Genomic DNA, 54287 nt, shown 5'->3' with positions numbered 1-54287 from the left:
ATTACTTGGTTAACTTTTTAAAGAGCGTTTGAGCTGTTGCTCAATCAAGGCCGCGTATTCTACATCGTTCCGCTGCCCTGTCAACCACTTTTTTCGAAGAATTTTTGAAGCAAATTTTCGAACACTTTCAAGCAGTTGCGTTCCTCGTGAACCGGCGTTGTCTGCCGTGTCCCTCAGAAGTGGTGCGCATTCTACAGCCCTCAGGAAAACTGTCAACGCCCATTTTCAATTTATTTTACCGGGCTTCGGTTTCCACCTATGCGAGTGATCAAACACCCACCAAAACGTTTAGAACTTGACCAAAATCACGTTCTTTTCAGAGGAATGAGGGTGGAGAAACCAGACCAGTACACCCTGGCACCCAGTATTACAGCCAGCGCCAACCCGTAGATCATCATTTCGGTCACATCGCTGCGTGCCTGCCACAGGAAATGAACCCAGGCCAGAACCGCCGAACTGTAGATAAGACGATGTAATGGTTTCCAGCCACGCCCCACTCTTTTCATCATGCCTCTGGTAGACGTTGCCGCCAGCGGAACCATCAACAGGAAGGCCAACCCGCCCGCGATGATATAGGGGCGTTTGGTAAAGGTTGCCCAGAGATCAAACCAACCAAGGATAAACTGGAGAAAGGCGAGCACATGCAAAGTCGCATAGAAGAAAGCGTACAGGCCCAGCATCCTGCGGAATCGGAGCCAACCGGCCCAACCTGTGATTTTCCGCAATGGCGATATTAAAAGCGTTATCAGTAGAAACTGGAACGCTGCGATACCGAGCGCTTCTGTAATGGTCTGGCCTGGATCAGGCCCCAGATTACCACTCTGGATGTCCCACCCGATCAACGCGAGCGGAATCAGGCAGGACAGAAAAACCAGGACTTTAACCGGAGCATAGGGAAATTGACGAGAAGCCTTGGATGCCATCAATAATACCTGGAAAGATCCATATCCTTGTATAGATGAGCGACCTGTTCACCATAGCCGTTAAACTTCACTGTCTCGATCCAGTTCGGACTCAACAAACCAGAGGGCAGGCGACGCTCACGTTTCTGACTCCAGCGCGGATGATCCACTTCCGGATTCACGTTGGCATAGAAGCCATACTCTTCAGGCGCAATCATCTCCCAGCTGGTCTTGGGTCGCTCCTCCATGAAGCGGATACGGACGATCGACTTGATGCTCTTGAAGCCATACTTCCACGGCACAACCAGGCGGATCGGCGCACCATTCTGGTTTGGCAGGGTCTTGCCGTACAAACCAATGGCCAGAAACGACAACTCGTTCATGGCCTCGTCCATCCGGAGCCCCTCCCGGTAGGGCCAGTCAATCACGCTGAACATGGAGCGCTGCCCACGCATCTGGTCCGGATCATGAAGCGTTTCGAAGTAGACGTATTTAGCTTTTGATGTCGGCTGCAGACTGGCGAGCACTTCGGCCAACGGCACACCGACCCACGGAATCACCATCGACCAGGCTTCCACACAACGCAACCGGTAAATACGCTCCTGATACTGGTGAGGCTTCAGCAGATCTTCCAGCGCATAGGCGCCTGTCTTTGCACATTCACCTTCGACAGATACAGACCAGGGATCGACCGACATGGCATCGGCATAGCGCGCAGGGTCGCCTTTGTCCGTACCAAACTCATAAAAGTTGTTGTAGGAAGTAATCGCGGGGTAAGGCGCTTTCTTTTCGTCGGTAGAAAACGCCGGCATGGCCTTATACTGCAGGGCGTCGCCAGGAATTCCGCCCTCCTCCGCCTTGAGAAGGGCCGGCATGGTCAGCGCCGCAGCGGATGCCATCGTCCCGGCCATGAATTTCCGCCGGTTCAGGTAGACGGATTCAGGCGTCACTTCAGATTCTGACAGAGCCCACGACGGGCGGCGCTTGATAAGCATCGGGAACCTCCAATTCATTACTTGAGGTAACTGACCGGAGGTTCCCGAGAAAATTCCCGGCCGATTCACTCGGCCGAGGGGTAAGTCCTACCGAGCGCGGGCCGGCTTGCGACGGAACAGAGCCCGGACCGGGCCGGAAAGTGCGTAAATCAGGAACCCGGTGAAGAGTACGGTGGCGGGATCAAGGGCGATCACCACAAACACCAGCACCACCAGAAGTATTGCCGCGAAAGGCACCCGACCTCGAAGATCGAGATCCTTGAAGCTGCGGTAAAGAATATTGCTGACCATCAGCACACCGGTTCCGGCCACAACGATAATTGTCAGCAACGTCAGCCAGGACGATGGCTCGAAACTGTGGAAACACCACACCAGCCCCGCAACACAGGCAGCTGCCGATGGACTGGGCAGGCCCACAAAGTATTTTTTGTCCACGGAGCCGATCTGGGTATTGAACCGAGCCAACCGCAATGCTGCGCCAGCCACGTAGATGAACGTAACCACCCAGCCCACTTTGTCCAATCCGTTGAGGGACCAGAAAAAGGCCACCAGGCCGGGCGCAACACCGAAGGCCACCATGTCGGCAAGGCTGTCGTATTCCTCACCGAATTTGCTCTGGGTATTTGTCATCCGGGCGACACGGCCATCCAGCCCATCCAGAATCATGGACACAAAAATGGCAATAGCAGCATTGTCGAAGACACCATTGGCGGCAGAAACAATCGCATAGAATCCAGAGAACAGAGAGGCAGTCGTCAGCGCGTTGGGAAGCAGGTAAATGCCTTTGCGACGAACCTTGGTCCCCTCAACAAGCTCCTCTTCAACCACTTCACCGGGCTCAATTTCCGGATCTGCGGCTTTCCTGGTTTCTGATTTTTCCACGGTATTCTTTTCTTCAGTCATTCCATAAACTCCGGAAAGCATTTGGGCGGAGTATAAACGAAAAACGCGGCCACAAGGGGCCGCGTTTCCAAACCTTACCGAAAATCCGGATCAGTTCTTGTCTTTGTCCACGATCTTGTTCGCGGAAATCCACGGCATCATGGAACGCAGCTTCTCGCCCACGGTCTCGATCTCGTGAGCCGCATTCTGGCGACGGCGAGCGGTCATGGACGGATAGTTCAGGGCACCTTCAGAGATGAACATCTTGGCGTATTCGCCGCTCTGGATGCGCTTCAGTGCGTTGCGCATGGCTTCGCGGGACTGCTCGTTGATCACCTCCGGACCGGTTACGTACTCACCGTACTCGGCGTTGTTGGAGATGGAGTAATTCATGTTGGCGATGCCGCCTTCGTACATCAGGTCAACGATCAGCTTCAGCTCGTGCAGACACTCGAAGTACGCCATTTCCGGAGCGTAGCCCGCTTCGGTCAGGGTTTCGAAGCCGGCTTTAACCAGCTCAACCGCGCCACCACACAGAACCGCCTGCTCACCGAACAGATCGGTTTCGGTTTCGTCTTTGAAGGTGGTTTCGATGATACCGGTACGGCCGCCGCCGATGCCGCTGGCGTAGGACAGGGCTACGTTCTTGGCGTTGCCGGACGCGTCCTGGAAGATCGCAATCAGGTCAGGGATACCACCGCCCTTGGTGAACTCGGTGCGCACAGTGTGGCCCGGAGCCTTCGGGGCAACCATGATCACGTCCAGATCTTTGCGCGGAACGATCTGGTTGTAGTGAATCGCGAAGCCGTGAGCGAAGGCCAGGGTAGCACCCTGCTTCAGGTTCGGCTCGATTTCCTCACGGTACAGCTGGGCCTGGAACTCGTCCGGCGTCAGAACCATGACCACGTCTGCAGATGCAACGGCAGAAGCCACATCGCTGGTCTTCAGTCCATAGGCTTCAGCCTTGGCGATGGAGGATGAACCGGAACGCAGACCAACAACCACGTCTACACCGGAATCCTTCAGGTTGCACGCGTGGGCGTGGCCCTGAGAGCCGAAGCCCAGAATGGCAACTTTCTTGCCTTGGATGATGGAAAGATCACAATCTTTATCGTAATAAACCTGCATGAGAAACCTCTATATGTATGTAATGGCCCCTCGGGGCCATGATTTTCGATTTGTTTCGGCAGCCCTTACAGGCTGAGTACCTTTTCGCCACGGGCAATGCCAGATACGCCAGTGCGAACAACTTCCAGAACACCCGAAGTGCCCACTGCCTGAATGAAGCCATCCAGCTTTTCACTGTCGCCGGCAAGCTGCACGGTGTAGACAGAACTGGTGACATCCACAATCTGGCCACGGAAGATATCCACCGTGCGCTTGATCTCGGCACGCTGGGATCCGGTTGCCTTGAGCTTGACCAGCATCAGCTCCCGCTCTATGTGAGCGCCCTCGGTCAGATCCACCAGCTTGACCACTTCGATCAGCTTGTTCAGCTGCTTGGTGATCTGCTCGATCACCTTGTCGGAACCTGTCGTGGTGACAGTCAGGCGAGACAGGGTTTCGTCTTCCGTGGGCGCTACGGTCAGGGTTTCGATGTTGTAGTTGCGCTGCGAAAACAGGCCAACCACACGAGACAGTGCGCCGGGTTCGTTTTCCAGCAAAACAGAAATGATTCGACGCATGATCACACCCTCTCCGTTTTGCTGAGCCACATGTCTTTCATGGATCCTCGAGCGACCTGCATGGGATAGACATGCTCAAAGCGGTCCACATAGATATCGACAAACACCAGTTTGTCTTTCATGGCCAGGACTTCCTTGAGCTTGGGCTCCAGGTCTTCCTTGCGATCAATGCGCACACCCACATGACCATACGCTTCCGCCAGCTTGATGAAGTCCGGCAAAGACTCCATGTAAGACTGGGAATGGCGGGACTCGTAATTCATGTCCTGCCACTGCTTAACCATGCCCAGAGCCTGGTTATTCAGGTTGATGATCTTCACCGGCAGATCGTACTGCTTGCAGGTGGACAGTTCCTGGATATTCATCTGGATACTGCCTTCACCAGTGAAGCACAGCACTTCATCTTCCGGATGGGTCAGTTTGATGCCCATGGCGGCTGGCAGGCCGAAGCCCATGGTGCCGAGGCCACCGGAGTTGATCCATCGGTTCGGCTTGTCAAACTTGTAGTACTGGGCAGCAAACATCTGGTGCTGACCTACATCGGTGGTTACGAAGGCATCACCATTGGTGAGCTTCCAGAGCATCTCGACCACTTCCTGGGGCTTGATTACATCCGGGCTGGTCTCGTAACGCATGCCGTGGAACGCGCGCCACTCTTCAATCTGCTTCCACCACGATGCCAGCGCCTCGGCATCCGGCTTGTCCCTGGATTCTTTTACCAGCGACAGCATTTCTTTCAGTACCGCATCCACCGGGCCGACAATGGGCACGTCTGCATCTATGGTCTTTGAGATAGATGCCGGGTCGATATCGATATGAATAATGCGCGCGCCCGGGCAGAACTTCTCGGTGGCGTTGGTCACGCGATCATCAAAGCGCGCGCCCACACAGAGAATCAGATCTGAATGGTGCATCGCCATGTTGGCTTCATAGGTACCGTGCATACCCAGCCAGCCCAGGTGCTGTTTGTCAGTCGCCGGATAGCAACCGATGCCCATCAGGGTGTTGGTGATAGGGAAGCCCAGGGTCCGGGTCAGCTCGGTCAACTGGCTGGAAGCCTTGCCCAGGATCACACCGCCGCCGGCATAGATGACCGGGCGTTTGGCCGCCATCAGCATGTCGACGGCTTTTTTGATCTGACCGGCATGGCCACGAACCGCCGGGTTATAGGAGCGCAGCTTGACCTTCTTGGGATAGGAGTACTCATAGCGCTCATTCGGTGTGGTCATATCCTTCGGGATATCAACCACAACCGGACCGGGACGACCGGTAGCAGCGATGTAGTATGCCTTGCGGATTACCTCAGGGATTTCCTCGGGGTGACGAACGCTCAGATTGTGCTTAACCACCGGACGGGAAACACCGATCATATCGGTTTCCTGGAAGGCATCCTCACCAATAAGGGTGGATGCAACCTGGCCGCACAGAACCACCATGGGGATGGAATCCATGAACGCGGTGGCAATGCCGGTAATAGTGTTGGTGGCTCCAGGACCCGAGGTCACCAGTACGGTACCTGGTTTTCCGGTTGCACGGGCATAGCCGTCGGCCATGTGGACCGCCGCCTGTTCGTGCCGAACCAGAATATGCTTGACTTTGTCCTGCCTGAACAGCGCATCATAAATATGAAGGGCTGCACCACCCGGATAGCCGTATATGTATTCGATCCCTTCATCCTGCAGGGAGCGGATCAGCATATCGGCGCCAGACAATAACTCCACGATTTTCTACCCTCTTCTACGAGTGAATGAGCCGGGTTACGCCCCGGTTGCCTGGATTCTCGGTTTCCCTGCTTCTTGTGAAAGCGGAACCGGCGTACTCCTCCACACTAAAACTAAAGAGGTTGTCTCCTGGCCAGCCGCCCTCCTGAGGGTTGCGGAGAACGGCCAATCAACGGGTTGCACGTAAGCAACAACCAAGGCCCGCCAAGCGCTGGCGAACGCAGTGTGGTGATTAACGGGGGATACTCGCTCGGGATTGCCTGCCGTATTGACCCCAGTCTTCAGGCAATCGGTAATTCTGACAGCGGGAAACTCGCTGTCAATAGGCGCTGTGGCTTAATTACCGCCGAATTCGCCTCTCTCTGCCATACTGTGCAAAACTGCGTGCAAGATTTTGAACCAGAGACAGGAAAATCCAGCCATCCGATGGCATGATAGCCACAGGCAGTAACCAAGTGACGAGCAGAGACATGAACCGAAAAATATTATTGCTGACGGTATTGATGGCGGCCGCACCCGGCCTTGCAACCAGCGCTTCGGTCTATAAGTGGACAGACGAGAACGGCGTGACACACTTTGGCGACCGGCAGCCAACCGGCCGTAACGCCGAGCAGGTCAACGTCCGTTCCGGCACCAGTCAGGGCGCCGGTGTTCAGCGACGAAGCGCCCAGGAACAGCTGGACGAACTGCAGGAACAACAAGCGGCAGAGCAGCAGCAACGAGAAGAATCCGCGGTTGAAGAAGCTCGCCGGAAGCAGCGCGAAGCCAACTGCGGCACAGCACGCTCCAATCTTCAGGTGATCAACCGCAACGCTCGCATCCGGGTGGAGGAGAACGGTGAAACCCGGTATCTGAGCCCCGAAGAAATCGAACAGCAGCGCCAGAAGTTCCAGGAAATTGCAGACGAAAACTGCGGCCCGGAACAAGAAGGCAGCAGCGAGCGTTAAATCCGAAGGTTCGGAGAACAGAAAAGGGCGGAGACTCGTGCCTTTCGCCCTTTTCTTTTTCAGCAGCTGAGGTTCCGCCCTCAGCCGTTCTTACTGAACACCAGACGGTCTTCCTGAACCGTTGCGCGAATGGTATCGCCGGGCACAAAGTCACCCTGCAGCAGCTTCTGCGCCAACGGATTCTCGATCATCCGCTGAATCGCCCGCTTCAGAGGCCGGGCACCATAAACCGGGTCGTACCCGACTTCCGCCAGCAACTGCATGACGTCGTCTCCGAGTTCCAGTTTCATGTCCTGATCCTTCAGGCGACGAGCCAGATTCTCGATCTGGATGCGGGCGATGCCCTGAATCTGGGACTCCGCCAGCGGATGGAACACCACCACTTCATCCACACGGTTAATGAACTCCGGCCGGAAATGAGTGCCAACCACTTCCATCACCGCCGACTTCATATCTTCGTAGTTCTCTTCTCCGGCCTTCTCCTGAATGATGTGGGAACCCAGGTTTGAGGTCATCACCACCACTGTGTTGCGGAAGTCGACCGTGCGGCCCTGACCATCGGTCAGACGCCCATCATCCAGCACCTGAAGCAGGATGTTGAAGACATCCGGGTGCGCCTTTTCAACCTCATCCAGAAGCAGAACCGAGTAGGGCCTGCGACGCACGGCCTCAGTCAGGTAGCCACCCTCTTCATACCCCACATATCCGGGAGGCGCACCAATCAAACGGGCGACCGAGTGCTTCTCCATGAATTCCGACATATCGATGCGAACCATGGCCTCTTCGGTATCGAACAGGAAGTTTGCCAGCGCCTTGCACAACTCGGTCTTCCCCACCCCGGTCGGCCCAAGGAACAGGAAAGAACCATTGGGACGATTCGGATCCGACAGTCCAGCCCGGGACCGGCGCACCGCATTGGATACCGCTTCCACGGCCTCATCCTGGCCAATGACCCGATCGTGGAGGGCTTCCTCCATGCGCATCAGCTTGTCGCGCTCCCCCTCCAGCATCTTGGATACCGGAATCCCGGTCCACTTTGAAACGATTTCCGCAATTTCTTCATCCGTGACCCGGTTGCGCAACAGCTTCATTTCCATCATTTCCGCCTGGCTGGCCATATCCAGTTGGCGCTCCAGCTCCGGGATCTTGCCGTACTGCAGCTCGGACATCTTGCCCAGATCCCCTGCACGGCGGGCATTCTCCAGGTCAATCCTGGCCTGCTCCAGTTGGCTCTTGATCTTCTGGGAGCCATGCAGAGCCGCCTTTTCAGTGTTCCAGACTTCCTCAAGGTCGGCGTATTCGCGCTCAACGTTTCCGATAACGGCAGACAACTCTTCCAGCCGCTTCTTAGAGGCTGCGTCGGTTTCCTTTTTCAGGGCTTCCCGCTCAATCTTGAGCTGAATCAGCCGGCGCTCCAGGCGATCCAGCGCCTCAGGCTTGGAGTCCATTTCCATACGGATCTGGCTGGCCGCTTCATCCACCAGGTCAATGGCCTTATCCGGCAACTGACGATCGGTAATATATCGATGAGACAGCTTGGCGGCCGCGATGATGGCGCCATCCGTTACCTCAACCCCATGGTGAACCTCATAGCGCTCTTTCAGCCCACGCAGGATGGCGATGGTATCTTCCTCACTGGGCTCGCTGACCAGCACTTTCTGGAAACGGCGCTCCAGTGCTGCGTCTTTTTCAATATTTTCCCGGTACTCATTCAGCGTGGTGGCGCCGACACAATGCAACTCTCCCCGGGCCAGCGCCGGCTTCAGCATATTGCCGGCATCCATGGACCCTTCGGCTTTACCGGCCCCCACCATGGTGTGGATTTCGTCAATGAACAGGATGATCTGGCCTTCCTGCTTGGACAGCTCGTTAAGCACCGCCTTCAGGCGCTCCTCAAATTCGCCGCGAAATTTGGCGCCGGCAATCAATGCGCCCATGTCCAGCGACAGCACCTTCTTGTCTTTCAGACCATCAGGCACCTCGCCGTTGACGATACGCTGGGCCAGCCCCTCGACGATGGCCGTTTTCCCCACACCGGGCTCACCAATCAGCACCGGATTATTCTTGCGCCGGCGCTGCAGTACCTGAATGGTGCGACGGATTTCATCGTCGCGACCAATCACCGGGTCCAGCTTGCCGGCCTCGGCCCGCTCGGTAAGATCAATGGTGTACTTTGACAGGGCCTGACGGTTTTCCTCCGCGCCGGCATCGTTCACCGACTCTCCCCCGCGCACTTCGTCAATGGCCTTTTCCAGCGCGGCCTTGTCAACGCCTTGCTCTCGCAGAATGCGCCCCAGGGAACCGCGGTCTTCAACCGCCGCCAGCAGAACCAGCTCACTGGATATGAACTGGTCACCCCGCTTCTGGGCCAGCTTGTCGGAAATGTTAAACAGTCGCCCCATGTCGTTCGACATGGACACATCGCCGGCATTGCCCTGCACCTCCGGCAGGTTCTCAATTTCCTTCGCCACGGCCTGTCTTACCCGGCCGGGCTCAACCCCCACTTGTTTGAGCAGCGGTTTAATGGAGCTTCCCTGCTGGTCCAGCAGGGCCTGCATCAGATGCACGGGCTCGATGAAGTTATGGTCTTTGCCAACCGCGATGGACTGCGCATCCGCCAACGCGGTTTGCAGCTTGCTGGTGAGCTTGTCGATTCTCATGTGCTCTTATCCCCAAAATTCGTAGTGAATACCGATCAACCCTGTGGTCCGGATATTCCGATTGCTTTGAAACTTAATGTAGGGGCAAGTGGGGGGAGTTCAAGTTGGGCAGACCGCAATTCGTCAGAAATTTGACGGCTGTCAGTTAACACATCAGGAAGAGCTATCGAGACTTCAGGATTTTAGCCAGACCAGGGTGGCCATACGGCCGGTTTGACCATCCCGGCGATAGGAAAAGAACCATTCCCGATCCTGAACGGTGCACAGACTACCGCCAGCGACGGACGAGACACCAACCTGACTCAGACGCAGGGTTGCCAGACTGTAGATATCGGCCATGAAATGGCCCGGGCGGGCACCCTTGGTGTCAAAGGCTTTCGCAGCTTCCGGACTGTGCTGAACAAACGCTTCGCGCACTTCCGGGCCAACTTCGAAACTGTCGGGACCAATGGCGGGGCCCAGCCAGGCCGAAAGCTTGTCAGGCTCAACCGCCATCGCACTGACCAGGTTTTCCAGCACGCCTCCGCTGAGGCTGCGCCAGCCGGCGTGAGCAGCCCCCACTACGGTTCCATCGGAATCCGCAATCACTACGGGCAGGCAGTCGGCAGTCAGAATGGCACAACTAAGGCCGGGCGATCGGGTGAAACTGGCATCCGCTTCAGGAACCTGTTGAGCGTTGTCGGGTGTAAGCTCGACCACCCTCGCACCATGCACCTGATTCAACCAGCCAATCCGATCCACCTCTAACCCCGTGAAGCGGGCCAGGCGCTGCCGGTTTTCGGCGACAGATTCAGGGCTATCCCCGACATGATCCCCGAGGTTGAGCGAACTCCACGGCGCCTCACTGACGCCTCCCTTGCGAGTCGTGCACATGGCTTGCACCGCCCCCGGTGCGGACCAACTCGGCCTCAGGATGTAGTTGTCAGAAATCACGTTCTTCCAGCTCCCGGGCGTGTTTGCGCAGAGCTTCGATCAGGTGAACCATATCCTCTGGTAGCGGCACCTCCCAGCTCAGAATCTCACCCGTTTCCGGATGCTCAAGGGTCAACTGTCTCGCATGCAGGGCCTGCCGGGTGAACGCAGCCAGTACATCCCGAAGCTCCTCTGTAGTGCCTTTGGGCAACCGCAGACGCCCACCGTAGGCAGGATCACCAACCAGCGGGTGGCGCACATGCGCCATGTGCACACGGATCTGATGGGTGCGGCCACTTTCCAGCTTGCAACGAACCAGGGTATGCGCGGCAAAACGCTCCAGCAGGCGGTAATGGGTGACCGCCGGTTTGCCACTGGAAACCACGGCCATGCGTTTACGATCCTGCGGATGACGGCCAATAGGTGCGTCAACTGTTGCACCACCGGTCAGCGCGCCCACCACCACGGCCTCATACTCCCGCCCCATCGTGCGTGTTTGCAGCTGGTCTACCAGGGAGGTATGTGCAATCAGGCTGCGGGCCACCACCATGATGCCGGAGGTATCCTTGTCCAGGCGGTGAACAATACCTGCCCTCGGCAGGTTTTCCACTTCCGGCGCGTAATTCAGCAGGGCGTTCACCAGCGTGCCATCAGAATGGCCGGCCGCTGGGTGCACCACCAACCCGGCCGGCTTGTTAATCACCAGCAAGTGCTCATCTTCGTAGACGATATCCAGGCTGATGGGTTCGGCTTCCCAGGTCACCTGCACTTCCGGCTCAGCATCGAGAGCCAGGGAATCGCCCATCATTACCTTGTCCCGCGGCTTGCGGGATTTACCGTTCACCGTCAGGGCTCCGCTCTTGATCCAGGACTGCAGGCGGGAGCGGGAATGCTCGGGCATCAGTTCCGCCGCTGCCTGGTCCAGCCGTTTATCGCTGAGCTCCGGCGGTACGGTAAATTGGCCGGTAATTCGGTTTTCGGAAGTCATTCAGCCTCGTTTTCGCCGTTGGTTTCTGGCGCAGACGGCCGCCGGACAGGCGGCGATGTTACGTTTCGGTCAGATTCTGGTGCCAATATCGGGAAACACTGCACACAGACAGCCTTCCCCGTTACAATGACCAATCCAACCACAAGTTCTGAACATTATACGGGATTCCGGCATGAGATCAGTCGTTCGATTACTGCTACTTTCCACACTTTTTGCGCTGGCCGCCGGCTGTGCGTCCCAGAAGGAGGTGGAAGTCCTGCCGGAACAAACCTATTACGAGAATGCCCGCAAGGCCATGAACTCGGGCAACTTCAACGAAGCCGAACAGAACCTGGATGCCCTGGAAACCTATTATCCATTCGGCCGTTATGCCGAACAGGCCCAGCTTGATCTGATCTTTGCCCGTTACCAGAACCTCGACCTTGAAGGTTCCCGGGCTGCCGCCGACCGCTTCATGCGCCTGAATCCGCAGAGTGATCACCTGGACTATGCCCTCTATATGAGAGGGCTAGCCTCCTACAACCTGGACCTTGGCCTGGCCGCCCGCTATTTCCCTGTTGATGCGGCCGCACGCAATCCCGGCGAGCAATTGCAGGCGTTCCGCGATTTCTCACAGCTGCTGAACCGGTTTCCGGACAGTGAATATGCCCTGGACGCCCGCCAGCGCATGATCGCCATCCGCAACCGCATGGCTGAACTGGAGCTGCACGCAGCCCGCTACTACATCAAGCGTGAAGCCTATGTGGCGGCCAATAACCGTGCCCGGTACGTGGTGGAGAACTACCCTTCTTCGCCTTCAGTGGAGGAGGCCTTGATGATCCTGGCGGACACCTTCCGCTTTCTGGAGCTGAAAAAGGGCGCCAACGATGCCATTGCCACGCTGAGAAAAAACTTCCCCAACAGCGAGGCCTTCAACGCGAACGGTGAGTACGAATCGGATCTTCTTCGCCGCCAGAACCGGTCACTGACCAACGTGGTGACCTTTGGTCTGATGGGGGATGAATAAGAGCGGGATTACTTCCCGCTCTTCCAGCCGTTGGTAATGGGATAGCGTCTGTCTTTGCCAAAGCCCCGTTCGGTAATACGAACACCGATGGGGGCCTGGCGCCGCTTGTATTCATTGATATCAACCAGCCTGACCACCCTATCCACATCCTCGCGCTCAAACCCTTCCGCGACGATAGCATCAGCACTGTAATCACGCTCCACGTATAGGTTCAGAATCTGATCCAGCACGTCATAGCCCGGCAAGCTGTCCTCATCTTTCTGGTCTGGCGCCAGCTCGGCTGAGGGCGGACGGGTAATCACCCGCTCCGGAATCACTGGTGACAGGGTATTGCGGTAGCGCGCCAGCCGGAAAACCAGCGTTTTCGGCACATCCTTCAGAACATCAAAGCCACCTGCCATGTCACCGTATAGCGTGGAATAGCCAACCGCCATTTCACTCTTGTTGCCAGTCGTGAGCACCAACGAGCCAAACTTGTTGGACAGCGACATGAGCAGCACCCCCCTCAGACGGGCCTGAAGGTTTTCCTCAGTGGTATCCGGCTTGGTGCCCGCAAACGGTTCTGCCAGCGCCGCCATGAAGGCATCGTACATGGGCTCAATGGAGAACACGTCATACTGCACACCCAGGGCGGTGGCCTCGGCTTCGGCATCTTCCAGGCTGATGCTGGAGGTATACCGGAACGGCATCATCACCGCGTGCACACGCTCCTTGCCCAGTGCATCCACCGCAACCGCCAGTGTAACCGCCGAATCGATGCCGCCGGACAGGCCAAGTACTACCGACCTGAAACCATTCTTGTTGACGTAATCCCGCACACCAGTCACCAGGGCGCGGTATACATTGGCTTCCAGCTGCGGTTCTGGCGGCAATGGGCGGGAGATCGGCTGGCAGTGGTGTTCGCACAAGAGGTCCACCGGGTACAGCCCTTCCTCGAACTGAAGCACTTCCGCCGACAGCCCACCGGAATGATCAAACACCATGGAGCCGCCATCAAACACCAGCTCATCCTGGCCGCCCACAAGGTTCACATAGACGATGCTGACCCGGTTCTCCCGGGACTTGCGTTCCAGCAAAGCCTTGCGACGGGCCTGTTTATCGATATCGTAGGGCGAGGCATTGAGATTAAGGATGAGCCGGGCACCCGCGGCTGCCGCATCTTCCACAGGGCCATCTTTCCAGAGATCCTCACACACGGTAATGCCGACAGGCTGGCCTTTAATGTCGAGCACCAGTGTGTCGGAACCTTCGGCGAAATAGCGCTTTTCGTCAAAAACCTGGTAGTTCGGCGGGAAGCGTTTGAAGTAGCAGCCGCGAACCTGACCGGCTTCAATCACCAGCGCCGCGTTATACAGCAATCCTCCAGAGCGAATCGGAGCACCGATTACCATCGCTGAAGGCAATGCTGCACTTTGCAGCTTTTCCAATGCTTCGCTCACGCGAAGATCCAGACTCGGGCGCAACAGGAGATCCTCCGGCGGGTAGCCGGTCAGGCAAAGCTCCGGAAAGACAACGATATCGGCCTGATGCTCATCCCAGGCCCGCTGCGCTGCCTCCAGAATCAGATCGGTATTGCCCGGAATATCTCCCACCAGGAAATCCAGTTGCGCCATAACAACGCGGAGTTTTCTGGCGGCGTTCTGGCTCTGGGGTGCTTGACCGGCTTCCGGCATGGACTGGCTCCTGTAACTTATTGCCGTTAAAAGGCTATTATAACCCGTCAACAACAAAGATTTCTCCCGCACACAGACAGATGAACCGCTCCATGGCTCAAGACACTGCCCACAATGACAGCAAGCGCTCTGCTTTCGGGCCACCGGCAAAGCAGCAACAGGCAAGGCTGTTTCGTGTATACAACCACTATCGCGTAGTAATCAGCCTGATGCTGCTGGGCTTGCTGTTCTTCGATCCATTCACCACCGACAGCAAGTTCCGCTGGCTGGAGTACTACCAGGCGGGCGTTGTTACCTATCTGGCTATTAACGGCTTTACTGCACTTTTACTGCTTGCCGGCTTTCAGCCACGGCAGAGGCATATCACGCTCTCCATTCTGATCGACATACTGGTGATGCATGGGCTTCTATTCGCCAGTACCGGAATCACCAATGGCCTGGCCAACCTGGTAATAGTGTCTGTAGCGGCGGGCAATATTCTCACACCCAGCCGGGTCGGCACGTTCTACGCAGCACTGGCTGCCATCTGTTCGCTGGGCATTTCCGGCTGGGCCGTTCTGGCCATCGATGAAACCGCCGACGACATCGTCCGGGCGGGCACCCTGGGCATACTCTACTTTGCCGCGGCTTTTGTCCTGCAAGGCATCTCAAAACGGATGATCCGCAGTGAAGCTCTGGCGAGCAGCCGGGCAAGAAGCATTCAGGAACTGGAGCAGATCAACCAGCAGATCATCCAGCGTATGCGCACCGGCATCCTGGTACTTGATCGCTTCGGCCAGATCCGGCTTGCCAACGCCGCCGCCGAAGAACTGCTGTTCGGTGTGAGCGCCGATGGAGAAGATCTGGAGCCCCGTGCACGGCTACTGCCTAAACCGCTCAGGCAGGGGCTCGAAAGCTGGCTGAAAAACCCCAACATGCGGATTGAACCCTTTCAGGCGTCGTCTACCTCACCGCTTTTGCAGGCCAACTTCACGCAACTTGACCAGGAACGGGGCGACCAGATTCTGGTGTTTATTGAAGACATGAGTAAAGTGACCCAGCAGGCCCAACAGATGAAGCTGGCCTCACTCGGACGCTTAACGGCTGGCATCGCTCACGAAATCCGGAATCCTCTCGGCGCCATAAGCCACGCTGCCCAGTTGATGGAAGAATCCCCCAGCCTGGATGAGGGGGATCTTCGCATGCTCGACATCATTCGCCGTCACTCCCGACGGGTGAATGGCATCATCGAGAATGTGCTGGACCTTTCTCGCCGCCGGACCGCAAATTCCGAGCTGATAGATGTCGGCCAATGGCTTCGCGAGTTCCGGGATGATTTCGTGCAGACCGTGAATGGGGAAACGGCCACCACGATCGAATTGAATATCAGCGAGCAGATTCCACAGGCTCGTTTCGACAAGAGCCAGATTGAGCAGGTGATGGTGAATCTGTGCGACAATGGTTTGCGGTACAGCAAACAGCAGACCGGGCAAAACAGGATACAATTAATTGCGGGCGCCACGGCCGATGGCAAACGGGCTTACGTGGACGTTCGGGATTTTGGCCCGGGCATCAGTGCCGAGCATCGGCATTCCGTATTCGAGCCCTTTTTCACCACGGATAAAAGCGGAACCGGGCTTGGCCTTTACCTGGCCAGGGAGTTATGCGAAGCCAACCAGGCACACCTGTCGCTGGTCGATGACGGACAGCCGGGGTGCCGATTCCGCATAACCTTCGCTCACCCCGGGCGAATGATCTGACCAGCTGGCCATCGGGCGTTTGAATTCAACAGGGAACCGAAGACACAGAATGACTACACAAACAGCGCTGATTGTTGACGACGAGCCGGATATCCGGGATCTACTGGAAATCACCCTCACCCGGATGGGCATTACCACCTACACCGCCCCCGATCTGGCCAGCGCCAGGGAACTTCTGCAACGGCACAAACCCCAGCTCTGCCTGACCGACATGAACCTTCCCGACGGCAATGGCATAGAGCTTGTACACTGGATTCAGCAACACACGCCCTGCACGCCCGTTGCGGTGATTACCGCCTATGGCAGCATGGACACAGCCATCGAATCGCTCAAGGCCGGCGCCTTTGACTTCGTGTCCAAGCCCGTGGAGCTGCCCCGCCTGCGGGAACTGGTCAACAGCGCCCTGAAGCTGTCCGAACCCAAAGCCCGCGAAACCGCCGATTCCGATGAGCCCGGTCTGCTTCTGGGCGACTCGCCGCAAATCCGGAAACTGCGCACACAGACAAAAAAGCTCGCCCGAAGCCAGGCACCGGTGTTTATCAGTGGCGAATCCGGCAGCGGCAAGGAACTGGTTGCCCGCATGATTCATCTGCAAGGGCCCAGAAGTGACGGCCCCTTTGTCGCCGTGAACTGTGGAGCCATCCCCTCGGAGTTGATGGAAAGCGAGTTCTTCGGCCACAAAAAAGGCAGTTTCACCGGCGCCGTCGAGAACAAACAGGGGCTGTTCCGCTCCGCCGATGGTGGCACCCTGTTTCTGGACGAAGTGGCCGACCTGCCCCTGGCCATGCAAGTAAAACTGCTGCGGGCTATCCAGGAGAAAGCCGTTCGCCCGGTCGGTGAAACCAAAGAAGTGCCGGTGGATATCCGGGTACTCAGCGCCACCCATAAAAACCTCCCGGAACTGGTGCAGGAAGGCGATTTCCGCCAGGATCTGTTTTACCGGATCAACGTCATCGAACTGGCTGTTCCCCCGCTGCGCGAGCGCGCCGATGATATCCCCCTGCTGGCAGAGCACATTCTCCAGCGTATCGCCCGGGAATACGAATGCGACCCGGCCAGACTCACCGCGGCCGCCGTCGAACGACTCAAAGGCTACGAGTTTCCCGGTAACGTGCGGGAACTGGAGAACATCCTGGAACGCGCCTTTACCCTGTGCGACGAAGACCTGATTGATGCCGGGGATCTGCATCTCGGCGGCGGTGTTGCGCCAGCAGGCTCCGCCTCGGCGACCAGAGGGACGGAGTCAGAAACGGATGCTGCCGCAGCGCCGGTACCAGAGGGCGAGATTGATCTCGAAGGTTATCTGGAAAGTATTGAGCGACAGGCTATTGAAAAGGCTCTGGAGGCAACAAGGTGGAATAAAACGGCGGCGGCCAAAAGACTGGGGATCAGTTTTCGGGCGTTGCGGTATCGGTTGAAGAAGTTGGGGATGGAGTGACTTTGGAGTATAGTTAGTCCTCACTTCGGCGCTTGCAGGATGCAACGCTGACCCAGATATGACCAACACGGACGTTAATCGATGCATTCCCAGAAAAAAGCAGGGTTCTCACTAATTGAACTCCTTGTCCTCACTGCACTGATCGGATTACTGGCAGGCCTTGCTATGCCGTCACTCACCAGCGCCCTTCAAAACCAGGAAAGGCGTGGCACGCTGCACGACCTCTTGGGCCTGTTTGCCCTTGCACGACAACATGCCGTTATGGAAGGAGTCATCGTTACGGTGTGCCCAGTGAACTCGATGGGCGCATGTTCCCGGGATTGGAACAATGAAATCTATGCATTTTCCGATCCAGATAATCAAAGGCAGCTAACCGCGGGCAAAGCCCCTCTAAGAGTTGTTTCTACCGGAGGTTCAGGTCGGATCGTGGTTCGCTCATTGCATCGAAGCTATTTCCAGTTCAGGCCTTCTGGATTCGTCCATAGTGACCTCGGCAACGTGACCTGGTGCCCGAAAACGGGCAATGCAAGTTTGGCGGGGCAAATCATTATTAACAGAGGTGGGAGGGCGCGCCTGGCAAACGATCATGATGGAGATGGCATCCCTGAGGATGCTCAGGGACGCCCATTGAAATGCTCGTAATTTACCAGCAATCAGTCCCTGATGTTGAAGATCTCGCACCGGTCTGGGTTATGCGGAGCGTGCCACAGGTATCATTAGTCTGATCTCCGGTCGGCACGGCCTGCAGTGTATAGGTGTTAGCGGCAACAGTCCCATTGAAGCTCAGGTTGTAGAACGCAGTACCCGTTCTGGGGGATTGGTTAAACGGCAGGGTGGGCTGATTCCCCCCCTCCAGATATGAGAAATCTCCCGAATACTGACGCTCCATCCATTGCGCCAACTCCACCAGATCCGCCTGAGCCGTGGTTCTACGGGTTTCTCTTACGTGATTCGAATAAGAAGGGTACGCTATTGCCGCAATGATGCCGACGATGGCGACCACAATCATTAACTCAATTAGCGAGAAACCACGATGGTGCGTCATTCTGATATTGATCAAAACAGGTTAACCTCCCGCAAAATAAGGTAGCCGTCTTCGTTATCACGGTCTGATTCCAGGTTCGTGACACGCTGACCTTCCCGCAGAATATTTACCACGGCAGCGGGCGCGACTTCCTGACCATTGATCAGCACACTCCCCTCCAGAAAGTACTCTGTGTCATCAATCACGATCCGGCGCGCTTCAGCATGAATGGAATCCACCACATGCTGGCGTGGAGCGCCCTCTGGCGTTTCCAAACTGCCCGGAACTCCCTGGGCAACCACTCCGGTGCTTGACATCGCCAGAACGAGGACAATGGCTATGCTTCTACGACTACTCATGTTGCTAACTCCCCACCCAGTGCGTCCGGGCCATAACGATTAATTGTCGATTAACTCGTTCCAGCCTCTGCGCCCGGCATCAGTCACGGCACCGCTTAGCGGCGGGATCTCCATAACGTCCACAGGGTCCTTGGCATTACTTCCCGGCGTGAACCGGAAGGTGCCCAGAATGGTCGACTGGTTCGGCAAACCCTCCAACTTGTAACCAATGATTTTCTCCGGCCAGCGCAGGAAGGCCGCCTTTTCCGGGTTTCGCCCATCGAGGCCAAAGGCCATCGCCCAACCAGTACCGCCACCCAGACAGGGGTTCTCATCCGGTATCATCGAGTTAAGATAAACGAAATCACCACGAACCTGCGGGCTGACAACCGCTCTTTCACCGGTAATGGGCAGGTCAACAAACCAGCCTTTCGTGGTCGAGAAATCCAGCTCTTTCCCATTGGAATAGCGGACAGTCGCCGAAACGCCGTTGCTGTCTGTCACCGTACCCTCAGTAATCGTCCGGGACTCCAGGCTACTCACCGTCAGACCAGATGTACCACGGTCCCAAACACCATAGACAGACTGGGTATCAACCGACGTAACGTCCGCAGTCTCCAGATACTGGCCGGTCGCAAAATAGATCATCAGGTTGGGAACATTGCCTGCACGGGAAACCTTGCGATTAGCTGAGGCAACGGGAGCCGCAGTGATGGGCTGCTTGGCTTGAGTGGTGAACAGCGCCTGGGGGTTCCCGCCGTTGCTGTAGGCCGATGCCCAGTTACCACTGGAATCTACGCTGGCAACCCACATATTGCCATCGAGATCACCGGCATAAACACGGTCAATCAGATAATCGCCCGTGGTATCGAATGCCGCCAGCGGTGACAAACCGTCGCCACCAGCCCCCTCAAACTCGACATAACGCACATCCGCACTGTCCCAGGTACCGTCCATACCGCCTTCGATATCAAGCATGAAGAAACCCGTGCTTTCGGTATTGGAGTTGTAACCATTGGAGATGAACGCAGTCCAGCGCAGATCCGTTCCCCACTTGGTCATTCCAATGATTGGGGCTTGGGTGACATATCCCATTCGGGCGTCGTCCTGCCCCGAAAACTCCCAAAGAACAACTTTTTCGGCATTGGCCTCCGAAAATCCCGAGGGATCAGTGACGTCCAGCGCAAAGACTCCTTTTGCCCCGGCACGACCACCGCCAACAATAATCGTCCGCCAGTCTTCGTCCGCCGTCAGAGAACCATCGGCTTGTTTACCCTTGGTAAAGATATCCTGCTGTCGTATCTCCAGATCCACGTAATAACGATGCTGATAGTCCGGATCCGACAGGAAATGCAAACCTGCATTGCTGGCGGAAGCGTTGTATACGAACTCAGGTATGTATGCCAGCACCTCATTACCGCCGTTGGCACTTGCGTTAAAGCCATGCAACATACCATCGTTGGATCCAGTATAAACAACCGGCGTACGAGACTTTTTGCTGCTGGCAAAATCAGAGAACCACTTGCCACTACTTCCAAATGGCAACGCATCCGGCCAGATCGCCCGGGGCTCACCGACAAACTCGGGGGATGAATTCACAATTGACCCCAGCCGGCTACCCCGCTTGCGCCATCCTGGAGTGCCCTCGAGTGAACGATCGCCCCGAATAAACGCAAGGCGCTGCTGGGCTATGGTGTCGGTAACACCGCCGAACCGCAGATCATTTTTCTGAGCGTTAGTCAGGTTGCCCCAGCGAAAACCGCCCGCAACACTGCCGTAGGTAATGATCACACGGTCGTCGGCACTGAGGTCCCTGTTGTCCAGAATATCCCGGGCAGACCAGCCGTTACCTTGCTTAACCGCTTCATTGATATCCGGTACGATGGGTGAGTTGGTTCCGCCGAGCTTGGCCGCTTTAAGGTCACCCGTCCAACCATTCGGGTCGAACTGGGTTGAGAAAATCAGGGCGCCCTGCTGAAAAGATGACACATCGAATTCCACCGCGGTGGACGAGCCAGCTTCATTGACGATCTCGCCAACCGTCCCCTTCAACTCTTTCGCGAAGGTTGCAGGATCTGAGGCACTAAAGAAACCTCCGCGGGCATTAACCGCCGCATGAAGCATATCGTTTACCTTGTCCTCATTACTGGTTCCACCCCACCAGTTCACGTAAGTGCCGTTCTCAATCGCTTTAAACGCATCAACCGGGTCGATGGACCCCGTCACGCCAAGCCCCACGGTATAAGTCACCATGTGTTGCCAGAACGCAGGATTTTTCTCCGAGGTCGGAACGTAGTTCACAATATCGGTTCGCAGGTCACGTTTCCAGTAATCCATAGCCACGTCGGCGAGGGTGGTGTCATCCCTGTTATCCTTGAATGGATTCACCGGCGTATATTTGAAAGAGTCACCCCTGTTGTTGGTAAGGGTATCGCCATCCTTGTCGTCGGCTTTCTTGGTCGCGTTGAGATTCAAGCTACCATTGTAATAGCCATCCGACATCAGAATGGTGTACGCCAACCGGCATTCCCGCACCGGATTGGTCGAACTTACCGACTCGCCAGGGTTATCCGCCCAGGCTCGTTTACTTTTCTCGAAGTAGGTACCCGCGCCATCCAGAGCACGCCTCAGTGGGGTGTTTCCGTTGGCGGGAACCGCGTAGAGCCAATCATAGAAGTCTTCACGCCTGGAGTTGGTGTACTCTCGAACGCCTTCCTGAACCGCCCGAACGCCGGAGGCATCATCAATGGTGTTCTTGCTCTCATTGTCGTAGTTAAGTCGCCCCCAGCCCAACCGGAAACTGGTCGGCAACTCAAAAAATGCCTCGCTAATGCCAGCACGAGAAGATTCAATTCGGGTGTTATAGTAAGAGTACCAATTAGCAAAATTGGTCTTTTCCGCCGCGCTCAGGTTGTTGACCGAAACATACGTGTAGCAGCCGTTCTGATAGGGATTGGCATCACAACTGCTGGAACTGTTGAACGTGAAGTAAAACCCCCCGCCTTCAACGTTGTAGCCATCAATCGAGAACGTATCCCGCAGATCTCTGGAGGCACTGTTTCCGTCGTAACCGTTGATGGGCGCATTTGTATACGAAGAATTCGGATAGCGCCCCGTTCCATCCTCTTTGTAAGGGGGAAAATAGGTTACCGATGGGTCATACCACATTTTGTTGATGTGGGAAGAATAGTAGAAGCGATACTCAGCATCGGCCCCTTCCTGGTAGTAGCTGTTCCAGGACTTCGACTCGATGTCGTTATACCCGCCGATCTCATCTGGCATGTACTCGCGAGCCATGGAACCTGAGTCATCAATAATAAACATCAGATTGGGCGCTACGGCACTTCCCAGAAACAACGGCTGCTGAGCAAAATCCGGTCGAGCAGAGTAGCCAGACGCTGGCAGCACTATTAGAGCGGCCGATAATGCCACTTTAAGATTGAACTTGTTCACGGATTACCTCCTGCCAGCCCGTTTGGCTGGAATACGTAAAAGCCTTCAAGCAAGCGCACCCCGGAACCCGAAGGCCCTGACGCTCTGACCAGGATACGTGCGTAATCAAACTCCGCCGGCCCTTCAGAGCCATACTGGCTGAAATCCCGTGGCAACTGTCCCTCGGAATCCACCACGACTTTGCCTTTGTATTCAAAAAGGAATAGCGGCGTCACACCATTTACCGCAGAGCCCGCCACCGCACTTATCGGGTCGCCCGACGCGTCCTTATTCCAGGTCGCCGCAGAGAAAGGGGACGGCACCGTCACACTGGTATCCGTACCATCATAAAAGCCTGTCGTGCTGCCAAAATCTGACAGGTCCGACATATTATCCAGGGTCGCCTCCGCCTCTCGCATTGCCGTTTCGGCAACCTCAAGCGCCAGCATTCCGTCTCGCTGTGCCGTCGTCATTCGCTCCTGCATGATACTGCCCTGCATTCCGGAGAGAGCAAGCAGGCTAAGCACCAATAGAATGACCAGCGACATCAGTAGCGCAACACCTCGCTGTTGTCCTGCTCTATGCATAATAATCACCCGATTCAAAATGGATTTCTCAGGGCAGATGTAAAGTTGTATACCCGGTACAGTCTTCGATCCGCTGCGGTTGTCCGTTTGCTGGTGTCGGCGACGCAGTCTTCCCACCCGGGGAAGCAATAGGTCTGAGCGCTGTCACGGACGTTGTTGTCCTCCGAGGCCACCAGCAGACTCACCTCAACCGCAATCACCGAGTTCCAGTCTGAGACCGCCCCGGCGGCAAGCCAGTTCTGAACACCATTGGCAGCCGTGCCTTCTCCGAACCGAATTTCCATATCTTCTACCCCGATGACCAGCTCTTCCGTGGATCCGTCTCGCTCTCGCTTGAACAGCGAGCGGCCACCACCTGTCGCATTCCCGATGAAATAGCCTTCGCTGTAGGCCTGAAAGAGTTCCGTACCGCGCCTGTAGGTGGCACTGAGGCACTGAGAACCGCACCCGGCCGGCGCATTACCCGAGAGGTCATTACCAGGGCGACCGTTGGAACCTGTAGTGCCATCCGCCGTGATGGTGACGTTCGAGCCGGATACATTCAGCGAAGAGATCTCAAACAAATCCCCCACCTCACAATTACTGATGAACACCACATCGCCTTCGCTAAGGCTGCCATCGGTGTTGAGCTGAATACTGGAGCCATTCGTCATATCGGCATCCAAACGGACAATATCTCCCGGACGCCGGACACCAGTTACATTAAAAAAACCCGTTCCTGCAACCGCTCCTGCCGGCCGCTCGGCGTTGTCGGCTGACACTCCAAAGGTGGAATATCCATGCAGAAGAGCATTGTAGTTTCCATCCGTACTATCCAGATTGTTGGTCAGGCTGGTAATCGGATAACAACCAAAAAACCCGGCATTACGGATAGCGCGGGCCAGGATATCGACGGCGATACGCCCGGACTCAGCCGAGCGAGCCATCGACTGATTGCTGCGGAACGACTGGCTGTTGGAGGTAAAAATCTGAACCAGCGCAACGGTCAGAATGGAACCAAGCAGCAAGGCAATCATCAGCTCGATCAGTGACAGACCGGACTGCTTCTTTGAGAAAGCGTTGGGGGCTAAATTATGACCGCTCATCACAGCCTCGCATCCAGAGTAAGTGTCTGAGACGATGTTCCACCTGACGCAGCAAACGGGTCTCGCTCAACCCAGGTAATCTGGACCTCGGCAATGTCACCGCCAGACTTGAGACTGATCGCCACATCTGCTCCAGGCCCCAAACCAGCCTTCACTTGCTTTTTCAGGTCAGCAATCTCGGTAGCGGTGAGGTTAAGGCCACCGTTTGAGCGAACCCTGTCAGCCAGAGACTGGGCATACATGGTCGCTTCTGAGCGGAGAGTAGAATTGGCGGTCTGCTGCATTGACACCAGCTGCACACCCGCCACTCCCAACAATCCGATCGCAAGTATCAATACCGCTATCAACACTTCGATCATCGTGAAGCCGCGCTGAACTTTTCGATTACAATGATTTTTAGCCATCAGGTCAGCCTCATGGACAGGTTATTCGTTGAGAACGGATCTGACCGCCACCGGTCATTGTAATTCTTACCCCATCTTCGCCAGACGCCCGACAGATATCGAATATTGGCGGCGGGGCGCCAAGGAGCAGCCCCGTTGCCGCAAATCTCGGGTTGCCGCCTTGAGTTCGGGTAATGCTGTAGGAACCGGGAGCTCCCTGAAACTCGCTGATAACGGAGCCACCATTATCGACCACACGGTAACCAGCGGTGAAAGACCCGGCGGGCACCAGGGACACCGGAGCTCCCATACGCACGGCCTCTGATCTCGCCAGGTTTAAAGCTCCAACCAAATCATTACCGGTGGTGGTCAGCTGATTGCTTTCAATAATACGTGAGAAGCTTGGCACCGCGATGGTGGCAACGACTCCCAGAATGGCCACAAGTACCAACAACTCAATCAATGTAAATCCTCGCTGCGCTCTAATACTGCGCATAAGCCAGCTCCCTGAACAATTTTTCATCTCTATAGAATAAAGGCGCACAAAAAAACCGCCAGATGTCATCGACAAGTGGCGGCTTCTGACTGACAAGCGGGAATCAGCTCGCCAAAGTAAGACACAGCTCACACATTTACAGCATCAATCCGCAATTCCTTCGGCATGGAAAACACAATATTCTCCTCACGCCCGGACACTTCCTCCGGCTCTTCACCACCCAGCTCCTTGAGCCGATTGATCACATCCGCCACCAGCACCTCCGGTGCTGAGGCACCAGCAGTTACACCCACCGCTTTCTTTCCTTCAAGCCATTGCGGGTCGATCTGGTCAGCTTCGTCAATCAGGTAAGCCGGCGTACCCATGCGCTCAGCCAGTTCCCGAAGGCGATTGGAGTTGGAGCTGTTGGGGGAGCCCACCACCAGCATCAGATCGCAGTCTCCGGCCAGTTGTTTGACGGCGTCCTGCCGGTTCTGGGTGGCATAGCAAATATCATCTTTGCGAGGGCCTTCGATTTTCGGGAATTTGGCGCGCAGGGCGTCGATTACCCGTGCGGTATCGTCCATGGACAGCGTGGTTTGGGTAACGAAGGATAAACGGCTGGGGTCTTTCACTTCCAGCTTTTGCACGTCGGCTTCGTCTTCCACCAGATAGATGTCGCCGCCGTTGCTGTGATCGTACTGGCCCATGGTACCTTCCACTTCCGGGTGTCCATGGTGGCCAATCAGGATGCACTCGCGGCCATCACGGCTGTAACGCATCACTTCCATATGCACTTTGGTGACCAGCGGGCAGGTAGCGTCGAACACTTTCAGGCCGCGCCGGGCGGCTTCGTTCTGTACCGCCTGGGACACGCCGTGGGCACTGAAGATCACCAGTTTGTCGTCGGGCACTTCGTCCAACTCGTCGACAAAGATCGCGCCCCGGTTGCGCAGGTTGTCTACCACGAATTTGTTGTGGACCACTTCGTGGCGCACGTAGATGGGCGCTCCGAACACGTCCAGCGCGCGGTTTACAATTTCTATGGCACGGTCTACGCCGGCACAGAAGCCACGGGGGTTAGCGAGTCGAATGTGCATAATCAGTGTGTCGGCCCTGCTGGTTCAACGTCGATAATCTGAACTTCAAAGCTCAGTGTATGCCCTGCCAGCGGGTGATTAAAGTCCACATCCACCTGGTCACCTTCTACCCGCTTGATCACACCGGGCAGTTCCTGCTGGCGCGCGTCGGCGAAGGAAATCACCACACCCGGCTCCAGAACCATGTCAGCACTGAATTCGTGGCGCTTGAAGGTCTGGATATTGCTGGGGTTGTGCTGGCCGAAGGCTTTTTCCGGCGGCACTTCAAAGGTTTTGTGGTCGCCGGCTTTCAGGCCCATCAGGTAGGCTTCGAAATTTTCCGGCAGGTTTTCATCACCGATTTCCAGGGTAGCCGGCTCTTTGTCGAAGGTGGAATCCACAGTTTCGCCGTCTTCAAACTTCAGGGCGAAGTGCAGTTTTACTCGGGTTCCCTTATCGATGGGCAGTTCTTTCATGGGGTTCAGTTGCTCCTGTCAGCATCGCCGCTGGCACCAGCGGGTTTGCGGAATGCATCGATGATCATCATGGCAGCACCAATGGTGATAGCGGTGTCAGCCAGGTTAAAGGCCGGGAAATGCCAGTCCTGCCAGTAGAAATGCAGGAAGTCCACCACGTAACCATGCACCACCCGATCGTATACGTTGCCGATGGCGCCACCAAGGATCAATACGATGGCAATCGCGGTCCAGGTTTCATCGGCTTTGAGTTTTCTCAGCCAGCCCACCAGCACCACACTGACCACGACGGCCAGGGCGACAAAGAACCAGCGCTGCCAGCCGGCGGCATCGGCCAGGAAGCTGAATGCCGCGCCAGTGTTGTGCAGTAGCGTCAGGTTGAAACTGGGCAGTACCGGTACCGGGTCACCGTAGGTCAGCATAGCCGTGGCTATGGCTTTGGTGCCCAGGTCAATGGCGATGATCAGCACCGCCAGCCACAGCCATTTCAGTTTACTGCCAGTGCTTTCAGTCATGACCGCATCCATCAGGCGTATGCACGGGTTTCACCCGGGCCTTCCACATTGGTCACGCAACGGCCACACAGATCGCTGTACTGCTCGTTCTGCCCCACGTCTTCACGGTGGTGCCAGCAGCGTTCGCACTTGGCGTGAGTCGCCGGGGTCACTTTCACCAGCAGACCTTCCAGGTTGGTTTGCTCTACGCCGGCCGCTTCGCTCACCGGCTTAACGGTGGCTTCAGAGGTAATCAGCACAAAGCGCAGCTCTTCACCAAGATAGTTCAGTCGCTCGGCCAGGCTACCTTCGCAGTAAAGAGTCACTTCCGCGCTCAATGAGCCTTTGATTTCACCTCGGGCACGGACTTCTTCCAGGCACTTGTTGACCGCCTCTTTCACAGCGTAGATTTCACGCCAGTAGTCACGGCCTAACTCGAAGCCCTCAGGCAGCGCAGTCAAGCCCTCGTACCAGGTTTCGTAGAACACGGTGTCGCCGCGCCTACCCGGCAGGTGCTGCCAGATTTCATCAGCGGTGAAGCTCAGGATTGGCGCAATCCAGCGCACCAGGGCTTCGGCTACATGATAGAGCGCGGTCTGGCAGGAACGTCGCGCCAGGCTGTCGGCCTGGGTGGTGTACTGGCGGTCCTTGATGATGTCCAGGTAGAAGCCACCCAGGGTGGCTTCACAGAAGTTGTACACCTTCTGGTAGATCCGAAGGAAGGCATAGTTGCCGTAGTCTTCATGCAGTTCGTTCTGGAGCTGCAGGGCGCGGTCGACCATCCAGCGGTCCAGGGCGATCATGTCTTCCGGCGCGACCATATGCTGGTCCGGATCAAACCCGGTCAGGTTGCTCAACAGGAAGCGTGCAGTGTTGCGGATACGGCGATAGCCGTCTGCAGTCTGGCGCAAGATATCCTTGGAAACGCTCATCTCACCGCTGTAGTCGGTGGCAGAAACCCACAAACGCAGGATGTCTGCACCCAGCTCGTTCATGACTTCCTGTGGGGCGATAACGTTACCCAGGGACTTGGACATCTTGTAGCCCTTGGCATCCACAGTGAAACCGTGAGTGAGCACTTGCTTGTACGGCGCCACGCCATTCATGGCAATGGAGGTTTTCAGGGATGACTGGAACCAGCCACGATGCTGGTCAGAGCCTTCCAGGTACATATCGGCCGGGAACTGGCCCAATTCTTCACGTACCCGTAATACAGAGTCATGGGTGACACCCGAGTCAAACCAGACGTCCAGGGTATCCAGCACTTTTTCGTACTGGTCGGCGTCAGCACCCAGCAGTTCGTTCTGGTCAATGTCGTACCAGGCATCGATGCCGCCGGTTTCCACCGCCTGGGCGACTTTCTCGATCAGTTCCTGGGTGTTCGGGTGCAGCTCCTGAGTCTCCTTATGGATAAACAGGGTGATCGGCACGCCCCACGTGCGCTGACGGGAAATACACCAGTCCGGGCTCTGCTCGAACATGGCCTCGATGCGATTCTGGCCCCAGGCCGGCACCCAGCGCACGCCTTTGATGGCCTCCAGGGCATCGGCGCGCAGGTTGAGCTTGTCCATGCTGATGAACCACTGGGGGGTAGCCCTGTAGATCAGCGGGGTCTTGGTGCGCCAGCAGTGCGGGTAGCTGTGGCGGAATTTTTCCGAGCGTACCAGCTTGCCTTCGCGTTCCAGCGCGGCGCATACCGGCTCATCGGCCTTGTATACGTGCACACCAGCGAATTCGCCGGCCGCGTCGGTATAGGTGCCGTCGGCTTTCACCAGGTTGAGGGTGCCAATGCCGTATTCCTTACCCACCACGAAGTCTTCCATACCATGGTCAGGCGCTGTGTGTACTGCACCGGTACCGGCGTCCAGGGAAACGTGGTCACCCAGCAGCACAGGCACTTGCTTGTCGTACACCGGATGTTGCAGCAACTGGTTTTCCAGTGCGGAACCGGAGACGTTGGCCAGCACTTTGTAGTCTTCCACACCCCAGCGAGCCATGATGCCCTGCACCATGTCCGTGGCCAGAATCATTCGCTCAGCGCCGTGGCCGACATCTAACTGTACCAGTGCGTATTCAATATCGGCACCGATGGACACCGCCTGGTTGGCGGGAATCGTCCAGGGAGTCGTGGTCCAGATCACCAGGGATACATCGCCCTCACCTTCGCTGGTTCCGAAGGTTTTCAGTACGGCGTCCTGATCCACGACAGTGAAGCGCACGTCAATCTGGGTTGACGTTTTGTCCTGGTATTCAACTTCGGCTTCTGCCAGTGCGGACTGACCAACCACACTCCAGTAAACCGGCTTGAAGCCCCGCACCAGGTGGCCCTTGGCGACGATCTTGCCCAACGCCCGGACAATGCCCGCCTCCACTTTCGGATCCATGGTCAGATAGGGCTTGTCCCACTCACCCATCACGCCCAGGCGGATAAAGTCGGCCTTCTGGCCTTCGATCTGTTTGGTGGCGTAGTCTCGGCAGGCCTGGCGGAAGGTTTTGTAGTCCACCTTCACGCCGGCCTTGCCGATTTCCTGCTCAACCTTGTGCTCGATGGGCAGACCGTGGCAATCCCAGCCCGGCACGTAGGGTGCGTCGTAGCCCATGAAACTGCGGGATTTCACGATCATGTCTTTCAGGATCTTGTTGACCGCATGCCCGATGTGAATGCTGCCGTTAGCGTAGGGAGGGCCATCGTGCAGGATGAACTTCTCACGACCTTGGCGCTGCTTGCGCAGATTGCCGTAAACGTTCAGGTCCTGCCAGTGCTTGAGCATGTCCGGCTCGCGCTTGGCCAGGTTACCGCGCATGGGGAACGCGGTTTCCGGCAGATTCAGGGTATGCTTGTAGTCGCTCATGTCTGTGTGCGTACTCTTGGTTGGTCAGTTGAATCAGGTTTCCGGGGTGGCGGGGTTCTCCGCCAACCAGGCCCGGGCATGCTCAAAATCCCGGGCGATCTGTTGCCGAAGTTCGTCAACAGAGTCGAATTTCACTTCGTCCCGCAGGCCATGGCGGAACACGACTTCCAGGTGCTGGCCATAAAGTGTGCCAGCAAAGTCAAACAGGTGCACTTCCAGCGATGGTCGCTTGCCATCTACCGTGGGGCGCAGGCCGATGTTCGCCACGCCATCACGCCATTCCCCGGTATCGAGCCGGGCCCTCACCACGTAAACCCCTCTCAGCGCCGGCATCTGATGCAGCAGGATATTGGCGGTGGGCGCGCCGATCTGCCGGCCCAGCTGCCGGCCATATACCACCCGCCCATGGATCCGGTAAGGGTGCCCCAAGAGTCGCTCGGCTTCCTCAAGTCCGTTCACATTCAGGGCGTTGCGCACCCGGGTGCTACTCACCCGCTCTCCGTCCACGACAACGGTGCGGGTATTCTCAACTGTAAAGCCCCGTTCCTGCCCCACGCTTTGCAACAGCCTGAAGTCGCCGGCCCGGTCGCAGCCGAAGCGGAAGTCGTCGCCCACCACCAGGTGACGAACCCCAAGGCCATGGATCAGCACATCCTCGATAAAGCCCATGCCGGAATAGCTGCGGAAGGTTTCGTCAAAGCGGATACACAGCACCACATCAACGCCTTCGCCAAGCAGAGCTTCAAATTTCTGGCGAAACGGCATCAACCGGGGAGGCGCTTCCGTCCCCTTGAAAAATTCCTGGGGCTGAGGCTCGAAAATCATCACCACAGACGGCAGGTTAAGTGCCTGAGCCTTGCCTCTGACCTGATCGATGATGGTCTTGTGGCCCCGATGAACGCCGTCAAAGTTGCCGATAGTGGCCACGCACCCATCGGCCAGCGGAGAATCCGCACTTCCCGCGATACGCTTGAGATTGGTCAGGCCTCGAATCAGACGCATGTACTGCGAACCCTAATGCTGCCAATGGCTTTCGGCGCGCCGGCGCGAACGCGCGACGCACTGGTGAGAAAACGCGCGATTATACCCCAGGAGCGGGCGTGGTAGAAATGACGACGCCTTACTTCTGGCGGAATTGCCGCACGCGAACACCTGCAAGGGCCAGCGCAACAAAATAGGCGAGAACCCCAGCCACAACCAGAATCGTCATTTCCGAAGCCCTCTGCAGGCCAGTAAAGGCCAGCCATTGGCCAACCGGCACATTCAGCCAGAGGATCACCGCTGCCAGCGCGCTGTTCGCAACCGCCAGCTGCATCAGGAACTTCGGCCAGCCCGACTGGCTTTTCCAGGCGCCTTCCTTGCGAAGTCCGCGCCAGAGCAGATAACCGTTGAGCCAGGCAGAAAGCGATGTCGCCAGCGCAAGCCCGGCATGGGCCAGCGGCACGATCAGCGCCAGGTTAAACACCATATTGGCGACCATGGCGATCACACCAATCTTTACCGGGGTTCTGGTATCTTCCCGGGCGAAAAAACCCGGTGCCAGCACCTTGATCAACATGAACGCCAGCAAACCAGCAGAATAGGCCCGCAGACTTTGTGCTGACATCGCGACATCGCGATCGGTCACTTCGCCGTAGTGGAACAGAGTTGCGATCAAGGGCTCGGCCAGCAAAGCCAACGCCAGGGCGGCCGGCACGCCGATCAGCAGAACGGCACGCACAGCCCAGTCCAGGGTCGCCGCAAACTGGTCCGCAGATGCAGCCGCATGCTTGCGCGACAGACTGGGCAGAATCACCGTGGCGATCGCAATACCGAACACCCCCAATGGCAACTCCGACAAACGGTCGGAATAGTACAGCCAAGACACGCTCCCGGTTTGCAGGAAGGAGGCCAGCACGGTATCCAGTAACAGATTGATCTGGCTGACCGAAACCCCGAACAGCGCCGGCGCCATCAGCTTCAGGATACGGCTTACCCCTTCGTGCCGATAATCGATCCGGGGCCTGGGCAGAAGCCCGAGGCGCATCAGAAACGGCAACTGGAAAAACAACTGCAAGGCACCGGCAATGAAAACACCCCAGGCCAGGGCCATCACCGGCTCATCCATCACCGGTGTGAGGAAAATGGCCGCCGAAATCATGGCCAGATTCAGTAAGACCGGCGTGAAGGCCGGCACCGCAAACCGGTCATAACTGTTGAGAATGCCACCCGCAAAGGCGGTCAGGGAGATCAACAGCAGATACGGAAAGGTAATGCGCAGCATCTCGCTGGTGAGCGCAAACTTGACGTCGTCACCCAGAAAGCCTGGCGCAAACACCGCGGTCAGCACCGGCGAGCCGAGCATCGCAACAAGAGTTACCGCCAGAAGCACCAAACCCAGAGAACCGGCCACGGCGTCTACCAGGCGTTTCACTTGCGAAATATCCTGCGTTTCCCGATAGGATGACAACACCGGCACAAAAGCCTGAGAAAACGCACCTTCGGCAAATAGACGCCGGAGGAAGTTGGGAATCTTGAATGCCACAAAAAACGCGTCAGCCCCCGCTCCCGCGCCAAAATAGCGGGCAATCACCATATCCCGAACCAGACCCAACACCCGGGACAGCATGGTCATCATCCCGACCACGCCAGACGATCTCAACAATCCCGGCGCCCTGGGCGGCTCTGACTTCCCTGTTGAGGGTGGCTTTCGTTGTTCGGAAGACATGATTTCGGCGTCCAGAATCCTGAGTGGAAGCTACGGGCCATCTCGGTAATCCACAAGGCGGAGTAACGCCCCCCGGCCAGCCCCAGCGCTGCGATGCCGGAGTGTATCACAGGGCTTTGCAGGCGAGGCACGAACCGTGCGGTGGCCTTGACATTTCGGGCATTCAGCGGCATAGTTCCGCGTCATTTATTTCGACGCGCTGGTTTTGGCGCGCCCGCGATGTAAAAATTTCTTTTTTATAGCAACGAATTTTCAGGAGTTTTACGGTGGCAAATTCCCCGCAAGCCAAGAAGCGCGCTCGTCAGAACGAGAAAAACCGCAAGCATAACGCCAGCCTGCGTTCCATGGCACGCACCTACATGAAAAAGGTCGACGCCAAGATCAAGGCCGGTAACCACGATGAAGCCCAGGCTGCTCTGAAAGAAGCTCAGCCGATCATGGACAGCATGGTCAACAAAGGCATCTTCGCCAAGAACAAGATTGCTCGCCACAAGAGCCGTCTGAACGCCAAAATCAAGGCCCTGAAAAGCGCCTGATTCTGTGCGAAATAAAAAAACCGGCTAATCAGCCGGTTTTTTTGTGTCTGAATCAAGCAAAGAAGATCAAACCACCACCAGATTATCCCGATGGATCATCTCCTCATCGGACACATAGCCCAGAACATCGTTAATGCGATCACTGGACCGACCCGAGATGGCCCTGGCTTCATCAGCGTCATAGTTAACCAGCCCCCGCGCGATTTCTTTGCCAGCCAGATCAACACAGGAGACCATCTCCCCCCTCCGGAACTGCCCTGACACCGCCTTCACACCCACCGGCAACAGACTCCGTCCACCTTGGCGCAACACCTTCACCGCACCATCATCCAGCGTGAGCTTGCCCCGGGTTTGCAAGTGACTGGCAATCCACTGCTTTCTGGCCGCCAGCCGCCCCTGCTCCGGCAACAGCAAGGTGCCAATCACATCACCCTGGCGTAATCGGGCAATCACATGCTCAATCCGGCCACCAACAATCACGGTAAACGCGCCTGAGCGGGCCGCTAACCGGGCCGCCCTCAGCTTGGTCTGCATACCACCGCGCCCGAGCGCTCCGGCACCACCGCCGGCCATGGCATCCAGCTCGCGATCTTCCGCCCTGCGCTCGGTCACCAGCACAGCATCGCCGTGCTTGCGGGGGTCTTTATTAAACAGCCCCACCTGATCGGTCAGAATGATCAGACCATCCGCCTCAATCAGGTTCGCCACCAGCGCACCCAGGGTGTCATTATCACCAAAGCGGATCTCGTCGGTCACCACCGTATCGTTCTCGTTCACGATCGGCACCACACCGTAATCCAGCAACGTACGCAGGGTACTGCGGCCGTTCAGGTAACGCTTGCGGTCGGAGAGGTCGTCGTGGGTCAGCAGAATCTGCGCCGTATGGATATCATGGCGCTTGAACTGGGCCTCCCAGGTCTGCACAAGCCCCATCTGCCCCACAGCAGCCGCAGCCTGCAACTCGTGCAGGTGCTGGGGGCGAACGGTCCAACCAAGGCGACTCATGCCTTCGGCGACCGAGCCGGAGGACACCACCACCACCTCCACCCCTTCGGCAATCAGCTCTGCGATCTGATCTACCCACAACCCCAACGCGGCCACATCCAGGCCTTTGCCATCATTGGTCAGCAAGGCACTACCGATCTTGACCACCAGGCGGCGGGCCTGTCGAAGCTGAAGGCGTTCACTCATGATAGCGGTACGATCTCTTCCGTTAGTGAGTTATTCCGGTGCGTAAACCACTTCAACGTCGTAATCATCGTCGTCAAAGTCGTCGTCATCATCCGCGTTACGGGCCGCTCGGCGGGCCTGACGATCCGCCTCAATCTTCTGACGAGCCTCTTCGTCCATACGGCGCCTGCGCGCGGCTTCCTGCTCGGCAAAATCCGGGTTATCGGCTTCCTGCTCGGCCTGCTCCTCAATCCAGCGCATCACGGCCTGTACCAGAGGCTTGGTGCCCTCACCGCTCAACGCGGAAATGCGGAACACAGGACCCTCCCAGCCAAGCTCATCAACAATGGCCTGACAATGGACCTCACGATCTTCCTCGGCGACCATATCGACCTTGTTCAGCACCAGCCAACGAGGACGGCTGGCCAGTGTTTCACTGAACTTTTCGAGTTCGTGGGCAATCGCCCTGACCGCGTCGGCCGGAGACGAGCCGTCATAAGGAGCAACATCCACCAGGTGCAGCAACAAGCGCGTCCGGACCAGGTGCTTCAGGAAACGAATACCAAGCCCCGCACCCTCGGCTGCCCCCTCAATCAAACCAGGAATATCGGCAATAACAAAGCTTTGATGAGCCTGCACACTGACCACACCAAGATTCGGTACCAGGGTGGTGAAGGGATAATCCGCTACCTTCGGACGCGCGGCGGAAACCGACCGGATGAACGTAGACTTGCCGGCATTGGGCAAACCCAGCAAACCGACATCGGCCAGAACCTTCAGTTCCAGACGCAGATTACGCGCCTCACCCTCAGACCCTTTGGAGGTCTGGCGCGGAGCACGATTAACGGACGACTTGAAACGGGTATTGCCAAGGCCGTGAAAACCACCCTGAGCCACTTTCAGACGCTGACCTTCTTTGGTGAGATCACCCAGCACTTCATGAGTATCCATATCCACCACCGTCGTGCCAACTGGCACCGGCAGCACCAGATCTTCGCCTTTGGTACCGGTGCAGTTACGGCCAGCGCCCGGCTCACCATTCTGGGCCTTGTATTTACGCTGAAAGCGGTAATCAATCAGGGTATTGAGTGCGCTGTCCGCCTCCAGATAGACGGAACCGCCATCCCCACCGTCACCGCCGTCGGGACCACCCTTTGGCACGTACTTTTCCCGCCGGAAGCTCAGGCAACCATGCCCGCCTTTACCGGCTTCAACAATGATGGTGGCTTCGTCTACAAATTTCATACGCCAAATGCCTTTGCATAAACTAAAAAGCCCCGCAGCCTCAAGGAAGCTTTGCGGGGCTCCGGATTCACCTGAGAACTGACTAAATCAGCATATCAGGCAAACCCAAGGTTCAACAGAACCGGATCGCCGCTGCTTACGCAGCCGGAACGATGCTTACGAACTTGCGGTTCTGCGGTCCTTTGGTTTCGAACTTCACCTGACCTTCCGCTTTCGCGAACAGGGTGTGGTCCTTGCCAATGCCTACGTTGCTGCCAGCGTGGAAACGGGTGCCACGCTGACGAACGATGATGCTGCCTGCAGATACAGACTCGCCACCGTAGCGCTTGACACCAAGTCGTTTCGACTCGGAATCGCGACCGTTACGGGTACTACCTGCTGCCTTTTTATGAGCCATTACCAGCCTCCTTCATTAAGGGGTTATTCGAGGGCTTAGCCCTGGATACCCGTGATCTTGACTTCAGTAAACCACTGACGGTGGCCCTGACGCTTCATGTGATGCTTACGACGACGGAACTTGATGATGTTCACTTTGTCGTGACGACCGTGGCTAACCACTTCTGCGGTCACCTTGGCACCTTCAACAACCGGAGCGCCAACTTTTACGTCGTCGCCATTGGCAACCAGAAGAACACGATCAAACTCAACGGAACCGCCGGTTTCAACTTCCAGCTTTTCCAGCTTCAGAGTTTCGCCTTCTTTTACACGGTGCTGCTTACCACCGCTAACAATAACTGCGTACATTCATAGTCTCCGCGATTGACCCATCCCTGCTCTTATCCACCTGGTTCTAAGGGAAGCGCTCTGGCGACCCTATTGCAGGGAGCGCAGGTTGGGATGAGTTGGGCGCGTGATTGTACGAAAACCCGTCGACCAATACAAGCCGGATTCCGGCTCAAGTTGACACTGTAAGCAGCAATACCTAGCATTGCCGCGACCTGCCCGAAAACTCAACGAAAACACCAGCAAGGGACTTACCGGCCCGATGACAGCCCAGCGCATCTACGACACCGTAGCGGATGATTTCAGCCGCGTTAACGACCTTATCATCAAGCGGCTCGTTTCCGATGTCCCGCTGGTTGAGAAAATCGCCCAGTACATTATCGAAAGCGGCGGCAAACGCCTGCGACCTTTGCTGGTTCTCCTGGCCAGCCAGGCCGCCGGCTACCAGAAAGACGATCATCTGAAGCTGGCTGCCGTGATTGAATTCCTGCATACCGCCACCCTGCTGCACGACGATGTGGTAGACACCTCCGATATGCGCCGCGGCCGCAGCACAGCCAACGCAAAATGGGGCAACGCGCCCAGCGTGCTGGTCGGCGATTTCCTCTATGCCCGGGCCTTCGAAATGATGGTCGAGCTGCAGAGCCTGCCGATCATGAACGTGCTGTCGCACGCCACGGCCGTTATTGCCGAGGGCGAGGTCATGCAGCTGATGAATGTGAAGAACCCGGACTTGAGCGAAGACCAGTATATGGTCGTTATCCACAACAAGACCGCCATGCTGTTTGAAGCCGCGTCCCACACGGGCGCCCTGCTGGCCGGAGCCAGCGCGGAACAGGAAAATGCCCTGAAAGACTATGGCAAACACCTCGGACTGGCATTCCAGCTGGTTGATGACGTTCTCGATTATCAGGGCGATGCCGAAACCATGGGCAAGAACGTGGGAGACGACCTGGCGGAAGGCAAAACCACCCTGCCGCTGATCTACGCCATGGCCAATGGTAGCGAAGCCGAAAGGCAGTTGATCCGCCAGGCCATCCGGAAGGGAGGGCTGGATGACCTGCCGAAAGTACTGGATATCGTGAAGGCGTCCGGTGCCATCGAATACACCATGACAAAGGCAAAAGAGCAGGCGCAGATCGCGAGAGACCTGCTGACCTGCCTGCCGGGCTCTGAGCACCGGCAGGCGCTGGAACTATTAACCGAAGTGGCGGTAGCCCGGGTCAGCTAGTCGACCAGGCCCATTCAGCCGAGATGTTCACGCCCGTGGGGTGCTTCGAATTCCAGCTCTGGCCCCACCGGCACAATCTGGGTTGGGTTTATGGTGCGCTGACTTACATAGTAGTGACGCTTGATCTGGCCCAGATCCACGGTTTCCGCCACGCCCGGCACCTGATATAGCTCCCGCACATAGCCGGACAGATTCGGATAGTCGCGGATTTGCTGGCGGTTGCACTTGAAGTGGCTGTAATACACCGCATCAAATCGGATCAACGTGGTGAACAGCCGCCAATCGGCCTCGGTTAGCCGGTTACCGGTGAGATAGCGCTTCTCCGCCAGCCTTTCTTCCAGCCAGTCCAGGGAGTCGAACAGGGCCTGATAGGCCTCCTCATACTTGTCCTGCGCAGTCGCGAACCCTGCTTTGTAAACACCGTTGTTCACCGTGTGGTAAACCCGCTCATTCACCGCCTCGATGTCACCACGCAGGCTTTCCGGGTAGAAATCCTGTTCGCTCTTCACGCCTTCAAGGCCATCAAAGGCGGAATTGAACATACGGATAATGTCGGCTGATTCATTGCTGACAATGGTTTCCCGCTCTTTGTCCCACAACACCGGCACCGTGACCCGGCCAGAATAATGCGGGGCGGCACGGGTATAGATCTGGTGCATGAAGTCGGAATTATACAAGTCGTCCTGATGATCTTTGCTACCGGGCCGGAATTCCCAGCCGTTTTCCACCATATCCGGGTGCACGACAGACACCGAAATATGCTTCTCCAGACCTTTGAGCTTCCGGAAAATAAGCGTGCGGTGGGCCCAGGGGCAGGCCATGGACACATACAGGTGATATCGGCCACTCGCCGCAGGAAAACCACCCTCTCCGGCCGGCCCGGCGGAGCCGTCAGCGGTTACCCAGTTCCGGAACCGCGCCGCTTCACGCTCAAACTTGCCGCCCGTTTTATCTGTGTCATACCACTGATCGTGCCACCGGCCATCAACCAACAAGCCCATAACTACCCTCCTGCGGGGTCAGCCACCATGACATTTGCCCTGATGAAGTGTGATGGGGCCGACCCGGTTCTGAATTAATAGAGACAGGCTAACGACTGTGCTGCTAGGCTGATAGCAAGCATTTCTGGCAAACACTTTCAGATTATTCGAACATGCATACAGCCATTACCATCGACGCACTCAAAGTACTGGACGCTATCGACCGCAAGGGCAGTTTTGCCGGTGCCGCCGGCGAACTGTTCCGGGTTCCCTCGGCCATCAGTTACACGGTTCAGAAGCTTGAGGAAGACCTCAATGTCAGTATCTTTGACCGAACCGGCCACAAAGCCGTACTCACGCCCGCCGGTCGTTACCTGCTGGAGGAAGGCCGTTCCCTGCTTGAAGCCGCCGAAAACCTGGCTCACACCACCCGCCAGGTAGCCCAGGGCTGGGAAACCAGGCTAAGAATAGGATTCAACTCGCTGCTGCCGGCACAATGCCTGTTTCCGGCGATTGATGCTTTTTACCAATTGGGCGTTCCAGTGGATGTACAGGTGGTGGAGGAGGTCTTTGCAGGCGCCTGGGATGCCCTGCAAAGCCGGCGCGTCGACATGGTGATCGGCGCAGACCAGCTCAGCAAACCCGCCGGAAGCTTTACCACCAAACCACTGGGCGAGATACCGTTCGTCTTTGCCGTGGCGGCCAGCCACCCCCTGGCCCAGGCAGAAGAACCCCTGACAGAAAGTGACATCGCCCCATTTCCCGCCGCCGTTGCCGCCGATACCTCCCGCGCGCTGCCACCCGGCCATGCCGGTATCTTCCGGCGCCAACGAACCTTGACCGTCACCAACATCGACCAGAAAATTGCCATACAGGAAGCAGGCCTCGGCGTTGGCTGGCTGCCCTTGCCACGCATCCGGGAGGCACTGGCTTCAGGCCGGCTGGTGGCGAAAGAAGTGCACGAACCACGCTCCCCGATCGCCATTCACCTGGCCCGCCACAGTGAAGACAAAGGCAAGGCACTGATGTGGTTCTGGAATAGGCTGAGCGAAGACCAGAACCTCAGCCAGTGGCTCAAGCCTGCCGATTCCTGAGGCAAAGGGGCCAACCGGCGAATTCACAACCTGAAGTATACTGACCAGCCGAATACAACGAGAAACACAAGGAGTGCGTTCCATGCGTCAGCTGTCGGAACTGGATGCCTCGTTCCTGTATCTGGAATCGGACACCACCCCGATGCACATCGGCGGCATTTATCTGTTCGATGCCAGCGGGCTGTCCAACCCACTGGCATTCAGCACCTTCGTCGCCTATCTGCGCAGCCGGCTCCACGTGGTACCGCTGTTCCGCCAGAAGCTGAAAGAAATCCCTCTCCGGCTTGGCCGCCCCTATTGGGTGGACGATGCCGATTTCAGCATTGAGCGGCACCTGGCCTACGTAAACCTGGGTGAACACGGCAAGCAGGCCAGTCTGATGTCACTGGCTTCGAAAATTCTTGAGGAGCCGCTGAAACGCGACCGACCGCTCTGGCACATCACCTTTGTCGATGGTTTCCGGATCGACGATCCGGAGGGCGAGAAAGAAGGGTTTGCACTGATCGTGAAGCTGCATCATGCGGCCATTGATGCCTTCAGTGGCGAGGAAATCATGGGCAAGCTGCTGGAGTACACACCCAGCCCGAGAACCATCACACCACCCCGCCCCTGGCTGCCAAGGCAGGAACCTTCTGAGGAGCGGGTGTTCCTGCAGGCCGGTGCCAACATGCTGAAAACGCCGATGCAGCTGGCCTCTCTGGCCTATAACGCCGCCGAAGCCACCACCCGTGGGCTGATCCAGAAGCAATTACACAAGCTGCCACTGCCACTGCCCTTGTTCACCGCGCCCCACAGCCCCTTTAACCGGCAGATTACCGCCAACCGGCGGATTGTCTCGACCAGCGTGGAATTGTCCCGGCTCAAAGCCATCAAAGGCTCCTTGGCCGACGTCACCCTGAACGATGTGGTCCTCGGCCTGTGCGCCGAAACCCTGGCCCGATACCTCGCCAACCAGAACATAGAAACGAAATCCTCGCTGGTCGCCATGACACCGATCTCAGTTCGTTCCAGCAGTCTTCGCAAGGCCACCGGCAATCAGATGTCGGCCATGTTGCTGGACCTGGCCACCGCAGAAGCCAACCCGGCAGCGCGGATCCGGCGAATTCACCGCAACGCGGTCGAATCTGAGCCCTACCGTGAAGCCATTGCCGCAGACCGGCTGACCGAGCTACTTCCATCAACGCTGCTGGCACTGTCCGCCCGCCTGTATTCCGAGCTGCAGGTCGCACAGCGCTACCAGCCACTGTTCAACGTGCCGATTACCAACGTACCGGGGCCGCAGGTCCCGCTGTACCTGCAAGGTGCCCGACTGGTGCGCCAGTACAACAGTGCCCCGCTGTTCGACAGCCTTGGGTTGGTGATTGTTGCGGTCAGCTACCAGGGGCAGCTCACCCTGAACTTCACCCTTTGCCCGGACGTGGTCGCCGACAGCGACCAGCTACCGGAACTGGTACACGACAGCCTGGAAGCGATAGAGAAAGCAGCAGCGGAGCTGGGCCCCGATCAGGGCCATGAGCAGTTTCCGGAATCACAACACAACCTGACCGACGATGTCCTGGCCTATGTGGAAAAGCTATTGAAAGGTGGGCTGGGCAAATTCAGACGGTAACCGGGGTGTGAGCTGCAGAACTAATCAGATAATGAAAAAGCCGGGCCCGCAGGCCCGGCCCGGGATTATTCGAATGCCCAACGCAGAAAGGCTTTCTTCTCTTCATCCGAAGCATCTGCCCAAATGGCTTTGAGCTGTTCCAGTGCGGTGCCGTCCTGGGTGCGCCCGACACTTTCTGCGTCAGACACCGGTACCGGAGTGCGGTTGGCTGTCAACCGGGACTGTCCGTCCCATTCCTCAGATACCGCCACCACGGTACCGTTACCGGCAACAATCTTTGCCGAGAAGCTCTCCATCATGGCTTCGGCTTCCTGGCGGCTGCCCGGCTTGTCAAACTCGAAACGGTAGACCGCGTCCGGGCTCGCCGTGAACCGTGCCACCTGAGGACCGCTCTCAATGACATGAACTTTGGATTCGCCATTGCGCACCACACCGGCCTTGGCCCAGATGGTTTTATAGTTGAACACCACTTCGTTTTCACCAGGCAGCAAACCGTAATCCAGTGCCAGGTCGTCGATCAGGAAATTGGTCATGCTCCGGCCATTCACGCTGACCACCTGTATCGCACCGGGCGCCTGAAGCACTGCCGGCTCCGTTGCCGCGGGCAGTTGGCCTTCCCAGGTATCGACCCTGGCCACGGTAGACGCACAACCCGCCATGACCACACTCACCAGAACAGCCAGCAACTTGAAAAGCCTTGGAACGTGACACATACTCACTTCATCTCCTTATCCATAGGGATGGCCGTTGGCACGGCCTGCAATGTTGAGGACAACTCTGCCAAGCATTCTGACCATCCGGGCGGATCAGAGCAAGGCACGCAACGGAATTCACTTTCACTGCAGGAAGGTCCGGAATGTGACGCCCAACGTAAGAATGTAAAAAATTGTTGAATTCGGCTGCAATTGGATTAATTTTAAACAAGTCGGCTTACACAACGCACAGCCCGAGAAGAAAAGAACAAGTGGGCTCAGGAGAAACCATGGACACTCAGCGCAGGACAGGAGAGCAAGGCCCCGTCCCGTTTCGCAGCAGTCGTTTTTTCTGCGTAGGGAGCAAATGGTACTTTACAACCCGCGAGGGCTTCGATAGCGGGCCTTTTGCCTCAAGAGAGCGGGCAGAAGTCGGCCTTAAACGCTTTCTGCATGTTGTTCGCATGCTGCCAGAAGAGCAGCAGGTGCACTAACCCACCCGACAGACCGAATGGGTGATGCCCCGCTAGATAATATAGGGCATCACCCAGACGTCAATCGCCCAAAGGCAACCCAGCGCCATGGCCCCGGCGACGACATCGTCCACCATAATCCCGAGCCCGCCGGGCAAGCGCTCATCCAGCCAGTTAATGGGCCAGGGCTTCCACACGTCAAACAGCCGGAACAGCATGAACGCCATGAGCACCCCGTAAAGCTGATCCGGAAACAGGCCCAGGGCAATCCACATACCCACAAACTCATCCCAGACAATACCGCCGTGGTCATGCACTTTCAGGTCTGTCGCGGTTTTGCCGCACAACCAGATACCCACCAGAAACGCCGCCAGAACCACCAGCCAATAGGCCACCGGTGGCAACCAGGAAAAGCCATACCAAACCGGAATAGCGGCGAGACTGCCCCAGGTTCCCGGCGCCCTGGGCGCTGCGCCACTGCCAAAACCAAAGGCCAGCAGATGAACCGGTTTTTTCAAAAAGCCCGGAGGCAAGATGGCCTGGGCGGCATCCGGTTCATGCATCAGGTCATCGCTCATGCAGATCTCCCAAAGTGTTCATATCCTTGAATGCCACTCGGGGCCGGGCCGCTCAATTGCAGGCCAGGCTCCGAAGTAATCTCTCCAATGACCGTCAGCTCACGGGCCACAGAGTCGTCAAGAGTGCCGAAGGTTTCTGGCGGGATGGTGATGCAAAGCTCATAGTCATCTCCTGCTCCCAACGCCAGATCCCGGGCGTTCTCACCCTTTAATGCAACCAACTCCGCCATCATCGGTATACGTCCCGTGTCGATTCGCGCTCCGGCCCCCGAGGCATCAAGGATATGGCCGAGATCCGCCAGGAGCCCGTCAGAAACATCTATGGCAGAGGAGGCACAGCCCGCCAGCTGCTGACCCAGTGACAGACGAGGCTGCGGGAAATGATAACGTGACAACAAGGCGAGCTGGGCCGGTGAGGGCGCGGGGGCAGCAAGGTAATCAAGAGCGGCACCGGCCGCCCCGAGCGTGCCACTGACACATATCAGGTCGCCGGGCTTCGCGCCGGATCGATACAGCGCCCGCCCACTCTCAACAGTTCCATGTACCTGGATGCTGATTGTCAGGGGCCCGCGGGTAGTGTCTCCGCCCGCCAGGGCGATACCAAAGGCTTTGCTGGCCCGGGCCAGCCCCTCTGAAAACGGCTTCAGCCAGCCCTGATTGGCGTCTGGCAAGGTTAAAGCCAGAGTAAAACAGACCGGGCTTGCGCCCATCGCGGCCAAATCACTTACCGCAACCGCCAGAGCTCGCCATCCGAGATAATCTGGCGAATAATCGGAAGGAAAATGAACGCCCTCTACCAGGGTGTCCACAGAAAACACCAGATCCAGCCCCGGCGATACCCGCTGGATCGCACAGTCGTCGCCGGGACCGAGAAGGAGCTGATCCTGCCCGGCACCATCGGCCAGCGGCTGGAAATACTTCCGGATCAGCTCAAATTCACCCATGAATCAACGCGGGCGGGTCTCGGCCAGGCGAAGCCGGCGGCTGAGTTTGTCCAGAATGCTGTTCACGAACTTGTGCCCTTCGGTGCCACCAAAGCGCTTGGCCATTTCAATACCCTCGTTGATGACCACTTTATAGGGCACATCGATGCGGTGTTTCAGCTCATAGGCGCCCAGGCGAACGATCGCCAGTTCAACCGGGTCGACCTCCTTGAGGGGACGATCCAGAAACGGCTCCAGCAGTTTGTCGAGCTCTGCCTGCTCGCGGTAAACGCCACGCAGAAGGTCCCGAAAATACATGATATCGACCTTGCTCATGTCGTTGTCGACCATGAACTCGGCTTCGATATCAGAAATCGGCGTTTTGCTGAAGTGCCGCTGATACAAACCCTGCATGGCCAGCGCCCGTGCCCGGCGGCGATCGCCTGCCTTGGGCTGGCCGGTTTTCCCCGGCTGGGGAGAAGTGTCACCCGCTTCGCTCATTACTCACCCAACTTTTTGAACAGACTGACCATTTCCAGGGCAGTAATGGCGGCTTCCGCGCCCTTGTTGCCGGCCTTCGTGCCGGAGCGTTCGATGGCCTGCTCAATGGAATCTACGGTCAATACGCCGAAGGTAACCGGGACATCGGTTTCCAGGCTGACAGCGCCCAGGCCGCTGGAGGCCTCGCCCGCCACGTATTCAAAGTGGGGAGTACCACCACGAATTACCGCGCCGAGGGCAATAATGGCGTCGTAGTCCGAGGTTTCGGCAACACGCTTGACCGCCAGTGGCATTTCATAGGCACCCGGCACACGGATAATGGCAATGTCATCATTGGAAATGCCGTGACGACGCAAGGTATCCACTGCACCTTCCACCAGACTTTCCACCACAAAGCCGTTAAACCGGCCAACCACCAGCGCATAGCGGCCGCTGCACTGGGTAAAATCACCTTCAATTACTTTGATATCTGCCATCTCGGGCTCCTTCACGGGTCATCGCCTTATTGGCGATAACCGGGTTTATCATTCGGGGGCGTAAGGTACGTATTCCACCACTTCCAGGTCGAAACCGGAGATGGCGGAGAATTTAACCGGCGGACTGAGCAGGCGCATTTTACCGACTCCAAGATCCCGGAGAATCTGGGAACCGGTACCGACGGTAAAATACACGCCGGAACTGCCCTTGCCTGAGGATCCCTGCCCTTTGTCAAAGAAATCCTGAATCCGGTCTTCCAGGTTGTAGCTGTCTTCAGCACTGTTAAGCAGCACCACCACGCCTTTGCCTTCTTCCGCAACCTTCTCCAGTGCGTGATGCAGCGGCCAGCTCCGGGAATCTTTGCGGCGTGCACCCAGCAGATCGCGCAGGGTATCGGTAATGTGCACACGCACAAACACCGGCTCCTCCGGCTGGATATCGCCCATTACCATAGCCAGATGGGTAGCACCCTGGATATTGTCCCGGTAGGTGTGCAGTTTGAACACGCCGTACTCGGTATCCAGTTCGTTCTGCTCCACACACTCCACCGTGCGTTCGTTCATGGTGCGGTAATGAATCAGGTCTGCGATGGTGCCGATCTTCAGATCATGCTCTTCTGCGAACTTCTCAAGATCCGGACGCCGGGCCATGGAGCCGTCATCATTCATGATTTCACAGATCACACCGGCCGGCTCACAGCCAGCCAGGGCCGCCAGATCGCACGACGCTTCGGTGTGACCGGCACGGCTGAGAACACCACCAGGATCGGACATCAGCGGGAAAATATGTCCCGGCTGAACCAGGTCAGAAGCCTTGGCATCCCGGGCAACCGCTGCCTGCACGGTACGAGCCCGGTCCGCTGCCGAAATCCCCGTGGTAACACCCTCACGGGCTTCGATAGACAGGGTAAATTTGGTTCCGAAGCCAGAAGCATTCTGCTGAACCATCAACGGCAGACCCAGCTGTTCGCAGCGATCACGGGTCATGGGCATACAGATGAGTCCGCGGCCAAAGCGGGCCATGAAGTTGATGGCCTCTGCCGTGCAGTGCTCCGCCGCCATCACCAGATCGCCCTCATTCTCGCGATCCTCATCATCCATCAGGATGACCATTTTGCCCTGGCGAATGTCTTCAATGATTTCTTCAATGCTGTTCAGTGCCATACGGTTCTGCACCCTTTCACCCCTCCCGACAGTCTAGCCGGTTCTCGGGGAATGGATTGAATGATTAGTGGCGAGCCAGGATCAGACGCTGATCCTCACCCACCTGACGACGATCCAGCACCTTCCATTGCACTTTGTCGGCCATGGTCTCCAGCGGCAAATGCGCTGTCGGCCTGCCGGTACTACCCAGGAAAACCGGGGCCTGGTAGAGCCAGAGCTCGTCCACAAGATTTTCACCGATGAACGTACCGGCCAGCGTAGGGCCGGCTTCAACCAGCAACTCGTTAATACCAAGCTCTCCCAGCGCGTCCAGCAACTCGGCGACATCAACACCGTTATCTTTCCAGGCAACCCCGGTCAGGCTGACGCCCAGCGCAGCCAGATCCTGGGCCGGGCCTGAGGCCAGTGTCGAACTGGCGCAGAATACCTGCACATTGCCACCCTGAAGAATCCTGGCGGTGGCCGGCGTACGGGCATCCCGGTCGGCGATCACCCGCAACGGCTGCCGGGACGGATCCGTGGCATCGCCGATATCGCCCATCTCGTCCCGCCGAACGGTCAACGAAGGGTCATCCGCCAGTACCGTACCTACCCCGGTGAGGATGGCGTCGCTGATCGCCCGCAAACGCTGCACATCCGCGCGCGCTTCCGGGCCGGTTATCCACTGGCTTTCACCGCTGGCCATGGCGGTCCGGCCATCGAGACTGGCCGCCATCTTCAGCCGAACCCAGGGGCGACCGGTATTCATACGCTTCATGAAGCCAGGATTCAGACGCGCAGCCTCATCGGCCATCACGCCTTCGGTCACCCGTATGCCAGCCTCCCTGAGCATATCCAGCCCCCGACCGGACACAGACGGGTTGGGGTCTTTGGTGGCGGCAAACACATGGGCCACACCGGCATCTATCAGTGCCCGTGCGCAGGGCGGCGTGCGCCCGTAGTGGCTGCACGGCTCCAGGGTAACGTAGGCGGTGGCTCCCCGAGCCTCATGGCCTGCCTGGCTCAAAGCACGCACTTCTGCATGGGCTTCGCCGGCACGCTCGTGCCAGCCCTCGCCCACAATGAGATCGCCTTTGGCAATAACACAACCAACACGGGGATTGGGATGAGTGGAATAGCGACCGCGCCAGGCCAGTTGAACGGCCCGGGCCATCATTGCCCGATCACGGTCTGAAATCATGCCTTGCCTTTATCTGTACCGTTATCCACCAATGCCCTGGCAACATCCACCGCGGTATCGCCATTGCCCTGGGACAGCCGCTCGATCTCTTCCTTGAACTCGTTGATGTCCTGGAAACTGCGGTAAACCGACGCAAAACGCACGTAGGCTACCTTGTCCAGTTGGCGCAGCTCGGTCATCACTTCCTCACCCAACTGCATCGACTTGACTTCACGCTCACCAGTCGAGCGGAGACGGTACTTGATACGGTTCAGGGCGGCATCGATTTCCTCAATGCTGACCGGACGTTTTTCCAGAGCTTTCATGATGCCGGCCCGCAGCTTTTCTTCATCAAATGGCTGCCGGGTACCATCCTGCTTCACGACCCGGGGCATCACCAGCTCGGCAGTTTCAAAGGTGGTAAATCGCTCACGGCAGGACAGACACTCCCTGCGGCGGCGAACCTGGTCACCCTCGGCCACCAGGCGCGAATCAATCACCTTGGTATCGGCTTCACCACAGAAAGGACAATGCATAATTCAGATGCTCCGGAAAGGAAGAGCCCGGGGCTCCGTTAGGAACACCCGGGCAGTCTTGTTACGCTATCACTTAGCCATAGACCGGGAAGCGGGCACACACCGCTTCTACCTGCTCACGCACGCGGCTGACGATTGCTTCGTCTTCGAGGTTGTCGAGGATGTCACACATCCAGCCGGCCAGATCACGACACTCCCCTTCCTTGAAACCACGAGTGGTGACTGCGGGGGTACCAATGCGCAGACCAGAGGTCACAAACGGCGAGCGCGGGTCATTCGGGACTGCGTTCTTGTTCACGGTGATGTGCGCTTTGCCAAGCGCGGCATCGGCGTCTTTACCGGTGATGTCCTGCTTGATCAGGCTGACCAGGAACAGGTGGTTTTTGGTACCACCGGACACCACGTCAAAGCCACGCGCAACAAACACCTCGGCCATGGCCGCAGCGTTCTTCACCACTTGCTTCTGGTAAGCCTTGAACTCATCGCTCATGGCTTCCTTGAAGCACACAGCCTTGGCAGCGATCACGTGCATCAGCGGGCCGCCCTGGCCACCCGGGAATACGGCAGAGTTCAGTTTCTTCTGCAGATCTTCATCATCACAGGCCAGGATCAGGCCACCACGGGGGCCGCGCAGGGTCTTGTGAGTGGTGGTTGCCACTACGTGGGCGTGCGGAACCGGGTCCGGATACACTCCAGCAGCAACCAGGCCAGCCACATGGGCCATGTCCACAAACAGGTAGGCGCCCACCTTGTCGGCGATGGCGCGGAAGCGGGCAAAGTCCAGCTCCTGTGAGTAGGCAGAGAACCCGGCAATGATCATCTTCGGCTTGTGCTCAACCGCCAGCGCCTCGATTTCATCGTAGTCCAGCAGGCCGGTGTCGGTGTTGATACCGTATTGAACGGCATGGTAGATCTTGCCGGAGAAGTTCACGCTGGCACCGTGGGTCAGGTGGCCACCGTGAGCAAGACTCATACCCAGAACGGTATCACCGGGCTTGAGCAGGGCCATGAACACGGCAGAGTTGGCCTGGGAGCCGGAGTGCGGCTGCACGTTGGCGTAGGCCGCACCAAACAGCTCCTTGGCGCGGGCAATGGCCAGATCCTCAGCGATGTCGACAAACTCGCAGCCACCGTAGTAACGCTTGCCGGGGTAACCTTCGGCGTACTTGTTGGTCAGCACACTGCCCTGGGCTTCCATCACCCGCGGGCTGGTGTAGTTTTCAGACGCGATCAGTTCGATGTGTGCTTCCTGGCGCTTTTCTTCCGCCTGCATGGCGTTCCAAAGTTCGTCATCGAAACCGGCGATTTTCATATCACGAGTAAACATGGATGTGCTGCCCCTGTCTGTATGGCTGGCCCGGCGATGCCTCTTTGCAAGCCGGAACCCCTGAAAAATTGGGCCGCTATTCTATCTTGAAAGCGGGTTAAAAATCATCCTTTATGCCGTCCGCAGATACCGGCACACCGGAGGCTGTCAATTGCTATCGCGGAACGCTTTAGATACCTTACCCGGTTATTGTTCTCAGGTACCGACGTCCGTGGTATCGGCCTTCGGGGTGAGCGATCCGGGATACGCTGTAAATACGTCCCTGTACGCTCGACAAAATCATCCCTGATTTTGACGATCCCGGATCGCTCACCCCGAAGTCCTCGATCAGTCGCCTGACGTGCTTTCATTTTTCAAGCTACTGTTTGATAAAAGGAATATGCCAAAATGGCTCAATACGTATACACCATGAACCGCGTGGGCAAGGTGGTACCGCCCAAGCGGGAAATTCTGAAAGACATCTCTCTGAGCTTCTTCCCGGGCGCCAAAATCGGCGTACTTGGTTTGAACGGCGCCGGTAAATCCACCCTGCTGCGTATTATGGCGGGTGTCGACCAGGATTACATCGGTGAGGCCCGGCCACAGCCCGGCATCAATGTGGGCTACCTGCCCCAGGAGCCGGAGCTGGACGAAGAGAAGACCGTCAAGGAAATCGTGGACGAGTCTGTCGCCCATGTTCACAACGCCCTGGCTGAACTCGACAAGGTATACGCCGCCTACGCCGAGCCGGATGCCGATTTTGACGAGCTGGCCAAGAAACAGGGCGAGCTGGAAGCGATCATCCAGGCCACCGACGGCCACGATATCGAACGCAAGATGGAAGTCGCTGCAGACGCCCTGCGCCTGCCGGCCTGGGACCAGAAGGTGAAAGTACTGTCCGGTGGTGAGCGCCGCCGCGTGGCCCTGTGCCGCCTGCTGCTGTCCGGCCCGGACATGCTGCTGCTGGACGAGCCCACCAACCACCTGGATGCCGAATCCGTGGCCTGGCTGGAACGCTTCCTGCACGATTACGACGGCACCGTCGTTGCCATCACCCACGACCGTTACTTCCTGGACAACGTCGCCGGCTGGATCCTGGAACTGGACCGTGGCCACGGCATTCCGTTCGAGGGCAACTACAGCCAATGGCTGGAGAACAAAGAGAAGCGCCTGGAAATGGAGGCCAAGCAGGAAGCCGCTCACCAGAAAGCCATCAAACACGAGCTGGAGTGGGTACGCACCAACGCCAAGGGCCGCCAGTCCAAGAGCAAGGCACGACTGGCCCGCTTCGAGGAGATGAGTTCCCAGGAATTCCAGAAGCGCAACGAAACCAACGAACTGTATATCCCGCCCGGACCTCGCCTTGGCGACAAGGTGATCGAGGTGGACGGCATCAGCAAGGCCTTTGGCGACCGCCTGCTGTACGAAAATGTCTCGTTCCACGTTCCACCGGGTGCGATTGTTGGCATCATCGGTGGTAACGGCGCGGGGAAATCCACGCTGTTCAAGATGATCGCAGGCATGGACAAGCCGGACTCTGGCACCATCACCGTTGGTGAAACCGTGGAACTGGCCTACGTGGATCAGATGCGCGATCTCGACGGCAGCAAGACTGTGTGGGAAGAGCTTTCCGACGGCCAGGACATCATCAAGGTCGGCAACTACGAGACCCCGTCCCGGGCCTACGTGGGCCGTTTCAACTTCAAGGGCACCGACCAGCAAAAACGAGTGGGCGACCTGTCCGGCGGTGAGCGCAACCGTCTGCACCTGGCCAAGCTACTCAAACAGGGCGGCAACGTTCTGTTGCTGGACGAACCCACCAACGACCTGGACGTGGAAACCCTGCGCGCTCTGGAAGAAGCCTTGCTGAACTTTCCCGGCTCCGCTCTGGTGATTTCGCACGACCGCTGGTTCCTGGATCGGGTAGCGACCCACATCCTGGCGTTCGAAGACGACGGCGAAGTAGTCTACTTCGAAGGCAACTTCACTGATTACGACGCCGACTTCAAGAAGCGCAAAGGCGACTCCGCCATGCAGCCCAAGCGCATGAAGTACAAGAAACTGGCGTAACCGATGACCGGGCCGGCCTTCGCGCCGGCCCCCTTGCCCTCCCCGATCTGCCCGACACGGAACCATGCCCATGGCCAAAGCCAAAACCGCCTTTGTATGCACCGAGTGTGGTGCTGACTATTCCAAGTGGCAGGGCCAATGTACCGCCTGCCAGGCCTGGAACACCATCAGCGAAGTACGCGGCGTCTCAGGCCCCGTCAAAGGTGCTCGCAGCGCCCGTTTTGAGGGTTATGCCGGCAGCTTGTCGGAGGTAAAAAGCCTGGACGAAGTCAGTCTGGCAGAACAGGCACGCATCAGCACCGGCATGCAGGAATTCGACCGTGTCCTGGGTGGCGGCCTGGTGGAAGGGTCAGCCGTGTTGATGGGAGGCCACCCCGGCGCCGGTAAAAGCACCCTGCTACTGCAGGCGGTTTGCCAGCTGGCCGAGAAGCACTCAGCGCTGTACGTCACCGGTGAGGAATCCCTGCAACAGGTGGCCATGCGCGCCAAGCGCCTGGGTCTGCCCACCAAAGACCTGAAAATGCTCTCGGAAACCTCCGTTGAGCGGCTTATGCAGGTGGCGGAAGCGGAGAAACCCCGCATTCTGGTAATTGACAGTATCCAAGTAATGCATGTGGCGGACATTGAATCAGCCCCAGGCTCGGTATCCCAGGTGCGGGAAAGCGCCGCCTTTCTGACCCGCTTTGCCAAGCAAACCGGCACCATCCTCTTGCTGGTGGGGCACGTCACCAAAGATGGCAGCCTGGCGGGGCCGAAGGTGCTCGAACACATGATTGACTGCTCGATCCTGCTGGAGGGCTCCAGCGACAGCCGCTACCGAACCCTGCGCGGCATCAAGAACCGCTTCGGCGCGGTTAATGAGCTGGGCGTGTTCGCCATGCTGGAACAAGGTCTGAAGGAAGTAAAAAACCCCAGCGCCATCTTCCTGAATCGAGGAGAGGAAGCGGCGCCAGGTAGCGTGGTGATGGTCGTCTGGGAAGGCACTCGGCCGATGCTGGTGGAGATTCAGGCCCTCGTGGACATGGCCCAGGGGAGCTACCCGAGACGGGTAGCGGTAGGGACTGACCAGAACCGCTTAGCGATGCTTCTGGCCGTGCTGCACCGCCATGGCGGCATGCATGTTGCGGATCAGGATGTGTTTGTGAATGTGGTGGCCGGTGTGAAGGTCAACGAAACCAGTGCGGATCTTGCTTTGCTGTCAGCTGTGGTTTCGTCATTCCGGAATCGGGCGCTGCCGCAGGATCTGGTGATTTTTGGCGAAGTTGGCTTGTCTGGCGAGATCCGGCCGGTACCAAGCGGCCAGGAGCGTATCTACGAGGCGGCCAAGCACGGTTTTACCCGGGCTTTGGTGCCGAAGGCCAATGTTCCACGTAAGCCCGTTGATGGCATGAAGGTGATTCCGGTGACCAAGCTTTCGGATGCGCTTTCGGCTCTTGAGGAGCTTTGAGTTTTGGCCCTAGCCTTCTGGCTTTAGCGTCGGGCTGCTGCTGGAGAACGCTTCAAAAAACCGCTACGAGCCCCCGCAAGCGGGTCCGGCCAGCAATCATAGATTGCTGTCGTTCGGCTGCACATGAAGCTTCGCTTCATAAACGCTTGCCTCACCCATGTGCGCTTCTCTCCGGCCATCCATGGCCTCCGAAATTTTTTGAAGCGTTCTCCAACACCAGCCTAGCAACCTGAGTGAAATAGCCCGCAACAACCAAACATTGGACCTATCCACATCAAATCCCCGCAAAACTATCAATCAATGAGATGCGCAAACTCTCTCTCCAAAAGCGCCTGATCCCCCAGATTCAGCTCTACCAACCGCTTCAAATGCGATGCACTGTCCAGATCAATGTACTGGCAGCGAAATCCCAGCCGATGATCCTCCACATGCTTCAGCTCCACCGCCATTACAATCGCAGCTTCATGCTCATTCAGGTGAATCACCACTTCACAGGGCTTGTTCAGAGGAACCTTCCATCCTTCTGGCCGCTGAACCAACACACCCTTCAGGGAAATATCCAACACCTCCGTTGACCACACCTGGTCCTGACAATGCAGCTCACAGGGGGCATCGAAACTGATTCGGTGAAACCGGCGTTTTTCTGAGGTTTTAGCAGACAAGGGAATGCTCCGGATCAAAAGTCATTGCTTTCTATGACTATAGACCGGGCACAAAAGGGAGTACAGCAAAGAACCTCCAGCAACCACAGCGAGAGAAGCCACCGTCCGAAAACGCTGCATCCATTCTAGAGAGGATACTTCCAGAGGGTTGATTAGCGGGCTACAAATGACGGCAATCTCCTAGTTTAGCTTCGCTGGTGATACTGCCCACTAAGCTCAACAACCGCCTCAATAAAAGCCCCGGCATGCTCCGGATCCACATCCGGCGTAATCCCATGCCCAAGGTTGAACACATGCCCCGAGCCAGAACCATAGCGCTTCAGGATATCCGCCACCTCCTGGCGAATGCGCGCCTTCGGCGCATACAGCATGGCCGGGTCCATGTTGCCCTGCAGGGCCACCTTGTCGCCCACGCGGGCACGGGCGTTACCGATGTCCGTCGTCCAGTCCAGCCCCACAGCATCGGCGCCACAATCGGCGATAGACTCCAGCCACTGACCACCGTTCTTGGTGAAAACAATCACCGGCACCCGGCGACCTTCGCTCTCTCGAATCAGACCATCAACAATCTTCTTCATGTAGCGCAGGGAAAACTCTTCATAGGCCCAGCTACTGAGCACACCACCCCAGGTATCAAAAATCTGTACCGCCTGGGCACCAGCCTTGATCTGGCCGTTAAGGTAGTCAATCACCGAATCCGCCAGGTGATCCAGCAAACGGTGCATCACCTCCGGCTGGCCATACATCAGCTTTTTGGCTTCGGAGAAGGTCTTGGAAGAGCCACCCTCAATCATGTAGGTGGCCAGCGTCCAGGGGCTGCCAGAGAAGCCGATCAGAGGCACACGGCCATTCAGCTCCCGGCGAATGGTGGAGACCGCATTCATCACGTAGTCCAGGTCAGACTCGGCATTCATCCTGGGCAGTGCATCCACATCTGCTTCCGAACGAATGACCTTACGGAATTTCGGGCCTTCGCCAGTTTCGAAATAGAGCCCCAGCCCTAGAGCATCGGGAATGGTCAGAATGTCAGAAAACAGGATGGCGGCATCCAGAGGATAACGTTCCAGCGGCTGAAGAGTTACCTCACAGGCCAGCGGAGTGTTTTTACACAGACTGAGGAAGTCGCCGGCCTTGGCCCGGGTTGCGCGGTATTCCGGCAGGTAACGGCCTGCCTGGCGCATCATCCACACCGGGGTGCGGTCTACAGGCTGGCGCATCAGTGCGCGCAGGAA

Annotated in this window: 51 protein-coding genes (1 of these 51 only partly in view); 12 read left to right on the top strand and 39 right to left on the bottom strand. The window is 57.3% G+C overall.

What is annotated here, in order from left to right:
- Positions 1–305: 305 nt before the first annotated feature.
- From msrQ to ARC85_RS12160, 6 genes are all read right to left on the bottom strand, one after another.
- Complete coding sequence (gene msrQ / locus ARC85_RS12185; RefSeq protein ID WP_199452606.1) at positions 306–923, bottom strand: protein-methionine-sulfoxide reductase heme-binding subunit MsrQ; 618 nt, start codon at positions 921–923, stop codon at positions 306–308.
- A complete protein-coding gene (msrP, locus tag ARC85_RS12180; protein ID WP_199452556.1) occupies positions 923–1897 on the bottom strand; it encodes a protein-methionine-sulfoxide reductase catalytic subunit MsrP in 975 nt (324 codons plus the stop codon). The genes msrQ and msrP overlap by 1 nt, the downstream gene beginning before the upstream one ends.
- 87 nt (positions 1898–1984) lie before the next feature.
- Positions 1985–2800: a CDP-diacylglycerol--serine O-phosphatidyltransferase gene (gene pssA / locus ARC85_RS12175; RefSeq protein ID WP_114434757.1), complete on the bottom strand. Its 816-nt coding sequence runs from the start codon at positions 2798–2800 to the stop codon at positions 1985–1987.
- 90 nt (positions 2801–2890) lie between these two features.
- Complete coding sequence (gene ilvC / locus ARC85_RS12170) at positions 2891–3907, bottom strand: ketol-acid reductoisomerase (RefSeq protein WP_114434758.1); 1017 nt, start codon at positions 3905–3907, stop codon at positions 2891–2893.
- A gap of 65 nt (positions 3908–3972) precedes the next feature.
- Entirely contained in the window at positions 3973–4464 is a 492-nt protein-coding gene (ilvN, locus tag ARC85_RS12165; protein ID WP_011784401.1) for an acetolactate synthase small subunit, read from the bottom strand.
- A gap of 2 nt (positions 4465–4466) precedes the next feature.
- Complete coding sequence (locus ARC85_RS12160; RefSeq protein WP_011784400.1) at positions 4467–6185, bottom strand: acetolactate synthase 3 large subunit; 1719 nt, start codon at positions 6183–6185, stop codon at positions 4467–4469.
- Positions 6186–6655: 470 nt separating this feature from the next.
- On the opposite strand from ARC85_RS12160, the gene ARC85_RS12155 reads away from it, so the two are divergent.
- Positions 6656–7132 (top strand): DUF4124 domain-containing protein, encoded by a 477-nt coding sequence (locus tag ARC85_RS12155; protein WP_286714938.1) that lies wholly within the window; start codon positions 6656–6658, stop codon positions 7130–7132.
- Positions 7133–7212: 80 nt separating this feature from the next.
- Here the strand turns inward: ARC85_RS12155 and clpB are convergent, their stop codons facing one another.
- The 3 genes from clpB to rluD form a co-directional block, all read right to left on the bottom strand.
- Positions 7213–9792: an ATP-dependent chaperone ClpB gene (clpB, locus tag ARC85_RS12150; RefSeq protein ID WP_286714937.1), complete on the bottom strand. Its 2580-nt coding sequence runs from the start codon at positions 9790–9792 to the stop codon at positions 7213–7215.
- 174 nt (positions 9793–9966) lie between these two features.
- Positions 9967–10665 carry a peptidoglycan editing factor PgeF gene (gene pgeF / locus ARC85_RS12145; RefSeq protein WP_206769591.1) on the bottom strand — a complete coding sequence of 233 codons (699 nt, stop codon included), beginning with the start codon at positions 10663–10665 and terminating at the stop codon, positions 9967–9969.
- Between the two features lie 49 nt (positions 10666–10714).
- The gene (gene rluD / locus ARC85_RS12140) at positions 10715–11692 is read right to left on the bottom strand and encodes a 23S rRNA pseudouridine(1911/1915/1917) synthase RluD (RefSeq protein ID WP_224851299.1); all 978 of its coding nucleotides are present in this window, start codon (positions 11690–11692) and stop codon (positions 10715–10717) included.
- Positions 11693–11864: 172 nt separating this feature from the next.
- Here rluD and ARC85_RS12135 point away from each other — a divergent pair, with 172 nt between their 5' ends.
- On the top strand, positions 11865–12698 hold the full coding sequence (locus ARC85_RS12135) for an outer membrane protein assembly factor BamD (protein ID WP_286714936.1): 834 nt from the start codon (positions 11865–11867) through the stop codon (positions 12696–12698).
- 8 nt (positions 12699–12706) lie between these two features.
- Here ARC85_RS12135 and ARC85_RS12130 read toward each other — a convergent pair whose 3' ends face one another.
- The gene (locus ARC85_RS12130; protein ID WP_286714935.1) at positions 12707–14371 is read right to left on the bottom strand and encodes an NAD+ synthase; all 1665 of its coding nucleotides are present in this window, start codon (positions 14369–14371) and stop codon (positions 12707–12709) included.
- Positions 14372–14463: 92 nt separating this feature from the next.
- On the opposite strand from ARC85_RS12130, the gene ARC85_RS12125 reads away from it, so the two are divergent.
- From ARC85_RS12125 to ARC85_RS12115, 3 genes are all read left to right on the top strand, one after another.
- Entirely contained in the window at positions 14464–16110 is a 1647-nt protein-coding gene (locus tag ARC85_RS12125) for a sensor histidine kinase (protein WP_278350813.1), read from the top strand.
- A 49-nt stretch (positions 16111–16159) separates the two neighbouring features.
- Positions 16160–17548, top strand: coding sequence for a sigma-54-dependent transcriptional regulator (locus ARC85_RS12120; RefSeq protein ID WP_286714934.1), 1389 nt, complete (start codon positions 16160–16162; stop codon positions 17546–17548).
- Between the two features lie 81 nt (positions 17549–17629).
- Positions 17630–18190, top strand: a complete 561-nt coding sequence (locus tag ARC85_RS12115; RefSeq protein WP_286714933.1) for a GspH/FimT family pseudopilin — start codon at positions 17630–17632, stop codon at positions 18188–18190.
- A gap of 1 nt (position 18191) precedes the next feature.
- Here the strand turns inward: ARC85_RS12115 and ARC85_RS12110 are convergent, their stop codons facing one another.
- The 13 genes from ARC85_RS12110 to murJ form a co-directional block, all read right to left on the bottom strand.
- Complete coding sequence (locus ARC85_RS12110) at positions 18192–18608, bottom strand: type IV pilin protein (RefSeq protein ID WP_278350811.1); 417 nt, start codon at positions 18606–18608, stop codon at positions 18192–18194.
- Positions 18605–18931 (bottom strand): hypothetical protein, encoded by a 327-nt coding sequence (locus tag ARC85_RS12105; protein ID WP_278350810.1) that lies wholly within the window; start codon positions 18929–18931, stop codon positions 18605–18607. The genes ARC85_RS12110 and ARC85_RS12105 overlap by 4 nt, the downstream gene beginning before the upstream one ends.
- A 39-nt stretch (positions 18932–18970) precedes the next feature.
- The gene (locus ARC85_RS12100) at positions 18971–22363 is read right to left on the bottom strand and encodes a pilus assembly protein (protein ID WP_286714932.1); all 3393 of its coding nucleotides are present in this window, start codon (positions 22361–22363) and stop codon (positions 18971–18973) included.
- Positions 22360–22929 (bottom strand): pilus assembly PilX family protein, encoded by a 570-nt coding sequence (locus ARC85_RS12095; RefSeq protein WP_278350808.1) that lies wholly within the window; start codon positions 22927–22929, stop codon positions 22360–22362. Before ARC85_RS12095 ends, ARC85_RS12100 begins: the two co-directional genes overlap by 4 nt.
- A gap of 14 nt (positions 22930–22943) precedes the next feature.
- Positions 22944–24014 (bottom strand): PilW family protein, encoded by a 1071-nt coding sequence (locus ARC85_RS12090; protein ID WP_278350807.1) that lies wholly within the window; start codon positions 24012–24014, stop codon positions 22944–22946.
- The gene (gene pilV / locus ARC85_RS12085; protein ID WP_278350806.1) at positions 24014–24418 is read right to left on the bottom strand and encodes a type IV pilus modification protein PilV; all 405 of its coding nucleotides are present in this window, start codon (positions 24416–24418) and stop codon (positions 24014–24016) included. The genes ARC85_RS12090 and pilV overlap by 1 nt, the downstream gene beginning before the upstream one ends.
- Before the next feature lie 10 nt (positions 24419–24428).
- Entirely contained in the window at positions 24429–24893 is a 465-nt protein-coding gene (locus ARC85_RS12080; protein ID WP_286714931.1) for a GspH/FimT family pseudopilin, read from the bottom strand.
- Between the two features lie 128 nt (positions 24894–25021).
- The gene (gene ispH, locus ARC85_RS12075; protein WP_286714930.1) at positions 25022–25972 is read right to left on the bottom strand and encodes a 4-hydroxy-3-methylbut-2-enyl diphosphate reductase; all 951 of its coding nucleotides are present in this window, start codon (positions 25970–25972) and stop codon (positions 25022–25024) included.
- Between the two features lie 2 nt (positions 25973–25974).
- Entirely contained in the window at positions 25975–26427 is a 453-nt protein-coding gene (gene fkpB, locus ARC85_RS12070) for an FKBP-type peptidyl-prolyl cis-trans isomerase (protein WP_014420596.1), read from the bottom strand.
- 5 nt (positions 26428–26432) lie between these two features.
- Positions 26433–26954, bottom strand: coding sequence for a signal peptidase II (gene lspA, locus ARC85_RS12065; protein ID WP_286714929.1), 522 nt, complete (start codon positions 26952–26954; stop codon positions 26433–26435).
- Positions 26954–29773, bottom strand: coding sequence for an isoleucine--tRNA ligase (gene ileS, locus ARC85_RS12060; RefSeq protein ID WP_023009252.1), 2820 nt, complete (start codon positions 29771–29773; stop codon positions 26954–26956). The genes lspA and ileS overlap by 1 nt, the downstream gene beginning before the upstream one ends.
- A 33-nt stretch (positions 29774–29806) precedes the next feature.
- The gene (ribF, locus tag ARC85_RS12055) at positions 29807–30775 is read right to left on the bottom strand and encodes a bifunctional riboflavin kinase/FAD synthetase (protein ID WP_286714928.1); all 969 of its coding nucleotides are present in this window, start codon (positions 30773–30775) and stop codon (positions 29807–29809) included.
- A 118-nt stretch (positions 30776–30893) separates the two neighbouring features.
- Entirely contained in the window at positions 30894–32480 is a 1587-nt protein-coding gene (gene murJ / locus ARC85_RS12050; RefSeq protein ID WP_286714926.1) for a murein biosynthesis integral membrane protein MurJ, read from the bottom strand.
- A 266-nt stretch (positions 32481–32746) separates the two neighbouring features.
- Here murJ and rpsT point away from each other — a divergent pair, with 266 nt between their 5' ends.
- Positions 32747–33016 carry a 30S ribosomal protein S20 gene (gene rpsT / locus ARC85_RS12045; protein ID WP_011784377.1) on the top strand — a complete coding sequence of 90 codons (270 nt, stop codon included), beginning with the start codon at positions 32747–32749 and terminating at the stop codon, positions 33014–33016.
- Between the two features lie 66 nt (positions 33017–33082).
- Here the strand turns inward: rpsT and proB are convergent, their stop codons facing one another.
- The 4 genes from proB to rplU form a co-directional block, all read right to left on the bottom strand.
- Entirely contained in the window at positions 33083–34207 is a 1125-nt protein-coding gene (gene proB / locus ARC85_RS12040; RefSeq protein ID WP_023011686.1) for a glutamate 5-kinase, read from the bottom strand.
- A gap of 30 nt (positions 34208–34237) precedes the next feature.
- A complete protein-coding gene (gene cgtA / locus ARC85_RS12035) occupies positions 34238–35431 on the bottom strand; it encodes an Obg family GTPase CgtA (protein ID WP_153741453.1) in 1194 nt (397 codons plus the stop codon).
- 136 nt (positions 35432–35567) lie between these two features.
- Positions 35568–35828, bottom strand: coding sequence for a 50S ribosomal protein L27 (rpmA, locus tag ARC85_RS12030; protein ID WP_011784374.1), 261 nt, complete (start codon positions 35826–35828; stop codon positions 35568–35570).
- Between the two features lie 35 nt (positions 35829–35863).
- Positions 35864–36175, bottom strand: coding sequence for a 50S ribosomal protein L21 (gene rplU / locus ARC85_RS12025; protein WP_011784373.1), 312 nt, complete (start codon positions 36173–36175; stop codon positions 35864–35866).
- 241 nt (positions 36176–36416) lie between these two features.
- Between rplU and ispB the strand changes: the two genes are divergently transcribed.
- Positions 36417–37385, top strand: a complete 969-nt coding sequence (gene ispB / locus ARC85_RS12020) for an octaprenyl diphosphate synthase (protein WP_286714925.1) — start codon at positions 36417–36419, stop codon at positions 37383–37385.
- A 14-nt stretch (positions 37386–37399) separates the two neighbouring features.
- Here ispB and ARC85_RS12015 read toward each other — a convergent pair whose 3' ends face one another.
- Complete coding sequence (locus ARC85_RS12015; RefSeq protein ID WP_286714924.1) at positions 37400–38386, bottom strand: glutathione S-transferase family protein; 987 nt, start codon at positions 38384–38386, stop codon at positions 37400–37402.
- A gap of 152 nt (positions 38387–38538) precedes the next feature.
- Here ARC85_RS12015 and ARC85_RS12010 point away from each other — a divergent pair, with 152 nt between their 5' ends.
- Both ARC85_RS12010 and ARC85_RS12005 read left to right on the top strand, forming a co-directional pair.
- Complete coding sequence (locus tag ARC85_RS12010; RefSeq protein ID WP_286714923.1) at positions 38539–39459, top strand: LysR substrate-binding domain-containing protein; 921 nt, start codon at positions 38539–38541, stop codon at positions 39457–39459.
- 82 nt (positions 39460–39541) lie between these two features.
- On the top strand, positions 39542–41068 hold the full coding sequence (locus ARC85_RS12005) for a WS/DGAT/MGAT family O-acyltransferase (protein WP_286714922.1): 1527 nt from the start codon (positions 39542–39544) through the stop codon (positions 41066–41068).
- Between the two features lie 65 nt (positions 41069–41133).
- Here ARC85_RS12005 and ARC85_RS12000 read toward each other — a convergent pair whose 3' ends face one another.
- Entirely contained in the window at positions 41134–41781 is a 648-nt protein-coding gene (locus ARC85_RS12000) for a DUF2057 family protein (protein ID WP_286714941.1), read from the bottom strand.
- A gap of 269 nt (positions 41782–42050) precedes the next feature.
- On the opposite strand from ARC85_RS12000, the gene ARC85_RS11995 reads away from it, so the two are divergent.
- Positions 42051–42254 (top strand): DUF6316 family protein, encoded by a 204-nt coding sequence (locus ARC85_RS11995; protein ID WP_011784367.1) that lies wholly within the window; start codon positions 42051–42053, stop codon positions 42252–42254.
- 32 nt (positions 42255–42286) lie between these two features.
- On the opposite strand, the gene ARC85_RS11990 is transcribed toward ARC85_RS11995, so the two are convergent.
- The 8 genes from ARC85_RS11990 to glyA form a co-directional block, all read right to left on the bottom strand.
- Complete coding sequence (locus ARC85_RS11990) at positions 42287–42811, bottom strand: phosphatidylglycerophosphatase A family protein (RefSeq protein ID WP_286714921.1); 525 nt, start codon at positions 42809–42811, stop codon at positions 42287–42289.
- Entirely contained in the window at positions 42808–43755 is a 948-nt protein-coding gene (gene thiL, locus ARC85_RS11985) for a thiamine-phosphate kinase (RefSeq protein WP_286714920.1), read from the bottom strand. Before thiL ends, ARC85_RS11990 begins: the two co-directional genes overlap by 4 nt.
- 3 nt (positions 43756–43758) lie before the next feature.
- A complete protein-coding gene (nusB, locus tag ARC85_RS11980) occupies positions 43759–44235 on the bottom strand; it encodes a transcription antitermination factor NusB (protein WP_014420583.1) in 477 nt (158 codons plus the stop codon).
- The gene (gene ribH, locus ARC85_RS11975) at positions 44235–44711 is read right to left on the bottom strand and encodes a 6,7-dimethyl-8-ribityllumazine synthase (protein WP_011784363.1); all 477 of its coding nucleotides are present in this window, start codon (positions 44709–44711) and stop codon (positions 44235–44237) included. Before ribH ends, nusB begins: the two co-directional genes overlap by 1 nt.
- A 48-nt stretch (positions 44712–44759) precedes the next feature.
- A complete protein-coding gene (ribBA, locus tag ARC85_RS11970; RefSeq protein ID WP_206855074.1) occupies positions 44760–45875 on the bottom strand; it encodes a bifunctional 3,4-dihydroxy-2-butanone-4-phosphate synthase/GTP cyclohydrolase II in 1116 nt (371 codons plus the stop codon).
- Between the two features lie 64 nt (positions 45876–45939).
- Positions 45940–47055, bottom strand: a complete 1116-nt coding sequence (gene ribD, locus ARC85_RS11965; RefSeq protein WP_023011679.1) for a bifunctional diaminohydroxyphosphoribosylaminopyrimidine deaminase/5-amino-6-(5-phosphoribosylamino)uracil reductase RibD — start codon at positions 47053–47055, stop codon at positions 45940–45942.
- Positions 47052–47570, bottom strand: a complete 519-nt coding sequence (gene nrdR, locus ARC85_RS11960) for a transcriptional regulator NrdR (protein ID WP_011784360.1) — start codon at positions 47568–47570, stop codon at positions 47052–47054. The genes ribD and nrdR overlap by 4 nt, the downstream gene beginning before the upstream one ends.
- A gap of 73 nt (positions 47571–47643) precedes the next feature.
- The gene (gene glyA / locus ARC85_RS11955) at positions 47644–48897 is read right to left on the bottom strand and encodes a serine hydroxymethyltransferase (RefSeq protein WP_286714919.1); all 1254 of its coding nucleotides are present in this window, start codon (positions 48895–48897) and stop codon (positions 47644–47646) included.
- Positions 48898–49284: 387 nt separating this feature from the next.
- On the opposite strand from glyA, the gene ettA reads away from it, so the two are divergent.
- The gene (ettA, locus tag ARC85_RS11950; protein WP_153741461.1) at positions 49285–50946 is read left to right on the top strand and encodes an energy-dependent translational throttle protein EttA; all 1662 of its coding nucleotides are present in this window, start codon (positions 49285–49287) and stop codon (positions 50944–50946) included.
- 70 nt (positions 50947–51016) lie between these two features.
- On the top strand, positions 51017–52393 hold the full coding sequence (radA, locus tag ARC85_RS11945) for a DNA repair protein RadA (protein WP_286714918.1): 1377 nt from the start codon (positions 51017–51019) through the stop codon (positions 52391–52393).
- 293 nt (positions 52394–52686) lie between these two features.
- On the opposite strand, the gene ARC85_RS11940 is transcribed toward radA, so the two are convergent.
- Both ARC85_RS11940 and hemE read right to left on the bottom strand, forming a co-directional pair.
- Positions 52687–53055 carry a PilZ domain-containing protein gene (locus tag ARC85_RS11940; RefSeq protein ID WP_023011676.1) on the bottom strand — a complete coding sequence of 123 codons (369 nt, stop codon included), beginning with the start codon at positions 53053–53055 and terminating at the stop codon, positions 52687–52689.
- Positions 53056–53240: 185 nt separating this feature from the next.
- A protein-coding gene (gene hemE / locus ARC85_RS11935) for a uroporphyrinogen decarboxylase (protein ID WP_014420576.1) crosses the window boundary here: on the bottom strand, positions 53241–54287 show its 3' portion. Its footprint extends 24 nt past the window's final position; only the last 1047 of its 1071 coding nucleotides appear in the window; the start codon falls outside the window, past its right edge; it ends in the stop codon at positions 53241–53243.

The sequence above is a fragment of the Marinobacter sp. tcs-11 genome, from assembly GCF_002049515.1.
In the GTDB taxonomy this organism is placed as follows: domain Bacteria; phylum Pseudomonadota; class Gammaproteobacteria; order Pseudomonadales; family Oleiphilaceae; genus Marinobacter; species Marinobacter nauticus.
The sequence above is the reverse complement of the archived record's forward strand: the minus strand, read 5'-3'. Positions and strand labels throughout refer to the sequence as shown.

Coding starts and splice junctions, on each gene's coding strand:
- ARC85_RS12105 (WP_278350810.1), bottom strand. CDS start 18,931: ATGAGTAGTCGTAGAAGCATAGCCATTGTCCTCGTTCTGGCGATGTCA.
- ribBA (WP_206855074.1), bottom strand. CDS start 45,875: ATGGCACTGAACAGCATTGAAGAAATCATTGAAGACATTCGCCAGGGC.
- thiL (WP_286714920.1), bottom strand. CDS start 43,755: ATGGGTGAATTTGAGCTGATCCGGAAGTATTTCCAGCCGCTGGCCGAT.
- pilV (WP_278350806.1), bottom strand. CDS start 24,418: ATGGCTAAAAATCATTGTAATCGAAAAGTTCAGCGCGGCTTCACGATG.
- ARC85_RS12155 (WP_286714938.1), top strand. CDS start 6,656: ATGAACCGAAAAATATTATTGCTGACGGTATTGATGGCGGCCGCACCC.
- ilvC (WP_114434758.1), bottom strand. CDS start 3,907: ATGCAGGTTTATTACGATAAAGATTGTGATCTTTCCATCATCCAAGGC.
- ARC85_RS12005 (WP_286714922.1), top strand. CDS start 39,542: ATGCGTCAGCTGTCGGAACTGGATGCCTCGTTCCTGTATCTGGAATCG.
- ARC85_RS11995 (WP_011784367.1), top strand. CDS start 42,051: ATGGACACTCAGCGCAGGACAGGAGAGCAAGGCCCCGTCCCGTTTCGC.
- ARC85_RS11990 (WP_286714921.1), bottom strand. CDS start 42,811: ATGAGCGATGACCTGATGCATGAACCGGATGCCGCCCAGGCCATCTTG.
- ispH (WP_286714930.1), bottom strand. CDS start 25,972: ATGCACATTCGACTCGCTAACCCCCGTGGCTTCTGTGCCGGCGTAGAC.
- clpB (WP_286714937.1), bottom strand. CDS start 9,792: ATGAGAATCGACAAGCTCACCAGCAAGCTGCAAACCGCGTTGGCGGAT.
- fkpB (WP_014420596.1), bottom strand. CDS start 26,427: ATGAAAGAACTGCCCATCGATAAGGGAACCCGAGTAAAACTGCACTTC.
- ARC85_RS12080 (WP_286714931.1), bottom strand. CDS start 24,893: ATGCGCAGTATTAGAGCGCAGCGAGGATTTACATTGATTGAGTTGTTG.
- ARC85_RS12120 (WP_286714934.1), top strand. CDS start 16,160: ATGACTACACAAACAGCGCTGATTGTTGACGACGAGCCGGATATCCGG.
- ARC85_RS12135 (WP_286714936.1), top strand. CDS start 11,865: ATGAGATCAGTCGTTCGATTACTGCTACTTTCCACACTTTTTGCGCTG.
- msrP (WP_199452556.1), bottom strand. CDS start 1,897: ATGCTTATCAAGCGCCGCCCGTCGTGGGCTCTGTCAGAATCTGAAGTG.
- lspA (WP_286714929.1), bottom strand. CDS start 26,954: ATGGATGCGGTCATGACTGAAAGCACTGGCAGTAAACTGAAATGGCTG.
- ARC85_RS12125 (WP_278350813.1), top strand. CDS start 14,464: ATGGCTCAAGACACTGCCCACAATGACAGCAAGCGCTCTGCTTTCGGG.
- ARC85_RS12000 (WP_286714941.1), bottom strand. CDS start 41,781: ATGTGTCACGTTCCAAGGCTTTTCAAGTTGCTGGCTGTTCTGGTGAGT.
- ileS (WP_023009252.1), bottom strand. CDS start 29,773: ATGAGCGACTACAAGCATACCCTGAATCTGCCGGAAACCGCGTTCCCC.
- rluD (WP_224851299.1), bottom strand. CDS start 11,692: ATGACTTCCGAAAACCGAATTACCGGCCAATTTACCGTACCGCCGGAG.
- ribH (WP_011784363.1), bottom strand. CDS start 44,711: ATGGCAGATATCAAAGTAATTGAAGGTGATTTTACCCAGTGCAGCGGC.
- nusB (WP_014420583.1), bottom strand. CDS start 44,235: ATGAGCGAAGCGGGTGACACTTCTCCCCAGCCGGGGAAAACCGGCCAG.
- rpmA (WP_011784374.1), bottom strand. CDS start 35,828: ATGGCTCATAAAAAGGCAGCAGGTAGTACCCGTAACGGTCGCGATTCC.
- cgtA (WP_153741453.1), bottom strand. CDS start 35,431: ATGAAATTTGTAGACGAAGCCACCATCATTGTTGAAGCCGGTAAAGGC.
- ribF (WP_286714928.1), bottom strand. CDS start 30,775: ATGCGTCTGATTCGAGGCCTGACCAATCTCAAGCGTATCGCGGGAAGT.
- radA (WP_286714918.1), top strand. CDS start 51,017: ATGGCCAAAGCCAAAACCGCCTTTGTATGCACCGAGTGTGGTGCTGAC.
- msrQ (WP_199452606.1), bottom strand. CDS start 923: ATGGCATCCAAGGCTTCTCGTCAATTTCCCTATGCTCCGGTTAAAGTC.
- ispB (WP_286714925.1), top strand. CDS start 36,417: ATGACAGCCCAGCGCATCTACGACACCGTAGCGGATGATTTCAGCCGC.
- ilvN (WP_011784401.1), bottom strand. CDS start 4,464: ATGCGTCGAATCATTTCTGTTTTGCTGGAAAACGAACCCGGCGCACTG.
- ARC85_RS12015 (WP_286714924.1), bottom strand. CDS start 38,386: ATGGGCTTGTTGGTTGATGGCCGGTGGCACGATCAGTGGTATGACACA.
- ettA (WP_153741461.1), top strand. CDS start 49,285: ATGGCTCAATACGTATACACCATGAACCGCGTGGGCAAGGTGGTACCG.
- ARC85_RS12010 (WP_286714923.1), top strand. CDS start 38,539: ATGCATACAGCCATTACCATCGACGCACTCAAAGTACTGGACGCTATC.
- nrdR (WP_011784360.1), bottom strand. CDS start 47,570: ATGCATTGTCCTTTCTGTGGTGAAGCCGATACCAAGGTGATTGATTCG.
- ARC85_RS12095 (WP_278350808.1), bottom strand. CDS start 22,929: ATGCATAGAGCAGGACAACAGCGAGGTGTTGCGCTACTGATGTCGCTG.
- ARC85_RS12115 (WP_286714933.1), top strand. CDS start 17,630: ATGCATTCCCAGAAAAAAGCAGGGTTCTCACTAATTGAACTCCTTGTC.
- ARC85_RS12130 (WP_286714935.1), bottom strand. CDS start 14,371: ATGCCGGAAGCCGGTCAAGCACCCCAGAGCCAGAACGCCGCCAGAAAA.
- murJ (WP_286714926.1), bottom strand. CDS start 32,480: ATGTCTTCCGAACAACGAAAGCCACCCTCAACAGGGAAGTCAGAGCCG.
- pssA (WP_114434757.1), bottom strand. CDS start 2,800: ATGACTGAAGAAAAGAATACCGTGGAAAAATCAGAAACCAGGAAAGCC.
- glyA (WP_286714919.1), bottom strand. CDS start 48,897: ATGTTTACTCGTGATATGAAAATCGCCGGTTTCGATGACGAACTTTGG.
- pgeF (WP_206769591.1), bottom strand. CDS start 10,665: ATGTGCACGACTCGCAAGGGAGGCGTCAGTGAGGCGCCGTGGAGTTCG.
- ribD (WP_023011679.1), bottom strand. CDS start 47,055: ATGATTTCAGACCGTGATCGGGCAATGATGGCCCGGGCCGTTCAACTG.
- proB (WP_023011686.1), bottom strand. CDS start 34,207: ATGAGTGAACGCCTTCAGCTTCGACAGGCCCGCCGCCTGGTGGTCAAG.
- rplU (WP_011784373.1), bottom strand. CDS start 36,175: ATGTACGCAGTTATTGTTAGCGGTGGTAAGCAGCACCGTGTAAAAGAA.
- ARC85_RS12090 (WP_278350807.1), bottom strand. CDS start 24,014: ATGAGCGGTCATAATTTAGCCCCCAACGCTTTCTCAAAGAAGCAGTCC.